53 protein-coding genes and 1 pseudogene are annotated in these 54,338 nt (G+C 68.2%); 11 read left to right on the plus strand and 43 right to left on the minus strand.

The window, feature by feature from the left end:
- Positions 1-63: 63 nt before the first annotated feature.
- On the minus strand, positions 64-1,398 hold the full coding sequence (locus ACTWQD_RS17540) for an MFS transporter (RefSeq protein WP_443197406.1): 1,335 nt from the start codon (positions 1,396-1,398) through the stop codon (positions 64-66).
- A gap of 340 nt (positions 1,399-1,738) precedes the next feature.
- On the opposite strand from ACTWQD_RS17540, the gene ACTWQD_RS17545 reads away from it, so the two are divergent.
- On the plus strand, positions 1,739-2,455 hold the full coding sequence (locus tag ACTWQD_RS17545) for an IclR family transcriptional regulator (protein WP_443197407.1): 717 nt from the start codon (positions 1,739-1,741) through the stop codon (positions 2,453-2,455).
- A gap of 12 nt (positions 2,456-2,467) precedes the next feature.
- Here the strand turns inward: ACTWQD_RS17545 and ACTWQD_RS17550 are convergent, their stop codons facing one another.
- The 6 genes from ACTWQD_RS17550 to ACTWQD_RS17575 all read right to left on the minus strand — a co-directional run bounded on the left by ACTWQD_RS17550 (position 2,468) and on the right by ACTWQD_RS17575 (position 10,110).
- Positions 2,468-3,862, minus strand: coding sequence for an MFS transporter (locus ACTWQD_RS17550; protein ID WP_443197408.1), 1,395 nt, complete (start codon positions 3,860-3,862; stop codon positions 2,468-2,470).
- A gap of 112 nt (positions 3,863-3,974) precedes the next feature.
- Entirely contained in the window at positions 3,975-7,007 is a 3,033-nt protein-coding gene (locus tag ACTWQD_RS17555; RefSeq protein ID WP_443197409.1) for an AAA family ATPase, read from the minus strand.
- Complete coding sequence (locus ACTWQD_RS17560; protein WP_443197410.1) at positions 7,004-8,182, minus strand: exonuclease SbcCD subunit D; 1,179 nt, start codon at positions 8,180-8,182, stop codon at positions 7,004-7,006. Before ACTWQD_RS17560 ends, ACTWQD_RS17555 begins: the two co-directional genes overlap by 4 nt.
- 95 nt (positions 8,183-8,277) lie before the next feature.
- Positions 8,278-9,303, minus strand: coding sequence for an aquaporin (locus ACTWQD_RS17565; RefSeq protein ID WP_443197411.1), 1,026 nt, complete (start codon positions 9,301-9,303; stop codon positions 8,278-8,280).
- A 73-nt stretch (positions 9,304-9,376) separates the two neighbouring features.
- Complete coding sequence (locus tag ACTWQD_RS17570) at positions 9,377-9,757, minus strand: DUF202 domain-containing protein (RefSeq protein WP_443197412.1); 381 nt, start codon at positions 9,755-9,757, stop codon at positions 9,377-9,379.
- Entirely contained in the window at positions 9,754-10,110 is a 357-nt protein-coding gene (locus ACTWQD_RS17575) for a YidH family protein (RefSeq protein WP_443197413.1), read from the minus strand. The genes ACTWQD_RS17570 and ACTWQD_RS17575 overlap by 4 nt, the downstream gene beginning before the upstream one ends.
- A 71-nt stretch (positions 10,111-10,181) precedes the next feature.
- Between ACTWQD_RS17575 and ACTWQD_RS17580 the strand changes: the two genes are divergently transcribed.
- Positions 10,182-11,267 carry an ADP-ribosylglycohydrolase family protein gene (locus tag ACTWQD_RS17580; protein WP_443197414.1) on the plus strand — a complete coding sequence of 362 codons (1,086 nt, stop codon included), beginning with the start codon at positions 10,182-10,184 and terminating at the stop codon, positions 11,265-11,267.
- A 60-nt stretch (positions 11,268-11,327) separates the two neighbouring features.
- Here the strand turns inward: ACTWQD_RS17580 and ACTWQD_RS17585 are convergent, their stop codons facing one another.
- Positions 11,328-11,918 (minus strand): DUF4395 domain-containing protein, encoded by a 591-nt coding sequence (locus tag ACTWQD_RS17585; RefSeq protein WP_443197415.1) that lies wholly within the window; start codon positions 11,916-11,918, stop codon positions 11,328-11,330.
- Between the two features lie 362 nt (positions 11,919-12,280).
- On the opposite strand from ACTWQD_RS17585, the pseudogene ACTWQD_RS17590 reads away from it, so the two are divergent.
- Positions 12,281-12,559, plus strand: a pseudogene (locus ACTWQD_RS17590) (integrase core domain-containing protein); the annotation flags it as partial.
- Here ACTWQD_RS17590 and ACTWQD_RS17595 read toward each other — a convergent pair.
- Positions 12,556-13,575, minus strand: a complete 1,020-nt coding sequence (locus tag ACTWQD_RS17595) for an exonuclease domain-containing protein (protein ID WP_443197416.1) — start codon at positions 13,573-13,575, stop codon at positions 12,556-12,558. The pseudogene ACTWQD_RS17590 and the gene ACTWQD_RS17595 sit on opposite strands and share 4 nt — an antisense overlap.
- 133 nt (positions 13,576-13,708) lie before the next feature.
- On the opposite strand from ACTWQD_RS17595, the gene ACTWQD_RS17600 reads away from it, so the two are divergent.
- Positions 13,709-14,476, plus strand: a complete 768-nt coding sequence (locus tag ACTWQD_RS17600; protein ID WP_443197450.1) for a DedA family protein — start codon at positions 13,709-13,711, stop codon at positions 14,474-14,476.
- A 67-nt stretch (positions 14,477-14,543) separates the two neighbouring features.
- Here ACTWQD_RS17600 and rdgB read toward each other — a convergent pair whose 3' ends face one another.
- From rdgB to clpS, 6 genes are all read right to left on the minus strand, one after another.
- Positions 14,544-15,185, minus strand: a complete 642-nt coding sequence (rdgB, locus tag ACTWQD_RS17605) for an RdgB/HAM1 family non-canonical purine NTP pyrophosphatase (RefSeq protein WP_443197417.1) — start codon at positions 15,183-15,185, stop codon at positions 14,544-14,546.
- Positions 15,182-15,940, minus strand: coding sequence for a ribonuclease PH (gene rph / locus ACTWQD_RS17610; RefSeq protein WP_443197418.1), 759 nt, complete (start codon positions 15,938-15,940; stop codon positions 15,182-15,184). Before rph ends, rdgB begins: the two co-directional genes overlap by 4 nt.
- A 35-nt stretch (positions 15,941-15,975) precedes the next feature.
- On the minus strand, positions 15,976-16,773 hold the full coding sequence (locus ACTWQD_RS17615; RefSeq protein ID WP_443197419.1) for an MBL fold metallo-hydrolase: 798 nt from the start codon (positions 16,771-16,773) through the stop codon (positions 15,976-15,978).
- Positions 16,770-17,780: a glutamate racemase gene (gene murI, locus ACTWQD_RS17620; RefSeq protein ID WP_443197451.1), complete on the minus strand. Its 1,011-nt coding sequence runs from the start codon at positions 17,778-17,780 to the stop codon at positions 16,770-16,772. The genes ACTWQD_RS17615 and murI overlap by 4 nt, the downstream gene beginning before the upstream one ends.
- Positions 17,781-17,898: 118 nt before the next feature.
- The gene (locus ACTWQD_RS17625; RefSeq protein WP_443197420.1) at positions 17,899-18,465 is read right to left on the minus strand and encodes a DUF2017 domain-containing protein; all 567 of its coding nucleotides are present in this window, start codon (positions 18,463-18,465) and stop codon (positions 17,899-17,901) included.
- A complete protein-coding gene (gene clpS, locus ACTWQD_RS17630) occupies positions 18,458-18,820 on the minus strand; it encodes an ATP-dependent Clp protease adapter ClpS (RefSeq protein ID WP_443197421.1) in 363 nt (120 codons plus the stop codon). Before clpS ends, ACTWQD_RS17625 begins: the two co-directional genes overlap by 8 nt.
- Before the next feature lie 213 nt (positions 18,821-19,033).
- On the opposite strand from clpS, the gene ACTWQD_RS17635 reads away from it, so the two are divergent.
- The 3 genes from ACTWQD_RS17635 to ACTWQD_RS17645 all read left to right on the plus strand — a co-directional run bounded on the left by ACTWQD_RS17635 (position 19,034) and on the right by ACTWQD_RS17645 (position 21,549).
- Complete coding sequence (locus ACTWQD_RS17635) at positions 19,034-20,362, plus strand: nicotinate phosphoribosyltransferase (protein WP_443197422.1); 1,329 nt, start codon at positions 19,034-19,036, stop codon at positions 20,360-20,362.
- Positions 20,362-21,057, plus strand: a complete 696-nt coding sequence (locus ACTWQD_RS17640) for an isochorismatase family protein (protein WP_443197423.1) — start codon at positions 20,362-20,364, stop codon at positions 21,055-21,057. The genes ACTWQD_RS17635 and ACTWQD_RS17640 overlap by 1 nt, the downstream gene beginning before the upstream one ends.
- Before the next feature lie 144 nt (positions 21,058-21,201).
- Entirely contained in the window at positions 21,202-21,549 is a 348-nt protein-coding gene (locus ACTWQD_RS17645) for a hypothetical protein (RefSeq protein ID WP_443197424.1), read from the plus strand.
- A gap of 113 nt (positions 21,550-21,662) precedes the next feature.
- Here ACTWQD_RS17645 and ACTWQD_RS17650 read toward each other — a convergent pair whose 3' ends face one another.
- The 8 genes from ACTWQD_RS17650 to ACTWQD_RS17685 form a co-directional block, all read right to left on the minus strand.
- Complete coding sequence (locus tag ACTWQD_RS17650) at positions 21,663-23,450, minus strand: DEAD/DEAH box helicase (RefSeq protein WP_443197425.1); 1,788 nt, start codon at positions 23,448-23,450, stop codon at positions 21,663-21,665.
- Positions 23,451-23,657: 207 nt separating this feature from the next.
- Positions 23,658-23,966, minus strand: a complete 309-nt coding sequence (locus ACTWQD_RS17655; protein ID WP_395940323.1) for a DUF3039 domain-containing protein — start codon at positions 23,964-23,966, stop codon at positions 23,658-23,660.
- A gap of 89 nt (positions 23,967-24,055) precedes the next feature.
- Complete coding sequence (nagB, locus tag ACTWQD_RS17660) at positions 24,056-24,838, minus strand: glucosamine-6-phosphate deaminase (protein WP_443197426.1); 783 nt, start codon at positions 24,836-24,838, stop codon at positions 24,056-24,058.
- Positions 24,839-24,964: 126 nt separating this feature from the next.
- The gene (locus ACTWQD_RS17665) at positions 24,965-26,536 is read right to left on the minus strand and encodes a transporter (protein WP_443197427.1); all 1,572 of its coding nucleotides are present in this window, start codon (positions 26,534-26,536) and stop codon (positions 24,965-24,967) included.
- Positions 26,518-27,339, minus strand: coding sequence for an ABC transporter ATP-binding protein (locus ACTWQD_RS17670; protein WP_443197428.1), 822 nt, complete (start codon positions 27,337-27,339; stop codon positions 26,518-26,520). The genes ACTWQD_RS17665 and ACTWQD_RS17670 overlap by 19 nt, the downstream gene beginning before the upstream one ends.
- 76 nt (positions 27,340-27,415) lie before the next feature.
- Complete coding sequence (locus tag ACTWQD_RS17675) at positions 27,416-28,516, minus strand: NADH:flavin oxidoreductase/NADH oxidase (RefSeq protein WP_443197429.1); 1,101 nt, start codon at positions 28,514-28,516, stop codon at positions 27,416-27,418.
- A complete protein-coding gene (locus tag ACTWQD_RS17680) occupies positions 28,516-29,526 on the minus strand; it encodes a co-chaperone YbbN (RefSeq protein ID WP_443197430.1) in 1,011 nt (336 codons plus the stop codon). Before ACTWQD_RS17680 ends, ACTWQD_RS17675 begins: the two co-directional genes overlap by 1 nt.
- 108 nt (positions 29,527-29,634) lie before the next feature.
- Positions 29,635-31,479 (minus strand): hypothetical protein, encoded by a 1,845-nt coding sequence (locus tag ACTWQD_RS17685; protein ID WP_443197431.1) that lies wholly within the window; start codon positions 31,477-31,479, stop codon positions 29,635-29,637.
- A 375-nt stretch (positions 31,480-31,854) separates the two neighbouring features.
- On the opposite strand from ACTWQD_RS17685, the gene ACTWQD_RS17690 reads away from it, so the two are divergent.
- Positions 31,855-33,039, plus strand: a complete 1,185-nt coding sequence (locus ACTWQD_RS17690) for an AI-2E family transporter (RefSeq protein WP_443197452.1) — start codon at positions 31,855-31,857, stop codon at positions 33,037-33,039.
- A gap of 83 nt (positions 33,040-33,122) precedes the next feature.
- Here ACTWQD_RS17690 and ACTWQD_RS17695 read toward each other — a convergent pair whose 3' ends face one another.
- Together ACTWQD_RS17695 and ACTWQD_RS17700 are read right to left on the minus strand one after the other, a co-directional pair.
- A complete protein-coding gene (locus tag ACTWQD_RS17695; protein WP_443197432.1) occupies positions 33,123-33,920 on the minus strand; it encodes an alpha/beta hydrolase in 798 nt (265 codons plus the stop codon).
- Between the two features lie 101 nt (positions 33,921-34,021).
- Entirely contained in the window at positions 34,022-34,390 is a 369-nt protein-coding gene (locus ACTWQD_RS17700; RefSeq protein ID WP_443197433.1) for an ATP/GTP-binding protein, read from the minus strand.
- A gap of 68 nt (positions 34,391-34,458) precedes the next feature.
- Between ACTWQD_RS17700 and nucS the strand changes: the two genes are divergently transcribed.
- Positions 34,459-35,154, plus strand: coding sequence for an endonuclease NucS (nucS, locus tag ACTWQD_RS17705; protein ID WP_443197434.1), 696 nt, complete (start codon positions 34,459-34,461; stop codon positions 35,152-35,154).
- A gap of 310 nt (positions 35,155-35,464) precedes the next feature.
- Positions 35,465-35,668 carry a cold-shock protein gene (locus ACTWQD_RS17710; protein WP_024365900.1) on the plus strand — a complete coding sequence of 68 codons (204 nt, stop codon included), beginning with the start codon at positions 35,465-35,467 and terminating at the stop codon, positions 35,666-35,668.
- 89 nt (positions 35,669-35,757) lie between these two features.
- Here the strand turns inward: ACTWQD_RS17710 and ACTWQD_RS17715 are convergent, their stop codons facing one another.
- The 14 genes from ACTWQD_RS17715 to ACTWQD_RS17780 all read right to left on the minus strand — a co-directional run bounded on the left by ACTWQD_RS17715 (position 35,758) and on the right by ACTWQD_RS17780 (position 49,339).
- Entirely contained in the window at positions 35,758-38,307 is a 2,550-nt protein-coding gene (locus ACTWQD_RS17715) for a bifunctional lysylphosphatidylglycerol flippase/synthetase MprF (protein WP_443197435.1), read from the minus strand.
- Positions 38,304-39,677 (minus strand): alpha/beta hydrolase, encoded by a 1,374-nt coding sequence (locus ACTWQD_RS17720; protein WP_443197436.1) that lies wholly within the window; start codon positions 39,675-39,677, stop codon positions 38,304-38,306. The genes ACTWQD_RS17715 and ACTWQD_RS17720 overlap by 4 nt, the downstream gene beginning before the upstream one ends.
- 5 nt (positions 39,678-39,682) lie before the next feature.
- Positions 39,683-40,114, minus strand: a complete 432-nt coding sequence (locus ACTWQD_RS17725; protein ID WP_443197437.1) for a DUF2550 domain-containing protein — start codon at positions 40,112-40,114, stop codon at positions 39,683-39,685.
- A gap of 10 nt (positions 40,115-40,124) precedes the next feature.
- Positions 40,125-40,409: a F0F1 ATP synthase subunit epsilon gene (locus ACTWQD_RS17730; protein ID WP_066432938.1), complete on the minus strand. Its 285-nt coding sequence runs from the start codon at positions 40,407-40,409 to the stop codon at positions 40,125-40,127.
- 1 nt (position 40,410) lies between these two features.
- Entirely contained in the window at positions 40,411-41,865 is a 1,455-nt protein-coding gene (atpD, locus tag ACTWQD_RS17735; RefSeq protein WP_443197438.1) for a F0F1 ATP synthase subunit beta, read from the minus strand.
- An 81-nt stretch (positions 41,866-41,946) separates the two neighbouring features.
- Positions 41,947-42,840 carry a F0F1 ATP synthase subunit gamma gene (locus tag ACTWQD_RS17740; protein ID WP_443197439.1) on the minus strand — a complete coding sequence of 298 codons (894 nt, stop codon included), beginning with the start codon at positions 42,838-42,840 and terminating at the stop codon, positions 41,947-41,949.
- A 76-nt stretch (positions 42,841-42,916) separates the two neighbouring features.
- Positions 42,917-44,554: a F0F1 ATP synthase subunit alpha gene (gene atpA, locus ACTWQD_RS17745; RefSeq protein ID WP_443197440.1), complete on the minus strand. Its 1,638-nt coding sequence runs from the start codon at positions 44,552-44,554 to the stop codon at positions 42,917-42,919.
- Between the two features lie 87 nt (positions 44,555-44,641).
- Entirely contained in the window at positions 44,642-45,466 is an 825-nt protein-coding gene (locus tag ACTWQD_RS17750) for a F0F1 ATP synthase subunit delta (protein WP_443197441.1), read from the minus strand.
- Complete coding sequence (locus ACTWQD_RS17755; protein ID WP_443197442.1) at positions 45,466-46,014, minus strand: F0F1 ATP synthase subunit B; 549 nt, start codon at positions 46,012-46,014, stop codon at positions 45,466-45,468. Before ACTWQD_RS17755 ends, ACTWQD_RS17750 begins: the two co-directional genes overlap by 1 nt.
- Positions 46,015-46,071: 57 nt before the next feature.
- Positions 46,072-46,275, minus strand: coding sequence for an ATP synthase F0 subunit C (atpE, locus tag ACTWQD_RS17760; protein WP_009356484.1), 204 nt, complete (start codon positions 46,273-46,275; stop codon positions 46,072-46,074).
- Positions 46,276-46,381: 106 nt separating this feature from the next.
- The gene (gene atpB, locus ACTWQD_RS17765) at positions 46,382-47,182 is read right to left on the minus strand and encodes a F0F1 ATP synthase subunit A (RefSeq protein WP_443197443.1); all 801 of its coding nucleotides are present in this window, start codon (positions 47,180-47,182) and stop codon (positions 46,382-46,384) included.
- A 91-nt stretch (positions 47,183-47,273) separates the two neighbouring features.
- Entirely contained in the window at positions 47,274-47,603 is a 330-nt protein-coding gene (locus tag ACTWQD_RS17770; RefSeq protein WP_443197444.1) for a hypothetical protein, read from the minus strand.
- Positions 47,596-48,081, minus strand: a complete 486-nt coding sequence (locus ACTWQD_RS17775; protein WP_443197445.1) for a hypothetical protein — start codon at positions 48,079-48,081, stop codon at positions 47,596-47,598. The genes ACTWQD_RS17770 and ACTWQD_RS17775 overlap by 8 nt, the downstream gene beginning before the upstream one ends.
- A gap of 124 nt (positions 48,082-48,205) precedes the next feature.
- A complete protein-coding gene (locus ACTWQD_RS17780) occupies positions 48,206-49,339 on the minus strand; it encodes an MraY family glycosyltransferase (protein ID WP_443197446.1) in 1,134 nt (377 codons plus the stop codon).
- 296 nt (positions 49,340-49,635) lie between these two features.
- On the opposite strand from ACTWQD_RS17780, the gene ACTWQD_RS17785 reads away from it, so the two are divergent.
- Entirely contained in the window at positions 49,636-50,532 is an 897-nt protein-coding gene (locus ACTWQD_RS17785; RefSeq protein WP_443197447.1) for a glycosyltransferase, read from the plus strand.
- Here ACTWQD_RS17785 and ACTWQD_RS17790 read toward each other — a convergent pair.
- The 4 genes from ACTWQD_RS17790 to prfA are packed head-to-tail and all read right to left on the minus strand — an operon-like array spanning position 50,529 to position 54,135.
- On the minus strand, positions 50,529-51,296 hold the full coding sequence (locus tag ACTWQD_RS17790; protein WP_443197448.1) for a WecB/TagA/CpsF family glycosyltransferase: 768 nt from the start codon (positions 51,294-51,296) through the stop codon (positions 50,529-50,531). The genes ACTWQD_RS17785 and ACTWQD_RS17790 overlap by 4 nt on opposite strands.
- Complete coding sequence (locus ACTWQD_RS17795) at positions 51,293-52,099, minus strand: L-threonylcarbamoyladenylate synthase (protein WP_443197449.1); 807 nt, start codon at positions 52,097-52,099, stop codon at positions 51,293-51,295. The genes ACTWQD_RS17790 and ACTWQD_RS17795 overlap by 4 nt, the downstream gene beginning before the upstream one ends.
- Before the next feature lie 40 nt (positions 52,100-52,139).
- A complete protein-coding gene (prmC, locus tag ACTWQD_RS17800; RefSeq protein WP_443197453.1) occupies positions 52,140-53,045 on the minus strand; it encodes a peptide chain release factor N(5)-glutamine methyltransferase in 906 nt (301 codons plus the stop codon).
- Positions 53,046-53,061: 16 nt separating this feature from the next.
- Positions 53,062-54,135, minus strand: coding sequence for a peptide chain release factor 1 (gene prfA, locus ACTWQD_RS17805; protein WP_066432916.1), 1,074 nt, complete (start codon positions 54,133-54,135; stop codon positions 53,062-53,064).
- Positions 54,136-54,338 lie beyond the last annotated feature (203 nt).

Raw genomic sequence — 54,338 nt, forward strand, 5'->3', positions numbered from 1 at the left:
TCTTTTTCCCCCCCGCCCCTCTCTTTCTTACCTGGCGGCTGGTGCTTGGCTGGTGCAGCGTGCCTAGTGGTGGCTGCTGACGCCGAGCGGACGGCCCCTGGTTTCCCCGGCCAGCAGGACGCCGGCGGCGGAGATGACGCAGAGGATCATGATGTAGATGCCGATGGAACCGGTCCAGCCGGTGCCCTGCAGCAGTGCCTCGGCGATGGTGGCCGCAAACGCTCCGCCAAGGATGGCGCCGAAGGCGTAGCCGATCGAAATACCCGAGTAGCGCACCTTCGCCGGGAACATCTCGGCGTACATGGCGGACATCGGGCCGTAGGACAGGCCCAGGCCGATGGTCAGGACGAACAGGGCGACGCCGTAGAGCACGATGTTCTTGGTGTCGATGAGGGCGAACATCGGGATCATCCAGGCAAAGACGATGCCGTAGCCGAGCAGGAACGTCTTGACGCGGCCGATCTTATCCGACAGCCAGCCGCCGACCAGCGTGAAGATCAGCCAGCCGAAGGACGCCAGCGTGGTGGCCAGCAGGATCTGCGGGGTGGGCATCTTCAGGGACTTGGTGGCGTAGGAGATGAAGAAGGCGATCAGGAGGTAGCCGGCGGCGTTGTTGCCGATGAAGATCATCGTCGAGTAGAGGACGGCCTTCTTGTGCTTGCGGATGAGCTCGCCGAGCGGGGCCTTGCTTTCTTCCTTGCGGGCGGCCATCTCCTTGAAGACAGGGCTCTCGGCGACGGCGCGGCGGATCAGGTAGCCGACCACGATCAGCACGATGGACAGCAGGAACGGCACCCGCCAGCCCCAGGCTGCGAAGTCTTCCTTGGACATGCTGGAGTTCAGGAAGAACAGCAGGCCGGTGGCGAGGATCATGCCCACCGGAACACCGATCTGCGGGTAGGCGCCGAACAGCCCGCGCTTGCTCTTGGGAGCGTGCTCGACGGCCATGAGGGCTGCGCCGCCCCATTCACCGCCGGCGGAGAAGCCCTGGACGATGCGGAGCAGGATGAGCAGGACCGGAGCCCAGAAGCCGATCTGGGCGTAGGTGGGCAGCATGCCGATCAGCGCCGTGGCGGCACCCATCATGATGAGAGTGAAGACCAGCATGGCCTTGCGGCCGAGGCGGTCACCCAGGTGGCCGGCGACGATGGCGCCGAGCGGGCGGAACAGGAAGCTGATGCCGATGAGGGCGAAGGACAGGATCTGCGCCAGGCCCGGGTTGGAGGCGTTCAGCGGCGCCAGGAAGAGCGGGGACAGCAGCGTGGCCGTCAGCTGGGCAAAGATGAAGAAGTCGTACCACTCGATGGTGGTGCCGACCAGCGTGCCGGCGAGGACCTTGCGTTCCTCATGCTTGCTGCTTGGGCCCGCCTCAGAATCGACACTTGAAGTTGCGGTCATTGAAACTCCGTTGCTGGGGGCAGGAATTCTGCCCGGAATGGGTACGGGTGAATAACTGAATGCCTCTGGATTTGCTGATCGAATGCATTTACTGATCGAACGGTCAGTTAGTATTCAGAATCATACTATGAATTATGTGATTAGGCACACATCCTTCGGGAACTTTTCCGCAACGCCGTCCGTACGCCGCGGCGGAAGGCCCGGAATCGCCGCTACCGAGCTCGAATTCTATAAGCGAATCCATGGTTCCCATATGGAACGCCACGCCGGAGTCAGGGCCGTGCGCGGAGGCCCGTTTGCGGGTCCCGGATCCGTCCCGGTGCACCTTTAGGATGGAGCCATGACCCCGACCGCCGGCAGCGCCCAGGCCTCCCCGTCCCAGACGTTGTCACGTGGCATCCGCGCCCTCGAAATCCTGGCCGAGGCCCAGCACCCGCTGACCATTGCCGAACTGGCCGACGCGATGGGGGTGCACCGGTCGGTCGCCTACCGCATCCTCCGCACCCTGGAGGACCACTCACTGCTGGTGCGCGACGACGGCGGCCGGGTCCAGCCGGGGCCGGGCCTGGCCGTGCTGGCCCGCGGTGTGTCACGGAATCTGCAGACCGCCGCCCTGCCTGAGCTCACCCAGCTCGCCAACACCCTGATGATGAGCGCGTTTATCGCTGTCTGGGACCACGCTGAGTGCGTCACCCTGGTGACCGTGGATCCGCGGCACACCGGGGCCACGGTGGTCCAGCATCCCGGCTCCCGGCACCCGATCAGCGCCGGCGCACCGGGGATCGCGATCCAATCGGCCCTGTCCGAGGAGGAATGGACGGGCGCAGCGCCCGGCATCCCCTACCGGGCCGAGGCCGCTGAGGCCCGCCGCCGGGGATATGCGGCCAGCCACGACGAGGTCATCTCCGGTGTCTCCTCGGTGGCGGTCCCCGTCCGGGTTCCGGGCGGGCGGCCGGCGGCACTCGCCGTCGTCTACATCCGTGCCGCCCAGGATCCGGCGGAGGTGGCCGCGGCCCTCACCGCGGCCGCGGGACGCATCGAGAGCCAGCTGGGCTGAAGCGCAGCTGTATTAGACGGCCGCCGCCGTCTTCTTCCGCCGCCGGAGTACGACGGCGGCCGCCGCGCCGAGCAGGAACAGCGCCGCCGCAGCACAGACCGGAACGAGGAATGCCGCGGAGTAGCCGTGGTGCTGCGCCAGCTGCCCGGCGATGGTGGATCCGGTCGCGGTGCCCGCGACGATGCCGCTGGCCAGGGCCGTCATGACCGTGCCGAGTTTCCCCGCCGGCGCCACCAGGCCGCCGATCGCGAAAACCGTGACCATCAGCGGGCCCACCGGGAGTCCCAGGACCAGGAGCACCAGGATCATGGGCAGCGCCGTCGAGGGCAGCAACAGCAGCAGCGCCAGCGCCGCCATCAGGCCCGCGCTCACCATCCAGCGCGCGTGCACCGAGAACCGCTGGGGCCAGTACGCCACCGACAGGGCCGCCGCGGCGGAGCTGAGGCCCATCACCGCGTAGAGCAGGCCCGCCAGTTCGGAGGTGGCGAAGGTTGCGGAGAAGGAACTCAGCGCGGTCTGGGTGGAACCAAAGAACGTGCCCATGCAGACCATGGCCAGCACCGGAAGCCCGACGGCGGCAGCGGCACCGGCACGCTGCCCGACGCTCAGGGACGCGCGGAGCCGTTTCTTCTGCGCCGCACCGGACGCCGTGGGGGCCGGGGTCCGGCCCACCGCGTGATGCGTGGCGTGCACCGCAAAGGCCGGGACAAGGGTGATAGTCAGCACGGCGGCCAGGGCGAGCGGCAGCCACGGGGTGATCAGGCTGGCGAGGATTCCCACGAGTGCCGGGCCCAGGACGAAGGTCAGTTCGTCGGCGGTGCTTTCGTAGGACAGTGCCGTGTCCAGGTCGCCGGGGCGGGCATTCCGCCGGCCGCGGGAGGTCAGCGCCATCCAGCGGACCCGGGCCAGGGAGCCCACCTGCGGGCAGCTGGCACCGGCCACGAAGGCGGCTGCCAGGACGGGCACTGCGCCGGCAAGGTCATCCCCGCCGGGGATCAGGTAAGCGGCCAGGATCAGCGCAAGGACGGCTGCGGTGTTGAAGACAGCGGCGAACAGCAGCACCGGGCGCTGGCCCAGCCGGTCTGCCAGCGCACCGAAGACGGGGGCGCCGAGGGCTGAGCCGATACCCACGGCTCCCGCCACCGTGCCGCCCACGGCGTAGGATCCTGTGACGGCGGTGGCGAGGGTGAGTGCTCCGACCGTGAGCATGGCGAGCGGCAGGCGGGCGAAGATCCCGATCGGGATAAAGCTTTTGCCGGCGAGCATCGGCAGCCGGGAGAAGCGCCCGCCTGCGTGCGGTGCCGGCGGTGCTGCCTCGGTCTGCGGAGCGGAAGAGGGGCCGGCAGCGGTGTCAGGGGAAAGCGGCGCGGGGGTGCCCGCCGGCTGGGACGACGTTGTAAGAGTCATGGTTTCCGGGTTCGTTCAATGGTGCGCATCGTCCCTCCTCCCGATGCGCGCGACCCGGTAACGCTCCCATTATAGCTGCACCAGGGCCCGGCGTGGCGGGCCGGGCCCGGGCTCAGGCCAGCGCGTCGTCGGAGATGTGCAGGGTGGAACCGTTGCGCCCCTTGGCCACCTGGAGCTGGGTGCTGATGCGCTGTTTCATCTCGCCCACGTGGCTCACCAGGCCCACCACCCGGCCGCCGTCGCGGAGCCCTTCGAGGGCGTCCATGACTTGTTCCAGGGCCTGATCGTCGAGGCTGCCGAAGCCCTCGTCCACGAACAGTGTTTCGATGTCCACTCCCCCGGATTCCTGCTGCACCACATCCGCCAGCCCGAGCGCGAGCGCCAGCGACGCCATAAAGGACTCGCCGCCGGACAGCGTCGCGGTGTCGCGCCGCTGGCCCGTCCACTGGTCCACCACTTCCAGCCCCAGCCCGGACTTGGCGCCGCGTGCGGCCTTCGCGTCCGAGTGTTGAAGGGTATACCGGCCGTCGCTCATGCCGATGAGCCGTTCCGAGGCGGCCACGGCCACCTGCTCGAGCCGTGCGGCGAGGACATAGCTGTTCAGGCTCATGCGGTAGTTGTTGTCCCCCGCTCCCCGCGCCGCGTCGGCGACGGCGGCCAGCAGCTGCGCCCGTTCCCGCGGCTCCCGGCCCTCGGCCGCGAGCCGGGCATAGCCGGCGGCGATCGTGTCCAGGCTCCGCACCGATTGTTCCGCCAGGCCGGCGGCGAGGGCGGCCTCACGGGCCGATCGATCCGCCTCCTCCGCTTCAGCGCGGAGCTGTTCCACCAGCTCATCGCTGAGCGGTCCGCCGCTCTCCAGCTCGCGGGCAGCCTGGACCAGCTCGTCGCTGGCGAAGAGTTCCCCGATCCGGGCCTCCTCGTCCTGGGCGGCGCGGACGGCGCTTTCCAGTGCTGCGGAGTCAGCGGCGGAGAGCAGGACCGCGCGGGCCGCATCGGCGGACGCGAAGCCGGTGCCCGGAAGGGCCTGCTCCAGCTGCCGACGGGCTTCCGCGGAGCGGTCCGCAGCCTGTTCCAGCCGGGTCCGCGCCGCGTCGGCGCGTTCCAGCACAGCGGCGGTGCCCGCGATCGCGCTGATACGGCCGGCCAGGGCCGGGTGGCCCGCCCGGAGCGTGCTCAGGGCCAGGTCCAGCGCCTCGGCTTGGCCGGAGACTTCCGCGAGGCCTGCCTCGGTCTGGGCGATGCTTGCCATTGCTTCCGTCTGTGCCCGCTCGGCACCCGCGATTTCCTCCTCCAGTTCGGCGTGCCGCGCCCGGCTCGCGGCGAGGTCCGCCGCTGCGCGTCGTGCCTCGGCGGCGCGTTCTGCCGCCACGGCGGCTTCCTCGCCCGCAACCTCGGGTGCGGTGCTTCCACCCTGGGCCGCCAGGACGGCGACCTCCTGCTGGGCGTCGGCGAGTTCGCGTTCGAGCGCCGCGAGTGCGGTCTCCGCTTCCTCGCAGGCGTGCTGCGCGGCCTGCTCGGCCTCGGCCACCGTCAACGCGGTCGCTGCGGCCATGGCCGGGGCGGGATGTTCGGAGCTGCCGCAGACCGGGCACGGCTCGCCGGCCTGCAGCTGCGAACCAAGTTCGGCGGCGGCGTTGGCCAGCCGTTCCTCGCGGAGGTCCAGCCATCGCTGGCGCCGGTCCTGGTATTCCTGCCGGGCGCTGCCATGGCGTTCCGCGACTGCCGCGCACGCCTTCCCGGCAGCGGCGTAGCGCCGGACCAGGACCAGGAGTTCCTCCGCGGCAGCGGCCTCCTTGGTCCGCAGCTGCAGCTCGGCGGCGAGTTCCTCGAGGGGCCGCAGCCCCGCGAGGAGCTCCACCGATTCGTTGCGCAGGGTGAGAAGGGCGGCTGCCCGGGTTGTATGCCCTTCTTCAAGGCGGGCCAGGTCCTGGCTCAGCCGCGAGCTGCGGTCCCGAAGTCCGGCCAGCCTGGTTTCATCGGGCAGGCGCTCCTCGAGCACAGCGCGCAGCGAGCGCAGCCGCTCCAGCGCGGACCGCAGGGCGCCGCCGTCGGCCTCCGCCGGCAAGGTGGCGAGTTCCGGGTCGGTGAGGGCCGCGGTGCGCACGTGGTCCCCGGCCGCGGCCATGGCCGCCGCGGCGGCCTCCTCGGCCGCCCGGGCGCTGTCCACGGCCTGCAGCTGGCCGCCGAGGACCTCGGCTTTGCGGTGCAGGTCCAGCTGGCTGTTCTTCGCGGCGATGGCGGGGGCAGCGGCCTCCGCCTCGAAGCGCCGGCGCTCGGCGGCGGCAAGCCGCACCTGGCGGGCTGCCCGCGCCGTCGCGGCGTCCCGGGCGGTGACGCGGCGGAGGCGCAGTTCTTCGGCGTCGAGCGCAGCTGCACGCCGCTGCTCCCCGGCTGCGGCGGCGCTTCCCCGCAGCCAGGCGAGGAACCGGTCCGGCGCGGCCCGGTCCGGGGCGTCCGCGGTGTCGAGCCCCAGCGCGGCCGTCTCGGTCTCCGCCTGGGCGAACAGGAGCTCGAGCTGGCTGTTGAGGCCGGCCACTTCGGCACGGGCGGCTTGCGCCTTCCGGGCGAGCTCCTGTTCCACGGCCTCGAAGCGCTGGGTGCCGAAGAGGCTCTGCAGCAGGTCGAGGCGGTCCGTGGCCTTGGACCGCAGGAACGCCGCGAAGTCGCCCTGCGGCAGCATGACTACCCGGGTGAACTGCTCCCGGTTCATGCCGAGGACGTCGGCGATCTCGGCTCCCGCCTCGTCGTTGCGTCCGGATTTTTCGATCCATTCGCCGCCGACGCGTTCGCGCAGCACGGTGTTGGCCTGCTGGACGGTGTAGCCGTTTTTGCCCCGGGTGCTGGGCTTGTTCCACGCAGGCGAACGGGACACCTCGAAGTGCCGCCCGCGGGCGGAAAATTCACACGTGACCCGGGGCTCGGCAGTGGCGTCGGCATGGTCGCTGCGCAGCCGCTTGCCGTCCTGCCGCGCCCCGGGCACCGAACCGTAGAGGGCGAAGCAGATGGCGTCCAGCACGCTGGTCTTGCCGGCGCCGGTGGGCCCGTTCAGCAGAAACAGCCCGTGGCTGCTCAGGCGGTCAAAATCGACGTGTTCGGTGGCGGCGAAAGGACCAAAGGCGGAGATTTCGAGACGGTGGATCCTCACAGGGACAGTCCTTCCAGGCGCACGGCTTCCAGGGCCTCGGCCAGCACGGCCGCCTCCGCGTCGTCGGCGGCCCGGCCGCGGACGTGTTCCAGGAAGCCGCAGCAGATGGAGAGGTCGTCCGTGGCCTCGGCGAGCCTGCTGCTGTAACTGGTGGTTGCGGCGGCGCCCGACCCTTCCGGATCGAAGCCCAGCACCAGGGTGTCGGGGAACCGGGCGCGCAGCTTCTCCATGGCCTGGGCCGGCCGCTGCGCGTCGGTCAGGGTGATCTGGCAGTAGGCGGTCTCCGCCCAGACGAGGTCCCCGGCAGAGAGCAGCTGGTCGAGCTTGCCGCGCAGCACCGCCAGGGTCCGGGGGGCTTCCCACAGCACCTCCCGGACGCCGGTAAGGCCGTCCTTGCCGATGTCCAGGAGCCAGCTTCCCTTCCGGTGCTGGGCCTCAGAGAACGAGTACGCGAGGGGCGAACCGGAATAGCGGACGGCGGGAGACAGCTCCTGCCGGCCGTGCAAGTGGCCCAAGGCGGTGTAGCTGAAGCCGTCAAAGAGATCCAGCGGCACGGCGCCGACACCGCCGATGCTGAGGTCCCGTTCGCTGTCCGAGCTGATCCCGCCGCTGGCGAACGTGTGTGCAAGAACCACGGAATGGACGGTCCGGGACTCGGACCGGGCCGCCAGGTCGGTCCGGATGCGTTCGGTGGCTGCCCGGGTGACCTCGAAATGGCTGGCGGTTTCAGCACCGAGCTGATCGGCCACAAGCCGGGGTTCCAGCCAGGGAATGCCATAAATGGCGAGCACGGCTCCGGCGTCGGGGTCGGCGGCATCGAGCGGCAACAGCACCGGCTGGTCCAGCTCGGCGAGCCGGGTGCGCAGGTGCACGCCCCCGCGCTCCAGCAGCCGCGAGGCGAATCCCAGCCGGATGGCGGAGTCGTGGTTGCCGCTGGTCAACACCACGCGCGCACCCGCCCCGGTCAGTCCCACCAGGGCGTCGTCCAGCAGGCGGACAACGTCCACCCCGGGCAGGGCGCGGTCATAGACGTCGCCGGCGATGAGGACGACGTCGACCGACTCGTCCCGCACGCAGGAGACGAGCTGGTCGATGAACGCGCGCTGGGCGTCGAGCATGCCGACGCCGTGGAACGACCGGCCCAAATGCCAGTCCGAGGTGTGCAATAACCGCATGTTCCTACGGTATCGGCTGCCACCGACAGGATTGCGCCACCGCTCCGGAGCTGCGTTGCGGAGCCGGTCCCGGCCGGTTCCCGGGCAGCAGCGGACTAGGCGTTCGGCCCGCCCGGCGTGCCGCTGCCTCCCCGGTTGCCGCGCTCTCCGTCGAAGAACGCACGCGCTTCGTCTCCGCCGGCAACCTCCGGCCGGGGTTCCGCCGGCTGCGGCCGGGGTGTGGCCGCCCCTGCCGCGTCACTAAACTCCGGGTCAGCGGCGTCCGCGTCATCCCCCACGGGCGCGTGATCCGCCCGGTCCGCAGCGGCGGGCACGGGCCGGGCGCCCTGCGCGAAGCCGCGGCAGACCAGCCCGGCGAGGGCGGCGCCCACCAGCGGAGCAACCCAGAAGAGCCACAGCTGGCCCAGCACGTCCGGGCTGCTGAAGAGCGCCGACGCCGTGGCGCGCGCCGGATTAAAGGGCGTGTTGCCAGCCGCCTGGCCGAACTGCAGCAGCACCGCCATGGTCAGGCCGACGGCGAACGGGGCCGACAGCCGGGACGGGTTGCGGGCAGCGGTGGCGCCCAGGAAGACAGCCACGACCAGCGCGGTGCCGAGCACCTCGATGAGCAGGACGCCCGCCAGCGGAACCTGGATGATGGAGTTCTCCCCGAAACCGGCCGCCACCGTGTCAAAGGCGGTCCTGGTGTCGGCAATGTTGGGGACGGTGCGCAGGATGCCGAAGAGCACCACGGCGGCGGCCAGGGCGCCCGCCAGCTGCGCGCCCGCGTACGCCGCGGCGTCAGCGAAGCGGATCCGGCCCGCAATCGCGTTTCCGGCGGTCACCGCGGGATTAAAGTGGCCGCCGGAAACGTATCCGAAGGCCAGCATGGCCGCCGCGACCGCCAGCCCTGCGGCCAGGGCGGCGGAGAGCGGGTTGGACTGCGGAAGGGTGAACAGCGGGACGCCCAGGCCGGCCACCACCACGAAGAACGTCCCCAATGCCTCGGCGGACACCCGGAGCAGCAGTCCGGGCCGCGGAGTCCCGTCCGGGGGCCCGTCCGGGGCAACGCCTGGGCCGGCGGCCGGTCGGACTGAAGATTCGGGGACGGCCGGTTCAGGGACGGGCGCGGGCGTGGTCATGTGCAGGAGTTCCTTTGTTTGGGGGTCAGCGTGCAGTCTGCCAGCGGATTCTGGGGGTTGGCTGGACACCGGCTCAGACGCCCAGCGCCACCGCGGCAACGGAGCTGAGTCCGAGCACCACCACTCCGGCGGCGGACCAGCGCATCAGGGAGGAGGGAGGCGCATAGGAGGAGTGCCTCAGCTGCCGGACCCGGACGGCGACGCAGAGGCACAGCACCACGGTGGCCACCGTGGCCGCCAGTGCACAGACGCCCAGGTAGTCCGGGGTCGCGGCGCCGGCCCAGCCGTGAGAGGACGGCCCGGCTTCCGGCACGGCACCGCCCTGGGACGCCGCCACCGCCCAGCTGCGCCAGATCAGCAGGTCCGCCGCGAAGAGGGCCAGAAGCGTCCGGCCCCACGACAGCTCGGTCCGCTCCGGCTGCAGTCCCGGGTCCCGGGCGGCCGGGGCGCTCACCGCGCGGCCAGGAGCAGGATGGCCAGGATAAACGCCGCTGCCGCCACCCCGATGGTCATCACCAGCATCACACCGGAAAACGGCAATTCACGGTCCTGGCGCATGGCTTCCTCCATTTGCCCCCAGCGCCGGTAGGCCACCACAGCCAGGAGGGCGCCGATGACGGCCAGCGCCACGCACAAGGCAATCCGCAGCGGGGCAGGGGCTATCTCCGGGAACAGCTGGTCGATGCCCAGCGCCCCCACGATCAGCGCCAGGGATGTCCGGATCCAGGCCAGGAACGTCGTTTCGTTGGCGAGCGAGAACCGGTAGTCGGGGGTGGATCCGGTCTTCCGCCATGCTGGTTCGCGCATTGGTCGCCTGCTGTCCGGGTGTTGCCGTAGGGCACCCGCGCCGCTATGCGGGCGGGGTAAAATTCTAAGTCATGAGCAACGAGCCCGCCACCGTCCCTGCGCTGCCTTCAACCCCCTCGCACGGGTCCCGGATCCACGGGTGCCTGCTGGGTGGCGCCCTCGGGGACACGCTGGGGTTCGCCGTCGAAACCGCGTCCGACGGCGGCAGCCACTTTTCCGACGGCACGCAGCTCACGCTCTACACCGTGGACGGGCTGCTCGAGGCCCTGGAGTGGGCCAACGACGGCGTGGCCGCGGACACCACTGCCTGCCTGTGGCTGGCCTACCTGCGCTGGCTCGCCACCCAGGGGGTCCCCGTTCCGGACGCGGCGCCGTTCCAGCCGCCGCGCTGGATCGATTCCCATGACGTCCTCCGGCACCGTCGCGCCCCGGAGAGTGCCTGCCTGAGCGGTCTTGCCACCGGGGAGATGGGGACGTTTTACCGTCCCGTGAACCCGGAGGCGAAGGGCTGCGGTGCCGTGATGCGGTCTGCCCCCTTCGGCTTGATTCCGTTCATTGCCGCCGACGCCGTCTACAAACTCAGCGCCGATGCCGCGTCACTGACGCACGGGCATCCCGCGGCCCGGCAAAGCGCCGGCGCCTTCAGCCTCGTCATCCATGCCCTGGCCTCCGGCCACAACCTCCGCGACGCTGCTGAGTTTGCCGTCCGCCAGCTGGACGGGGCCTCCGGCGGGGGCGCCGGGCCGGACGGGGCCCGGCTGCGCACCGACGAAATGGTTGATCCCGGGCTCACCGCCCGGCTGGAGGCCGCACTCCGGCTCGGCGTCGCCGGCTCCGCGCCCGGCCCCGGCGATCTGGCCGGCGAACTCGGCGAAGGCCGCACCGCCGAGGAGGCACTCGCCGTCGCGCTGTTTGCGGTGCTCTCCACGGCACCGGAGAACACCGCTCCCGGCACCCCGGATGCGCACTTCCGCGCGGCCATCGACGTCGCCGTGAACCACGGCGGGGACAGCGGCTCCGCCGCGTCGATGACGGGCAACATCCTTGGCACGTTCTACGGCGAGGACTGCCTGCCGGCGGAGTGGCTGGCAGTCCTGGAGGCCCCGGAGCTTGTCCGCGGCATGGCCTCCCGTCTGGCGGCGGTCACCGGCTCCTGAAAAGCTCCTCCTGGACAGTTCCTCCTGAGCAGCTCCTCCTGGACAGGGGCCCGCCGGGGCTCAGGCGCGCCGGAGCGAGATGTTGTTGCAGGCCTCGCACACGTCCTCGGGGATCAGGCCCCGGCGCTGCAGGAAGCCGAAGATGGTGCAGCCCAGGCAAAAGCCGGCGAACGCCTCAAGGGACGCGGCAACAACCAAGACCGCGAGCAGGATCCACGCCGCGGGCGCCAGCCCGGCGGCCAGCAGGACGGCGGCGGTGGTGGACACCGCGGCACCGATGCCCTGCGCGAAGCGCTTCGGCGGTCCGGGAACCAGCCGGGTCTTCCCCAGCCTCGGCGCCAGGACTTTGACCGAAAGCAGGGCCAGCGGCGAAAACCTGGGTCCGAACAGGACGCGCAGCCAGAACCCGGCGGCAATGGCGGTAAGGCCCCAGCCGGCGCCGGTCAGCAGCGTGATGCCGGCGAGCAGCACCACCAGGCCGGCGGTGATGCGGGCAGCGTACTCGTTGACGGGGTTCGGAAATGCGAAGGCGGCCCGCCAGCCGGAGCCGCCGGACCCGGTTCCGGATGCCCCGGTTTCGGGTGACACGGTTCCAGGTAACCCGGCTCCAGGTGACACAGTTCCGGTGGGTGCCAAAGAGGGTTTGCTCATCATCCAAGGCTAGGAGCCGGACGGTCCCCGCCGGAACGTTTGTTGCGCCGTATGACCGCAGGGCTGTCTGGCTACTGCCGTCTGACAGCAGCACTGTTTGGCTGCTGCGGTGTAACCGCAGCGCCTCCTGAGCGCGGGGCGGATCTAGGTGTACTGCCCAGGGACGTTGGTTCGGTGAATGTGATGACTCGCTGGAGTCGTTGACCCAAAGGTGAGGACCTCCGGTTGCACAGTGGAGTTGCTTAGACAACCGCTGCAGCGACCAGGAGGTCCTCATGTCCCACGCTAATGCCGCTTTGACGCCACGCCAACGGTTGCGCGTCGCGCGTCTCGTCGTAGAACACGGCTGGCCGGTGTCCCGGGCATACAAATCCCACCTCTGGCGCGACACCTGCCGGGAACTTGGCATCAAGGCAAAGAAGACCCGGCCCTACCGCCCGCAGACCAACGGAAAGATCGAACGCTTCCACCGAACCCTCGCCGACGGATGGGCCTTCAAACGCTACTACGCCACGGAATCAGCCCGCAGAAACGCCCTCCCGGCATGGCTGCACCACTACAATCACCACAGGCCCCACACCGCAATCGGAGGCCACCCGCCTATCAGCCGCTTAACCAACCTGCCTGGGCAGTACACCTAGGCCAGCGCGGCGGTGGACACGTGGCCGCCCACCATCTGCAGGAATTCGCCCTCGGAGAGGACCTCGATCCGGCGGCCGCGTTCGTGCAGCTCCAGGACACGCCGGGCCTTGCCGGTGAGCCGGCCGGAGCGCAGGTCGGCCGCGACAAAACCGTCGCCCACCACCAGGACGGTGGTGCGGGCGGTGACCCGGCTTTCCGGCGTGGCGCCGAACTCCGCGGAACGGATCTTCGCCTCGGGCCGGGCCATGGCGAGCTCGCCGGTGAACACCACGGTCTGGCCGAACAGGGGGTGCCCCGGATCGGCGAAGGCGTTCGGCGGCGGGTTGGCGCCTTCTTCGGGCCAGCCCGGCTGGTAGCTCCGGGAAGGGGCGGCCGCGGCTGCTCCCCCGGCGAAGGCCTCCAGGGCCGACTGGCTGGCTTTAGAGAGCGGGTCCCGGAGGGGGTCGAAGGCCGCCTGGTGGGACACCGCCAGGCCCAGGGACAGGTGAAGTTCGGCGATGCTGTTGGCGCCGTTGCGTGCGGCGATGTCCACCAGGATCCCGGCGCACGCCCGCGCGTCCTCGGCGGCGTCGTGGTGGTTGACCAGCGGAACGCCGGCTTCCTCGGCCGCGTAAGGCAGTGAATTGGACACCAGGGAGTAGCAGCGGCGGGACAGCATCACCGTACAGACGTAGTCGTAGGCGGGGCCGGGGAGGCCGGAAACCTCCAGGGCCGAGCGGATTACGCCCAGGTCGAAGGCAGCGTTGTGGGCAGCCAGGACGTCACTGCCAATGAAGGCGCCGATCTCCGGGAAGAGTTCACCGAAGCGCGGGAGCCCGGCCACCTGTTCGGGCCGGATCCCGTGGATCCGCACGTTGTGGTGGTCGAAGCGGTCGTAATTTTCCGGCGGCCGCATCAGCCAGGACGCCTCGTCGACGACGACGCCGCCCCGCACCTTGGTCAGGCCAACAGCGCAGGGTGAGCCCCGGAAGCCGTTCGCAGTCTCGAAGTCGATCGCCGTAAAGTCCAAACCCACGCTGCCACTTTACCGCCGGACCCCGGCCGGGCCCGCACCGGTGCGGCCGGTCAGATTCCGCGGCTCCCGGAGAAACCCCGGAAAACGCCCGGCGGCGCACGTCAAGTACCCTTAACGGGTGAACCTTTTAGCTTTGAGCGACTTTGCCGTGTCCACGATCGGCGGCGCAGGACCGGTCCAGCCCCAGCTGGCCTCCTTCCTGCCCGACTGGCTGAACCCCCAGGTCTTCCTGGCCGACCCCGCCCTGGCGCCGTGGGTCGTGCTGCTGGTCTGCGGCATCATCTTCGCCGAAACCGGCCTGCTGGTGGGCTTCTTCCTGCCGGGCGACTCCATGCTGTTCACGGCCGGCCTGCTGGTGGCCACCGGCACCATCAAGGTCAACATCTGGGCGTTCATAGCGCTCATCATTGTCGCGGCGATCATCGGGAACCAGGTGGGCTACCTGATCGGTTCGAAGGCCGGCCCGGCCATCTTCAACAAGCCCAACTCCCGGCTGTTCAAGCGCGAAAACGTCGAGAGCGCGCATGCCTTCTTCGAAAAGCACGGCGGCAAGGCCCTGATCCTGGCGCGTTTCGTGCCGATCATCCGGACCTTCGTGCCGGTGATCGTGGGCGTGGCCCAGATGGACAAGCGCAAGTTCTTCTTCTTCAACGTCGTCGGCGCGGTGCTGTGGGGCGGCGGCGTGACCCTGCTGGGCTACCTGCTGGGCGACACCTTCCCGTGGGTGCGCGAAAACCTGGACATCATCTTCATCGTGATCGTCCTCGTCTCGGTCATTCCGATCTTCATCGAGGTCGCCCGCGGCTTCATCGCCAAGCGCCAGTCTGAGAAGTACGGCACGGACATTGTCGAGGAATTCATCGAGGAGCACGAGCCCGAAGAGGAACGCAAGACGCCGTAACTCCCGCTGCGGCGGACAGGCTGAAAAGGAAGCGCCCCACCATGGTGGGGCGCTTCCTTTGTCGGGGCTACCGCCCGGACAGCGCTTCCACGATGGCCGGGAGCAACGCCCGGAACGCGTGCCCGCGGTGGCTGATCGCGTTTTTCTCCTCGGGGCTCAGCTCCGCGCAGCTGCGGTCCAGCCCGCTGGGCTGGAGCACCGGGTCGTAGCCGAATCCCCCGGTCCCGCGGGGTTCCCGCAGCAGCGTCCCCTCCAGCTGCCCGTATTCCACGACTTCCCGGCCCTCGTCGGCGCCGGCGCCGGGCACCGCCAAGGCCGCTGCGCAGACAAAGGCGGCGCCGCGGAACGCGTCCGGCACGTCGGCCAGCTGGTCCAGCAGCAGCCGCAGGTTGGCGGCGTCGTCCCCGTGGCGTCCGGCCCAGCGGGCCGAAAAGATCCCCGGCGCGCCGCCCAGCACATCGACGGCAAGCCCGGAGTCGTCGGCGATCGCCACGAGTCCGGTGGCTTCGGCCACCGCACGCGCCTTGAGCAGCGAGTTCTCGGCAAAGGTCACCCCGGTTTCGACGACGTCGGGGGCGCCAACGGCGCCCGCGTCCACCACCTGGGTGTCGACGTCGAGGCCGGGAACCTGCCCGCGCAGCAGCTCGCGCAGTTCCCGCAGCTTGCCCTGGTTGTGGGTTGCGAGGACCAGCACCGGTGCTGGGGTCACGGGGCTTCCGCCAGGGTTTCGCGCTGGATGGCGGCGAGCTGCTCGGTGCCCATCAGGGCCAGGTCGAGGAGTTTGTTGAGCTCGTCGCGGTCGAACGGTGCGCCTTCGGCGGTGCCCTGCACCTCAACGAACTTGCCGGAGCCGGTGACCACCACGTTCATGTCGGTCTCGGCCCGGACGTCCTCGACGTAAGGCAGGTCCAGCATGGGGACGCCGTCGATGATGCCGACGGACACCGCGGCGATCGTGTCGGTCAGGGGCTGGGCGTTGCGGGCCAGCATCTTGTTCTCGCGGGCGAAGCGGATGGCCTCGGCCAGCGCCACGTAGGCGCCTGTGATCGCGGCGGTGCGTGTTCCGCCGTCGGCCTGCAGGACGTCGCAGTCCAGCACGATGGTGATTTCGCCCAGGGCCTTGGTGTCGATGATGGACCGCAGCGAGCGGCCGATCAGCCGGGAGATCTCGTGGGTGCGTCCGCCGATCTTGCCCTTGACGGACTCGCGGTCGGACCGGGTGTTGGTGGCCCGCGGCAGCATGGCGTACTCGGCGGTGACCCAGCCGCGGCCTTCGCCCTTGAGCCAGCGCGGCACGCCCTCGGTGAGCGAGGCCGTGCACAGCACCCGGGTGTTGCCGAACTCGATCAGGGCCGACCCCTCGGCCTGCTTGGACCAGCCGCGGGTGATGCTGATGGGCCGGAGCTGGTCGGGGGTGCGGCCGTCGGCGCGGAGGATGGGGGCAGTCAGGGCTTCGGAAGTCATGCCTTTAGCTTATCGACCACGCAGGGGGATGGCGTTCAGACGGTGTAGTGCACGCCTGCCACAGCCACGGCCACATGCTGGCCAAAGACGTCCTTGGCTTCCGCCATGACCGTGGTGGGGGACGTCCAGACCGGAATGTGCGTCAGCAGCAGCCGCCGGGCCCCCGCCGCCACCGCGGCCTCCCCCGCCCGCTTGCCGGTCAGGTGCACGTCCTTGATGCCGTCGTCGCGGCCTTCCTCGAACGCCGCCTCGCAGAGGAACAGGTCGGCGTCGCGGGCCGCGTCCTCCAGGCCGCTGCAGGAATCGGTGTCCCCCGAGTAGCTGAGCACACGGGTCGCGGGGAGGCCGTTCTTGTCCGGTACGGTGACCTCCACGCGGAGCGCGTACGCCTCCTCAACGGGGTGGTTCACGGCATAGGGTGTGACGGTGAACGGCCCCATGGTCACCGGCTTGCGCTCGGACCAGTTGCTGAAGTCGAATTCCTCGTGCATCCCCGGATCCAGGTCCAGGCCGTAGGCCGTGGCCATGCGGTCGGCGGTGGCGGCGGGCCCCCACACGGGGATCCTGCCGCGTCCCCAGCCGCCGGGCTTCCAGCGCACCGCGACGTGCAGGCCGCACAGGTCCATGCAGTGGTCCGGGTGCAGGTGCGTGAGGAAGATCGCGTCGATATCCTCCAGATCCGTGTAGCGCTGGATGGCCCCGAGTGCCCCGCTGCCGAGGTCGAGGACGATCTTCCAGTTCCGCTCGCCGTCGTTGGCGGTCAGCAGGTAGCACGACGCCGGCGAGCCGGGGCCCGGGAAGGACCCGGTGCAGCCCACGATGGTCAGCTTCACAGCAGGGGTCCCCCGCCCGCGGGTCCGCCGACGAAGTTGGAGATTCGGGGGCGGCCGGCGCCGGCCTGCGCGGCGGCGATCATTTCCGGCGTGATCCTGGCCAGGCTGCCGGTGGGGTACTGGGCGGCGACGTGGTCCACGTGGCGGACGCTGAGGACCTCAGGGCCGAGGAACCGCCGCGCGAGGTGCTCGAACTGTGCGGCGTCCCCCGTGGCGATGAAGTTGTGCGAGGGTGCGGATGCGTCGGCGCGTTCCAGTCCCCGGGAGGCGAGGGCGCGGTAGACGTCCTTGGCGGTCTCCTCCGCGCTGGAGACGAGGGTGACGTCCTCCCCCATCACATAGGAGATGACGCCGGTAAGCAGCGGATAGTGCGTGCAGCCCAGCACCACGGTGTCCACCCCGGCCGCCTTGAGCGGGGCAAGGTATTCGCGGGCGACGGCCAGCAGTTCCGGTCCCGTGGTGATGCCGGCTTCGACGTACGGCACGAACGCCGGGCAGGCCACCGAGGTGATCTGCAGGTCCGGGGCGGCGGCGAAGGTGTCCTCGTAGGCGCGGGAACCGACGGTGGCCGAGGTGCCGATCACGCCGACGCGGCCGGTGCGGGTGGCGGCGACAGCGCGGCGCACGGCCGGCTGGATCACTTCGATGACGGGAATGCCGTAGCGCGCGGTGTAGCGTTCCCGGGCGTCGCGCAGCACCGCGGCGGACGCCGAGTTGCACGCAATGGTCAGCAGCTTGACGCCGGAATCGACCAGCTCGTCCATCACGCCCAGGGCGTTGGCCCTGACCTCCGCGATGGGGAGCGGGCCGTAGGGCCCGTGGGCAGTGTCGCCGACGTAGAGGATTGATTCGTTGGGCAGCTGGTCAATGATGGACCGTGCCACGGTGAGCCCGCCGACGCCGGAATCAAACACACCAATGGGACGCGATCCCATCTGGCTGACGGTCTGGCTGCTGGCGCTGGTGCTCGCTGGGGAGTCCGCAGCAGCTGCCGCTGCCGGATCCATGTTCGATGCTGAAGTCATGATTATTCGAGGATAGGGCTTAGCTCCGGGTGCGGCCATCACATTGTGTCGTCCGACTCATGTCACCTGTGTCACACGGCATGTCAGATCAGCCCGCAGGTCAGCGGCGCGTATCCAGCGACTGCAGCATCGCCTGGACCAGGGACTCCTGGAGCCACGTGGTGAAGTTGTAGACGAGGGCCAGGTAGCTCTCCACGTCTTCGGCCTGGGACCAGTCCTGCATCAGGTGCACGTGACCGGCGTCCTCGTCGTCCCGGATGTCCAGGCGTTCGGCGAGCACCAGCCGGACGTCGTTGAGCGCGGTGGACCAGTGCCGCGCGTCGGCCGGGGTCAGGACCAGTTCATCCTTGTCCAGCCCGAGCGACGCGGCCTTCAGGGCGCCGATCTTGCTCTCCCGCAGCGACCGCTCGGTGTACCGGCGGAACTCCAGCGCGGCTGCGGCATCGGTCTTCGAGACGCTCGGCAGCAGCCGGCGCAGGGCGCGGTCCTCGGGTTCGCGGGCGTCGGCGTCGAGCCCCACCAGCGCGGCGAGGGGATCCTGGTTGGCCCGTTCCTCCGGCTCCAGCATGGACACGACGTCGTCGAAGAGGCTGCGCAGGAGGTCCCGTTCGGCGGGTTCCAGGTAGCCGGTGATGCCCTTGATGCCGTACTTGAATGCCTTAGCCACGTTTTCCCTTGCCTTTGCCTGAGCCTGCGCCGCCGCCGGCGGACTTCTCCACCGTGGCCCAGAGTCCGTAGCCGTGCATCGCGACGGCGTGCTGCTCCACCTGTTCCTTGCTGCCGTGCGCCACGATGGAGCGGCCCTTCTTGTGGACTTCGAGCATCAGCTTGTTGGACTTCGCCTCGGAGTAGCCGAAGTAGGTGCGGAAGACGTAGCTGACGTAGCTCATCAGGTTGACGGGATCGTTCCAGATCACGAGGTTCCATGGGATGTCCGGGGCGGTCAGGACCTCGGTGGAGGTTCCTGTTCCGGTCTGGGTGCTCTCCTGGGTGTCAGGGCCGAGCGCAACGCTGAGGGTCATCTGTCCATTCTATGGGGAGGACGGGGCCACGCCGGCGAGGGCCCCGCGGCGAAGCGAAGCGAGACGTGGGAGCCGGTGGGTGGGGCCACGCCGGCGAGGGCCCCGCGGCGAAGCGAAGCGAGACGTGGGAGCCGGTGGGTGGGGCCACGCCGGCGAGGGCCCCGCGGCGAAGCGAAGCGAGACGTGGGAGCCGGTGGGGACTAGAGTGAATCCGTGAGTACCTCAGCTGGCTGGGACCGTCCCCGCACGTCCCTGTACACCGACCATTACGAGCTGACCATGCTGCAGGCCGCACTGCATTCCGGCGCCGCCCACCGCAAATCAGTGTTCGAGGCCTTCGCCCGGCGCCTGCCGGACGGCCGCCGCTACGGCATAGTGGGCGGCACCGGCCGACTGCTGGAGGGCCTGGCGGACTTCCGTTTCGGCGACGTGGAAATCGACTTCCTGCGCCGCACCAAGGTGGTGAACGAGGAAACGCTGGAGTACCTGGCCAACTTCTCCTTCTCCGGGGACATCTGGGGTTACGCGGAGGGCGAAGCCTACTTCCCGAACTCCCCCATCCTGATTGTGGAGTCCACGTTCGCCGAGGCCTGCATCCTTGAGACGTACATCCTCTCGATCCTCAACCACGACAGCGCCATCGCGTCGGCGGCCTCACGCATGGTCACCGCAGCGGGCAGCCGCCCGTGCGTGGAGATGGGCTCCCGCCGCACCCAGGAGGAATCGGCCGTCTCCGCTGCCCGCGCGGCCATCATCGCCGGATTCGACAGCACCTCAAACCTGGAGGCCGGGCTGCGCTACGGGCTCAAGACCGTCGGCACGGCGGCGCATTCCTTCACCCTCCTGCACGACTCCGAGCGGGAAGCCTTCGAGGCGCAGATCGCCTCGATGGGCGCCGGCACCGCCCTGCTCGTGGACACGTACGACGTCGAGGCGGCCGTGCGCACCGCGGTCGAGCTGGCCGGTGACAAACTCGGGGCGGTGCGCCTGGACTCCGGCGACCTCGTGGCGCAGGCCCAGTGGGTCCGCCAGCTCCTGGATGACCTCGGCAATGAGCGGACCCGCATCATTGTCACGTCCGACCTCGACGAGTTCGCTATCGCCGCCCTGCAGTCGGCCCCGGTGGATTCCTACGGCGTGGGCACGTCGCTGGTGACCGGCTCCGGAGCCCCGACGGCCAGCATGGTCTACAAGCTGGTCAGCCGCACGGACGACGCCGGCGAGTTCATCCCGGTGGCGAAGGCTGCGAAGAACAAGACCAGCAAGGGCGGGCGCAAGTACGCCCTGCGGAAACTCAACGAGCGCGGTACGGCCACCCAGGAGATCGTCGGGATCGGCCACCGCCCGGAGGACGACGGCAACGACCGGCCCCTGCTGCAGCAGTTCGTCAAAAACGGCGAGCTCCTGCCGGGCTGGACCGGCGCGGACGGAGTGCTGCGGGCACGCCAGCGCCACGCGGACACCATGAAGGAGCTCCCCGCCGTCGTCAACCGGCTGCAGCGCGGCGAGCCGGCAATCCCCACCATCTACGAGGAGAACTGATGTCCCGCGCACTGATCATCGTCGACGTCCAGAACGACTTCTGCGAGGGAGGCACCCTGCCCGTCGAGGGCGGGGCCGAGCTCGCGGGCGCCATCAGCGAATACGTCGACGCCCACCACGGGCAGTTCGACCACATTGTGGCCACGCAGGACTGGCACGTCGATCCGGGCGCCCACTTCGCGGAGAACCCGGACTTCACCGATAGCTGGCCGAGGCACTGTGTGGCCGGGACCCGCGGCGCGGAACTCCACCCGGACCTCGACACGGAGTACATCCAGGCCTACTTCCGCAAGGGCCAGTTCACCGCCGCTTATTCGGGCTTTGAAGGGCTGCTGGCCCCGGACGACGCCGTCCCCACCGGCGACCGGAAACCCGGCGCCATGCCGGTCTCCGCAGGTACCGCCGGCCGCTCCGAAGACGGCGGCGCCGGCGATGCCGGGGCCCCCGGGGGCGACGACGCCCACGGCGAAGAAACTGAGGACGCCATCGGGCTCGACGACTGGCTGCAGAGCCACGACGTCGAGGACGTGGTGGTGGTCGGCATCGCCACCGACCACTGCGTCAAGGCCACCGCTCTCGACGGCGTGCAGGCCGGGTATTCCGTCACGGTCCTGCGGGACCTGACCGTCGCCGTTGCCGGCGATCCCGAGGACGCCATCGCCGAAATGGAACTCGGCGGGGTCGACATCGCCTGACGCGCCCGCGGCTGCCGGCCGGGGCGGAACGCCGCCCGATTGTTGCGGCCAGGGCCCGGCCCGCTGAGCGGAATGCCGTGCCCTCACAGTAGACTCGAAATCCTTGCCAATACCGTCTGACCAGTAGGAACCCCGGAGTACATCATGAAGAAGACCCTTACCGTCCTGATCGCTGCCGGGGCCCTGCTCGGTGCCGCCGGCTGCTCGGCCCCGCAAGACACCACCGAGGAATCCTGCGCCCGGATCCAGACCGTCGGCGCCGGCCCGACCTCCAGCGCGGACAAGGCCGGGATGATCCGTCTCGCCAACAGGCTCCGGCCCATCGAGGCCACGGCGTCCTCCGAGCTGCAGGCTCCGCTGCACTCCATCATCGAGTACCTGGACGCGTCGGCCCAGGAGAACCCGGACACCGCCAAGCTGGAGGAACTCCAGGGCGCATACACCGCCGCGGGCCAGAAGCTCGGCGAGCTCTGCACCGGCGGCGGACAGTAGCGGCACCCCGCAGCGGCGGCAGCCCGTCCTGACGGGCGCTCAGAGAACACGAAAAAGGACCGGGGTTTCCCGGTCCTTTTTCTGCGCCATAAAGCCCGTGGCGGCCCCTGCCGCTACTTCCTGCCGATGAACCAGTCCTGCAGCTTCCGCAGCCGGGTCTGCAACTGCTCCTCGTTGGCCTGCGCCACGGCCGGACCGCCGCAGACGGTCCTGAGCTTGGTGTGGATGACCCCGTGCGGGGTGCCGGTCCGCGCGGACCAGGCTGCGACGTTCTTGGCCAGTTCGGTGCGCAGGTCCATCAGCATGCGGTGGTCCGGGACAGCGGGCCCGGCGGCCGGCGCGGCCGATCCCTGCGGGGCGCGCGCGTTCTTGCGGCTGAGCTGCTCGTGCTGCCGCTGGCGCAGCAGCGTGCCCACCTGTTCGGCGTCGAGCAGGCCGGGAATGCCCAGGAAGTCGAGTTCGTCCTCCGATCCCACCTCGCCGCCGGTGCCGAACTCGCCGCCGTCGAACAGGACACGGTCAAATGAGGCCTGCGAATCCAGCGCCTCAAACTTTCCCTTGGTCAGCGAATCGGAGGCCTTCTCCTCGCGGTTCGCCTCGTCCATCAGCGAGTCTTCCGGGTTGAAGAGGCCGTCGCCGTCCTCCTTCTCCGGGCGGTCCAGGGCGTGGTCCCGCTCCGCCTCCATGGAGTTCGCCAGCGCCATGAGCTGCGGCACCGAGGGAAGGAACACCGACGCCGTCTCGCCGCGCTTGCGGGCGCGGACAAAACGGCCCACGGCCTGGGCGAAGAACAGCGGTGTGGAGGTCGAGGTCGCGTAGACGCCGACGGACAGCCGCGGAACGTCCACCCCTTCGGACACCATCCGCACCGCCACCATCCAGCGCTGGTCCCCTGCCGAGAACTCCTCGATCTTGGAAGAGGCCTTCGCGTCGTCGGAAAGGATGACGGTGGGAGATTGGCCGGTGATCCGCTTGAGCTGCCCGGCGTAGGCGCGCGCGTCCTCGTGGTCTGTCGCGATGACCAGCCCGCCGGCGTCGGGCACTGTCCGGCGGACCTCGCTCAGGCGCTTGTCCGCACCGGCAAGCACCGCGGGAATCCACTCGCCGGTCGGGTTCAGGGCGGTCCGCCAGGCCTGCGACGTGATGTCCTTGGTGACAGCCGCTTCGCCCAGGGAGGCCGCCATCTCCTCCCCGCCGCTGGTGCGCCAGCGCATCTGGCCGGAATAGGCCATAAACATCACCGGACGGACCACGTGGTCCCGGAGCGCCTTGCCGTAACCGTAGGTGTAGTCCGCCTTGGAGCGCCGGATGCCGTCCCGGTCCTCCGCGTACTCCACGAACGGGATCGGCGAAGTATCGGAACGGAACGGGGTACCGGTGAGCGAGAGCCGCCGCGCCGCGGGCTCGAAGGCCTCACGGAGCCCGTCGCCCCAGGACAATGCCTCGCCGCCGTGGTGGATCTCGTCGAGGATGACCAGCGTGCGGGCCGCCTCGGTTTTCGCCCGGTGCAGCATCGGTTTGCTCGCCACCTGCGCGTACGTGACCGCGACGCCGATGAATCCGCGGCCGTGCTGGCCGTCGGCGTTTTTGAAGTTGGGGTCGATGGCGATACCCACCCGCGCGGCAGCGTCCGCCCACTGCCGCTTGAGGTGGTCCGTGGGCGCCACGATGGTCACCCGGTTCACAAGGTTGGCCTCGATCAGCATGGAGGCCACCCGCAGCGCGAAAGTGGTCTTGCCGGCGCCGGGGGTTGCCACCGCCAGGAAGTCCTTGGGGTGCGTGGAGAAGTAGCGGTCCAGTGCCTCCTGCTGCCAGGCGCGCAGTTTCGGGGCGGTGCCCCACGCTGCCCGCTCGGGGTACGCGGGAGGCAGTACCGGGCCGCCAAAGAGTGTCTCTGTCATTTAGGTGCCTCCATTGCGCGCACTGCAACCGCTGACGGGGGAACCCACATAAGCACAAAAACACCAATCTTTTTCGGATGATCCGTAAGCAGTCACCGGCCAGCACGGGCCGGGCATCATTCACCGGGAGGGCAGCGCCCGCCGGGTCGTCAGGCGCGTGGCACTGCGGACGCGCCGTGCCGGCACGTCCCTGCCGCGCGGGTGGCGTTACTTGTCGCCGGAGCCCTTGCCGCCGTCGTTGCCCGGGCGGAGGCCGTCGTAGACCTCTTTGCATTCGGGGCAGACCGGGAACTTCTTGGGATCGCGGCCCGGCGTCCAGACCTTGCCGCACAGGGCGATGACAGGCTCGCCGGACAGCGCGGATTCCATGATCTTTTCCTTGCGCACGTAGTGCGAGAAGCGTTCCCGGTCACCGGGTTCGACTTCCTGGCGCAGTTCCTCGCGCTCGATGGTGGCCGTCGACGTCCCGGCACCGGAGAGCTCGCGCATCGGGTCGTTTTCGAGAGGATCGGTCATGCTGTTCATGGGTCCCATCTTAGCCGCTGGAGCCGGCGCTTTTGGGACGCAGCCGCGGCGGCCCGACGTCGGGAAGGCAGGTTTGCGTGCTAGAGCTCCTGCCATGAGGGCTTGTTCTCGTAGCTGTGCCGGTAGTAGTCGGCGAGCCGCAGCGACGACGCCGCAGCCTCGTCCACCAGCACCGTGGCGTGCGGATGCAGTTGCAGGACGGACGCCGGGCAGATGGCGGCGAGTGGCCCTTCCACCAGGTCACGGACCGCCGTCGCCTTCTGCGCGCCCGTGGCGATAAGGATCACATGGCGGGCCGCCAGGATGGTTCCCAGGCCCTGGGTCACCACGTGGTGCGGAACCTTGGACAGGCTGCCGAAGAACCGCGCATTGTCCCGGCGTGTCTGCTCGATCAGGGTCTTGATCCTGGTCCGCGAGGCCAGCGACGAACCCGGCTCGTTGAAGCCGATGTGGCCGTCGGTGCCAACACCCAGCAACTGCAGGTCCACTCCCCCGGCCGCGCGCATGGCGTCCTCGAACGCCCGGCAGGCGTCCGGGACGTCCGCCGCGGCGCCGTCCGGGCAGTGCACGTTCGCCGGGTCGATGTTCACCCGCTCGGTGAATTCCCGCTTGATCACCTCGCGGTAGGATTCCGGGTGGCCGTGGGGCAGTCCCACGTATTCGTCCAGGGTGAAGGCGGCCACGCGGCTGAAGTCCAGGCCCGCCCGTTCGTGCCGCAGCGCCAGCTCGTCGTAGACCGGCAGCGGCGACGAGCCGGTGGCCAAGCCCAGGACGGCAGCGGGCTTGCGCCGCAGCAGCGCCTCCACAGCGCCGGCCGCCAGCGCGGCGATTGCCTTGTTGCCGGACAGAATGACGACTTCCATGGCCCTGCCTCCACGTGTGCCGCGCCCTTTGGCGCCGGTGACTGGCCTGTTCCCCCGGTTGGAACCAAGCCTAGTGGCAGGGTATCCCAGTCCCGGCCGCCGCGCCCGGGTCAAAGTGCGCCCGGGTCAGCGGTTGACGGCCAGTTCGGCGAGGAGCTCCGGCCCGCGGGCATCGAGCCATTTGCCGCCCAGCCGCACGCCGGCGGTGAACAGCACCAGCCCCAGGACAGGGCCCAGCACCAGGTTGATCCAGCCGGGAACGGCACTTCCGGTCACGAACTGCGCCACCATCAGCGCCGCCTCGGGGGCAACCAGCACCAGGAGCACCGCCATGCCGCCCAGCTGCACCGCCATGGTCTGCGCCACGTTGCCGGGCGGTTTCTTGAAGGGGCTGTCCCCCGGGAGGGGCACCGCAACCGTGTAGCGGGCCGACACCACCGAGGAGAGCCCCATCCCGCTGAACAGGACACCCAGGGACAGTCCCAGCACGCCCGGCAGGAGCTGCCAGTCCGCACCGAACAGGAACGGCAGGACGCAGAGCGCCAGCACCACCGGAACGGCAAAAGCAAGGCACGCCACGGACCGGCCCAACCGGTCATGGACACCCCTGACCCCCGTGGCGAGGTGCAGCGCGAACGCGGTGTTGTCGTAGGAGACGTCGGTTGAAATGGACCAGGCCAGCAGGAACGCTGTCACCGGGCCGATAAAGAGCAGCAGGCCGTAGGTCCCCGTCTGGGCTGCCTGGAACAGCAGCAGCACCGGCAGCAGCGGGATGACCACCAGGGTGCCCGCGTACCGGGGGTCCCGGACCCAGTAGCTCAGCGACCGGGCGGCAACAGCGCCCGTGGGCGTCGCCGGGAAAAGCCGGAAGAAACCCAGCCCGCCGGATTTCTTCTTGGCAGTGCCGGCGAAGGGCGGCGTGACGAGCGCCCGCTGCAGCAGCAGCTTCCAGCAGAATCCGAGGCCGGCAAGCGTGGCCACGGCGATCAGGAACTTCAGGCCAGCGGCGCCGTAGTTGCCCATGGCCATGTCCCCGCCGAGGGCCCATGCGGCCCCGGCCGGGGTCCAGGACAGCGTACGGGCCAGGGCGGGCAGGAAGTCCCCGGACCGGGCAATCCCCTCAGAGACGCCCGCGACGATCGGGCCCATGAGGATCAGGGGAATCAGGAAGATGATGGCGCTGGCGTCCTTGAAGCGGCGCGAGCTGGCAAGCCCGGCCGTGGCCGTGGTGGCCACCTTGGACAGCACAACGCAGCTCAGGACGCCGAGGACCGCGCCCACCAGCGCACCGCCGGCTGCGGGGAGGCTCCGGGACCAGGTCCCCACGGTGCCGAGCGCCACCAGGGTGGTCGCGATCCCCGGAATGCCGATCAGTCCGCCGAGCGCCAGTCCCGCCAGCAGCTGCGGCATCGGCACGGCGAAGGTGGTGAAACGTGCCGGGTCCAGGGTCATGTCGGAGGCCGCGGCAGCTACCGGGATGACGGCCCATCCAAGCAGCGCGGCGGCACCGCCCAGCACCACCACCGTGTGCGCAAGGTCCGCGTCCGCCCCGCGAAGGAAAAGCAGCCCCGTGAACACGAGCCCCACAAGGCCCAGCGCGTAGAGAACGCCGATGCCGAGGCCCACCAGCTGCCAGGGGCTGCGCCGGACGCTGTTGCGCAGGAGGGTCAGCTTGAGCCTTAGAAGGTGCGCAACCATTCCAGCCCCTCCGTCTGGTTGCGCCCGCCGACCAGCTGGACAAAGCGGTCTTCGAGGGACTCGCCCGCGCGGACCTCATCGACCGTCCCGGCGGCGAGCAGGCGGCCGGCGGCGACGACGGCCACGTGGTCGCACATCCGCTGGACCAGGTCCATCACGTGGCTGGAGACGATCACCGTTCCACCCGAGGCCACGTAGCGGTCCAGGATGTCGCGGATGTTGGCGGCGGACACGGGGTCCACGGATTCGAACGGTTCGTCGAGCACCAGGAGCCGGGGCGCGTGGATCAGCGCCGAGGCAAGGGCGATTTTCTTGGTCATGCCGGCGGAGTAGTCCACCACCAGCGTGCCGGCGTCGGCGCCCAGGTCCAGGGCCGCGAGCAGCTCCTTGACCCGTTCGGCCACCACGGCTTTGTCCATGCCGCGCAGCAGCCCGGCGTAGCTCACCAGCTGCTCGCCGGTCAGCCGGTCAAAAAGCCGCACGCCGTCGGGCAGGATCCCCATCAGCTTCTTGGCTTCCAGCGGCCGCTTCCAGACATCCACGCCGTGCACAAACGCCGTGCCGAACTCGGGCCGCAGCAGGCCGGTGGCCATGGACAGCGTGGTGGTCTTGCCGGCCCCGTTCGGGCCGACGATGCCGAAGAAGGACCCCGCGGGAACGTCCAGGCTGATGCCGTCGACGGCGATCTTGCCGCCAAAGCGCTTGGCCAGCCCGCGCAGGGCCAGTGCCGGAACGGACGGTGCCGGAACAGGCCTGCCCGGCTGGTCTCCAGGGGCCTGCGGGTGCGGTTGCTCAAAAGTCATGTCGTTAGACTAACCGCCGCCGTGCGCGGAAAGGGTCGTCCGCAAGGCGTACCCCTGCAGGCCGATGCAGCCCCCTTTAGAAGGAGTGGCGGGGAACCGCGCGTTCGTACTGCGGGGGCCAGGCCAGGTCGTGGCCGAGTTCGAACGCGGCCCGGAGCCACCAGTGGGGGTCGCGCAGGGCGGCGCGGGCGATAAAGACGCCGTCGGCCTGCCCGGTGGCCACAGCGTGCTCGGCCTGGCCGGCGGAGGTCAGCAGCCCCACCGTCCCGGTCCGCACGCCGGTTTCCCGCCGGATCCGCGCAGCAAAGCCGGTCTGGTACCCGGGACCGACAGGAATCTGCTGGTGGGCCACGGCACCTCCGCTGGAGACGTCCACCAGGTCCACCCCGTGGTCCGAGGCTGCCCGGGCCAGGCGCACCGAGGCCTCGGCATCGATGCCGCCCTCGGCCCAGTCCGAGGCCGAGATCCGCAGCAGCAGCGGCATGGAATCAGGAATGACGTTCCGCACGGCATCCACCACCGCGAGGGTCAGCCGGTTCCGGCCGTCCTCGTCACCGCCCCAGCGGTCGGTGCGCTGGTTCACGAGCGGGCTCTGGAACTGGTGCAGAAGGTACCCGTGGGCGCCGTGGATCTCGACCGTGTCGAAGCCGGCCTCTACGGCCCGTTCCGCGGCGGCGGCGAAATCTGCGATCACGCCGCCGATCTCCTCTTCCGTCATCGCCGACGGGGCGTCATAGCCGTCGAAGGCCGAGGTTCCGGGACCCACTGTCGGCCAGCCGCCGTCGCCGGCAGGCACCGTGCCCGTCCGGCCGGAGAACGGCCAGTAGGAGGACGCCTTCCGGCCGGCATGGGCGAGCTGGGTGCCGATCTTGGCCTCGGCCGGACCGTGCCGGTGTACAAAGGAGGTGATCCGTTGCCACGCCTCCGCCTGGTGGTCGTTGTACAGGCCGGCGTCCCGCGGGCTGATGCGGCCGGCGGCGTTGACGGCGGCCGCCTCGGTCAGGATCAGGGCTGCACCTCCGGCAGCGAAGGAGCCCAGATGCATCAAATGCCAGTCGTTGGGGACCCCTTCCCCCGTCTCCGGCTCACAGCTGTACTGGCACATGGGTGACACCCAGCCGCGGTGCTGCAGGTGCAGGGAACGCAGTTCCAGCGGCTTGAAGAGCGCCGAACCCATCAGAAGAGAACCCGGGCGAGGTTCTGGCGCGCCTTCGCGACGCGTTCATCCGTGGCGCCCACGACGTCGAACAGCTCCAGCAGGCGCACCCGTGCGGTTTCCCGTTCCGGGCCGAAGTTGCGGCCAATGAACGCAACGATCCGGCCGAGCCCGTCCTCGACGTGTCCGCCGGCGACGTCAAGGTCCGCCACCGCCAGCTGCGCCTCCAGGTTGTCCGGTTCACCGGCAGCCCGCTGGCGGAGCGCCTCTGTGTCCGCGGCGGCGAGCGGCTGGAGCCGGTCCATCAGCTCCACCTGGGCCAGCCCGGCCTTGGCCTCGGCGTCGGCCGGCATCTCCAGCAGCGCCTGCCGGTAGGCTTCCGCGGCCGCCGCGTAGTCCCCGGCCTCGATCGCGTCGAACGCCATCTGGTGCAGGGGCGGCAGCGGCGGCGCCTCAGGCTCGGCCGCACCCGGCCCGCCCGCGCCGATCCGGCCCGTCACGCCGTTGGCGGCGGCGACCTTCAGCAGTTCATCCAGCAGGCTGCGCACCTGCGCCTCCTCGGCACCGCCCTGGAACAACGGCACCGGCTGGCCCTTCACGAGGGCCACGGCGGTCGGCACGGCCTGGACCTGGAAAGCCTGGGCAAGCTGCGGGAAAACGTCGACGTCGGCAGCGCCGAGCACCAGCTGGCCGCCGTAGCTGTCCACAATTCCCTCAAGGACATCCACCAAAGCCGCGGATCCGGGCGAGTAGGCCGCCCAGAGCGCGACGACCACCGGAACCTGTGCCGAGAGCTCCACCAGTTCCTGGAAATTGGCTTCCGTGATGTCCACCCGCAGCGGACGCCCGGCGCCGCCGTTGCCTGCGCCGGGCTCACCCGGGGTGCCGGGCGTGCCCGGCACTCCGGCCGGGCCGGAGCCGGCCGGCGGGGCCGCGGGTCGCTGTTTCAGGGCGGAGAGGTCGACGGCGCCCCGCAGGTTAAGCGGGTTGGCGGCAGCAGGCGGGACCGGGCGGGAAGCTGGCGAAGTCATGGTTCCACTCTAGCCACTCCGGCCCGCGCCGGTGCCACTTTGAACAGCGGCCGGACAGCAGAAGGGACCCGGCCGTTCGGCCGGGTCCCTTCTGCTGGTGCTGGTCTGCTACTTGAAGCTGGCCCCCGTGAGGCCGCGGGTGGCGGCCACGAGCTTCATGGGGTCCTGGGACCCTGCCGGCGGGATGTAGACGGCCACGGACTCGGCGAAGTTGAGCACCATTCCGGTGCTGGTCTCCTTGCCGCCGGCCAGTGCCGCTGCATCGTCACCAATGGTCAGCTTGTCACCGGAGGCCTTCGGGGTGCCGTCGAACGCGAAGTCGAGGCGGCCCAGGGCCAGCGCCCCGCCGTCGGCGGTCCGGAACACCGCAATGCTGTCCGGGACCGCCTTGTGGGTGAAGGAGAAGGTGCCGTTGACGCCCGAGGTCACAACATCCGACTGGTAGGCCAGCGTGTCAGCGATGTACGGGGACGATTCACCTTCGGCGAGCTTGTCCTTGAAGGCGGAATCGGCGGAGTTCAGCCGGTCACCCAGAATGTTCAGCGCTTCCTCGCCGCTGTAAAGCAGCCCCGACTTGTCCCCGGGCGCTACCGTTTCCGTGCCGCCGCGTGCGATCCCCGGGAAGGTGGTCCCGGGCTGCAGGGGGGTGGTGAGGACCAGTTTGTAGTTGTCCCGCGGGGACGCCTGGGTGAGGGTGAGCAGCTGCGGAACCACGTTGCCCTCGCCCTGGGTGACGGCCATGACCGTGCGGGGCCAGCTGCGCTTGTCGGTCACCACGGTGGTGAGGAGCTTCGTGGCACGCACCGGCATCCGGGCTTCGTAGGACCCCACCTGGGACCTGATCTTGTAGTTCTGCGTGCGGACCTCGAGTTCGGGCCCGGCCACACGGGGTTCAAGCTTGCTGGCGTCCTTGGCTGCGTCGCCAGCGTCCACCGCGCTGGCCACCTGCTCCAGGATGCGCCGGAACTGCGCGTCCACCAGGACAGGTGACGCCGGGGCCTGCTCCGCGGCCGCCGACGACGTTGCGGGCGCGGGGGCCGGAGTCTGGCTCGCCTGGGCCGCAACGCCGCTGCCGGCGACGGCCGTGGCGGTCAGCACGGCCACCACGGCTCCGGAACGCCGTAGGCGCTGCGCCACGGTGGCCGGGGCGGCAACGGACTTCTCGGCGGTGTCCGTCGGGACAGTCTTCGAGGGTGAAGTGGTTGCGGTGCCCGTGTTCGACGGCGACGTAGCAGGCGCCGTTGTGGTCGGGACCGAAGCGGTGGGCGCGGAGGTGGTGGCAACCGGAGCGGCCTTGGAGCCTGTGTTGCCGCCGGCTGGACCGTTGCCTGCACCGCGACCGGCGCCGGACTTCGGCTTCAGCACCAGGAGGGCAACGCCGGCCAGCAGCAGCAGGCCGCCAAGCACCATGAGGGGAATGGCCCACGGCGTGGAGGTGTCGTTCGGGAACGTCATGGTGATCTCGGAGGGCGCAGGCTTGGTACCGTCGGCTGCAAGCAGCAGCGACCAGTCGCCGTCGGCCGGTGCGGTCCAGTTGTACTTCAGCTCACCGCTGGCGTTCTCGGTGCTGACCCACAGGTCCGAACCGGCCGGCGAAGGCGCGGCGGCCTCCCCGTCGGCGTGCGTCAGCTGCAGCTCCTTGCCGTCCTCGGAGACGCCGGAGACGGTGTTGTGCGCGGTCTGTCCAACCCAGGCATCGACGTCGTCCGGGCGCCCGGTGGCCAGCATAAAGCTGCCCTCGCCCTTGACGGTGATGGTCACTGTGCCGTCCTGCATGGTGCGGAGCTTCTCGTCGAACACGGTCAGCGGCGCGGCGGTGCCCGCGGGGGCGGTGGCGGTCACGGTTTCGGCCGGAGCCCAAAAAGTCTTCTGGCCTATTCCTGCCAGTAGTGTCAGGAGGCCGAGCAGCACGAGGGCAACTGCAGTCTTGAAACGCAAAATATTACCTATCATCAGCGGACACTTAGCTTCAATAGTAACCGTTTTGTTACCACAGAGTCAGATCGGGCCCGTTGTCAACCCCTCCCGGCGCACGTTCGGGAGCCTCCTCACCGCGCCAAAACAAGCCTGCTGATAGTGTTTGCGGTGATCATCACACCGGGGCCGTGACCGCCGCTCCGACGGAAATACTCTCAAGAAATAAGGGCCTTCAGCGCAGTGACCGGACACACGGATTCGTCCGCAGCAGGACAGGACACCCCTGGACAGGAAAACACAGGACAGGACACCCCTGGACAGGACGCAACAGCACAGGCAGAAAGCCTCGGGCCCGGCACGGCGGACGGTGCGCAGAAGCACGTTTCCCCGCGCCGCGCGGCCCTGGCCGGGATGCTGAACTCAATGGCCCACCGCCTGCGCCAGCCCCTTCCGGGGGCCCAGCCCCGGATCCGCTTCGAGATGCCCCCGGAGCAGGATGATGACGAACTGACTCCGGAGACCGAGTCCGGCACCCGCTTCGGCAATCCGGGCCCGCGGATGTCCTCCCAGCACCCCCTCTACGTCGGCTTCATGGGCACAGTCGGCGTCGGTGTGGCCCTGCTGGTGTACTGGATCGGCTCCAACACCACGCAGCTGATCCTCTGGATTGTGGCAGCGCTCTTTATTGCCCTGGGCCTGGACCCGGTGGTGCGCTGGCTCGAAGGCAAGAAGTTCCCGCGCGCCGCGGGCATCGTGGTGGCCGTTTCCACCCTCGCGCTGGGGGTTGCGGCCTTCTTCGCCACGCTGATCCCCACGATCGTCCAGCAGGTCACCCAGATTGTCGAGGAGGCGCCGCGCTGGATCACCGACTTCATCAACTCCGATTTCTTCCGCAGCATCGACGACCAGTACGGGGTGCGGGAGCGCATCACCCAGGAGCTGGAAAAGTTCGTCAACAACCCTGAGGCAATGGGGGGCATCTTCGGCGGTGTTGTGGGGTTCGGCTCCACCGTGGCCAACGGCCTGTTCGGCGCGCTGATCGTGCTGGTGCTGAGCCTGTACTTCCTGGCGGCCCTGCCGGCCATGAAGAAGTGGGGCTACCGCCTGGCACCGCGGTCGCGCCGGGCGCGGGTCGAGGCCCTGTCGGAGGAAATCACCGGGTCCGTGGGCAACTACGTGATCGGCCAGGCCGTGGTCGCCCTGGTGAATGCCACCTTCGCCTTCATCGTGATGTCGATCGTCGGCGTCCCGTTCGCCGTGCTGCTGGCTTTCGTCGTGGCGCTGCTGGCATTCATTCCGCTGGTGGGCGGCCTGATCGCCGGCGTCATCGTCACGCTGATTGCCCTGACGGCGGGCTGGCAGACCGCCGTCGCCTATGCCGTCTGCTACTTCGCCTACCTGCAGTTCGAGGCGTACTTCATCTCGCCGCGCATCATGCAGAAGGCCGTCGCGGTGCCCGGTGCCGTCGCGGTCATCTCGGTGATCGCCGGCGGCAGCCTGCTGGGCGTGCTGGGCGCACTGATCGCCATTCCCACCGCGGCCGCGATCATGCTCCTGGTCAAGGAAATCTTCATCGTCCGGCAGGACAAGCACTAGCGCATTTACTGCTGCACAAGCGGACAGCCGCTGCGTGGATCCACGCAGCGGCTGTCTGTTTTCGTGCGTTTTGCGGTATGTGCTCAGGCGTGCGCTGTGGCCACCGGGCCGGTCCATTCGTGCGGGAGTCCCGCGCCGGAGCCGCCCGGCAGAACTTCGGCGACGATCTCGTCAAGCACCCGCCCGGCGTACTTCTCCCCCACCCACAGGTGCTTGGCACCGTCCACGCCCACTACGCTGGCCCGCGGCACCACGCGGAAGCGCTCCGCGGCCTCGGCCGGCTGGAGGTAGTCGTCGTGCTCGGGAACCAGGACCTTGAGCGGCTTCCCGGCGGCCGCCCACTCCTTCAGGTGGACCTCCGTGGCCCGGTGCAGCGGGGGTGAGAGCAGGATGGCGCCCTCCACCTCGGAGGCCACCGGTTCGGAGGCCCCGTACATCAGCGCGAGCTCGGTGCCGAAGGACCAGCCCACCAGCCAGCGGTTCGGCAGGCCGCGGTCGACGGCGAACTTCACAGCCGCCTCGACGTCCAGCCGCTCCCCGATGCCCTCCTCAAACGTTCCGTCGCTGGTCCCCCGCGGCGAGGCGGTGCCGCGGGTGTTGAACCGGAGCACGGCGATTCCGGCCAGCGCCGGCAGCCGGTAGGAGGCTTTCCGGTAGACGTGTGAGTCCATGAAGCCGCCGTGGGTCGGCAGCGGATGGAGGGTGATCAGGGTGGCCTTCACCTCGCCAGATTCCGGCAGTGCCAGTTCGCCGACGAGCCGGTGCCCGTCGTCGGTGCGGAGCTCCACGTTTTCGCGGCGGGCCGGAAGGACGGTGGAGGCCCGGATCGAGGTGGGGGCGGAAGGCTGGCTGAAGACGTACGACGCCGGGTCAAAACTCATGCGTCCAGCTTAGCGAAAGCAACGGGCGCGCCGGATTTCGCAGTAACAGCAGTGCAGTGGCTGCAGGGCAGTAGCAGCACACCGCAGAACCGGCAGGGCACTCAGCGGTACCGGTAGCTGCGGGAGGTCCAGCAGTTGCTGTGCCAGTGCCGCCGCTCGGCAAGACCTGCCGCGGCGCCAAAGAGATGGTCCTCGGACCACACCACCAGGTGGGCCACACCGGGGAGCACTGCCGTGGAACAGCCCGGGCAGATATAGGTCTTCTCGGCACGGCCGGCGGTGATGGGCCGGACGGACCACTCCCCGTCCGGCGCACTTTCACGGCGCGCGAACCCCGAACGTGCGCGTTCCAGGTCCAGTTCCGGCGCAGGGCCGCCCTTCGCGCCGGGCCGCAGTTTCTTGCCAGAGCCGGCGTTGCCGGAGCCTGCCCGCCCTGCGGCGGCTCGGCGGGGGCGGTTGGAACGGGGCATGGTTCCATTCTGCCCCAGGCGGGATGCCACCGTGACCCCGCGGCCCCGCAGACGGTAGTGTTGACCGGGTGCGTTTAGTCATAGCCCGCTGCTCCGTTGATTATGTCGGTCGGCTCAAAGCCCATCTTCCGCTTGCCACCCGGCTCCTGCTGGTCAAGGCCGACGGCTCCGTCCTGGTCCACTCCGACGGCGGGTCCTACAAGCCGTTGAACTGGATGAGCCCCCCGGCCTCTTTGCGCGTGTCCACGCCGGATGAGGTGGATGTCGAGGTCGGCGTGATCGAACAGTGGACCGTCCAGTCGGCCAAGACCGACGACCGGCTGATCATCAACATCCATGAGCAGATTCACGACACCTCGCATGAGCTGGGCCAGGATCCCGGACTGATCAAGGACGGCGTGGAGGCGGACCTGCAGCGCCTGCTGGCCGACCAGATTGAGCTCCTGGGCGCCGGCTTCTCCCTCATCCGCCGCGAATACTTCACCGCCATCGGCCCGGTGGACATCCTCGCCCGGGATGACAAGGGCGCCACCGTGGCCATTGAGCTCAAGCGCCGCGGCGACATCGACGGCGTCGAGCAGCTCACGCGCTACCTTGAACTGCTCAACCGCGACCCCCTCCTGGCGCCGGTCCGCGGGATCTTTGCAGCCCAGCAGATCAAGCCGCAGGCCAGGGTCCTCGCCAACGACCGCGGCATTGACTGCGTCACCCTCGACTACGACGCCATGCGGGGCGTCGACGACGTCGAATCCCGGCTTTTCTGACGCAATTTCACTGCCCGCAGGAGCTCAGCGCCGCCAGTAAATGCACTGCCGGAAGCGTTCATCGATTCTTTGTACAAAATTTATGCCAATTATGTGCCGCACCCGTTGACCAGCGCCAACGGGCATGAAATTCTAATACCAGTCTTTGTGTAGGTGTTTTTTCATGCTCGCAAGACATGTTGCGAGCGTGAAGCGCCTGCCGCCGAAGCCCGGAATCCCCGGTCCCACAGCCAAGGTTCTTCTCGCGGAGTGACCAAGTGCGGCACGAAGTGTGCCGGACTTAAACAGAATCCATAATGAGGAGAAATACATGGCACAGGGAACTGTGAAGTGGTTCAACGCTGAAAAGGGCTTCGGCTTCATCACCCCGGATGACTCCGATGGCGATGTCTTCGTTCACTACTCTGAGATCCAGACCGGCGGCTTCAAGACCCTCGACGAGAACGCCCGCGTTCAGTTCGAAATCGGCCAGGGCGCCAAGGGCCCCCAGGCTACCGGCGTCACGCTGGTCTAGTACCTGCAAGAAATGATCCCCGGTGCTTATGCCGGGGATCATTTTTTTGCCCTCCGGAGTTTATCGGGCAAACTGCCTGCGGTCTGGAGTCAGCGCACCAGGGTCCTCAACAGCCGGGCGCTTTGCCGCACGGACAATCCGGGCAGGTAGGCGCGGCTCAGGGCCCGGCCCATGGCGGGCAGCTGCAGCGGATCCTGGTAATAGAGGTACAGCGTGCGGTACTCAGGCTTGAAACGGGACTTGAAGCTGGCCAGCGAACGGAACCCGTACACAGGTTCCAGGGCCTTGCCCACCACATCGAGGATTGCCGCCAGCCCCTCGGACCCGGCGCTGCCGCCGTCACCGTCCGCCACCGAATCCTTCGCCAGCGGCGACCCGGACAGTGAAATGACCTCCACGGACCCCCGCAGCTCCTGCACTGCCGAGGCAATGAGGAACTCCATCACCCCGGGAAAGGAATCGCCGCGGCGGCGCATGAAGTCCAGCGTCCAGCTCACAAGGCGTCCGCCCTCGTACACCGGCAGCCAGCTCGTGACGCCCTGTACCTGCCCCTCGGCATCCACGGCGAGGCAGCAAAGCACCTCGTTGTCCTCGAGTTCGTCGATGCCGCCCAGCGTAAACCCCATCTCCGGGACGGTCTTCTGCGCGGCCCATTCCTCCGAGACCTCCATCAGCTGGGCCCGCAGGGCGGGGGAAAAGTCCGCGTAGCGGCCCCACACGGCGTGCACCCCGGTCTTCGCGGCACGGTTCAGGGCGGTGCGGACGTTCTGCCAGTCCTTGCCCTTGAACTCAAGGGTCCGCACGGCCAGCCTGGTTTCCTGCGCCACGGCCACCCGCCGGAATCCCCGGGCCTTCAGCATGGGCCACAGCTCATCCGTGCAGGAGTAAAAACCCGGAATCAGTGCGTGTTCGGCGCAGTAGCGGATAAAGCCCCCGGCGGTCTCCTCGCGGAACGCCGCCGGGCCGAAGGGCCCGGCCAGTGTCAGGGCCACGTTGCCGTGCTGCTGGTAGGCCACTCCCCCGCGGCGGCCCGGCGCGAACCAGTATTTGTTGGGCTCCCAGAGCGCCATCCAGGACAGCGAATCGCCTCCCTCATGGATGAGCGCCCGGGCCACGTCGCGGTCCTCTGCCCCGGCGTCCGTGCGGTGCAGCCGGCGCTGCAGCACCAGCCAGACGGCGGCGAGGGCTACGGCCCAGAAGACGATGCCGGAGGCAGCAAAGAGGAAGGCCTCGACGGCGTCACGGCCCTGGAAGACGCGGTTGTAGATGCCCGGGATGGGCAGCGGCAGGTACTGGCGGGAGAGTTCCGCGGCCAGGCCCAGCAGGCCGCCGTCGCGCTCCATGCCCCCGGCTGCCAGCCACACGGCGGTGTAGGTGGACGCCAGCACCAGCCACGTGCCGCCGACGACGGCGGACAGCGCACGGCGTGCCCGGGGGCTCGTCTCCACCCGGAACTGGCGGCGGTTGGCCGCGAGCAGCACCACCAGCACCAGCGGAACCACCACGAGGGGCAGGACGTGGACAAAACCGGATCCCATCACCCCGGTGTGGGGCCGGTTGGGGTACTGCGGAATCCGGGCCAGCAGGGAGAGGTAGACGGCGGCCATCGCCGTCACCGCCAGCTGGAGCGTGATGGCGATCCGCAACGCCAGCCGGCGTCCGTGCCGCATGCCGTCGGCGCAGATCAGCAGCAGCACCACGGGCACCACCGCCAGCGCGAGGCCCAGCGGCCCTGCAAATCCGGCGCGGCCGGCTTCAAGGCACGTGACGTCGATGGTGCCGCCGCAGTACTGCTCCAGCTGGTTCAGCGTGGGCAGCGGGTTGAGGAGGACGTCCCGCAGGAGGGCCAGCGGCCCGGTGGGGGTCCGGACGGTGGCGGTCAGGATGGGCCCGACGGCGAAGATCGCCACGGTGAGGGCCAGCAGGTTGCGGGTTTCGCGGCCCGTGGAGCGGTGGCGGTGCAGGGTGCCTTTGTCGCCCTGGATCCACCAGCCCGCCGCCAGCCCCGCCAGCGCCCCCGCGAACCCGACCACCGTCTCCGCGTGCCCCACATACAGCACCAGCATCAGGGAGAGGGACACCACGGCGGTGCGCAGCCGCCGTTGCCACAGCGTCGGCAGGAGCCCGCAGGACGCCAGCGACACCGCGAGGACTGCCGCATAGGGGCCCATAAGCCGCGCGTCGACCATCCGGCTGAGCCAGCCGTCGTCGACCTGGCGGGCGAACTGGGTGAGCAGCAGGAACAACGTGACGGCCGCGAACTGGGCGGCGAAGTAGAACACGGCGGTGCGCAGCGTCCCGAGCTGCCGTTCGGCCACGCCCAGCAGGAGCAGGATCATCAGCGCAGCGGCGGCGTAGGTCAGCAGGTTCGTGGCAAAGAACATGGAGGTGAACATCGACCACCAGTTCCCGGCCTTTAGCTGCGGGGCACTGACGGAGGCCACGTCCAGCAGGGATTCCGGCGGACCGCCGAGGAAGCTTCCGGTGGCGGCACCGGTGACCAGGAAAACCGTGAGGACGGCCAGGGTGAAGGGGATGGCCCGCAGATGCCGCAGCGACTGGCGCAGTCCCTCGCGGCCAAGCCCCTGCAGGGAGCTGGCCCCGGCGCTTTGCCGGCGTTCCGTTGCTCCCGCGGTCACTGCGCGATGCCCCAACGGGACAACAGGAAGTCGAGGCCGGCCGGGAGCGCCGTGGACGCGGCCTCCCAGGAGTGCCCGGCGCCGGGAACCGGCGAGGCTTCCACGCTGAAGCCGGCCTTCCGCGCGGCGTCGGACAGCTCGTCCATGTAGCCGAGGAATTCGGGGTCGCGCTCTCCGGCGGCGAAATAGATGCCGTGCCCCTCAAACCGGCGCTCCTGCATGATCCGCAGGGGCGTCTGCCGCTCGAAGGCCTCCGCGTCGCCACCAAACGACCCGGCGATGGTTTTGTCCCGTTCCTTGGCCAGGGCGGGTTCCCGCTCGCTCGAAAAGGCCAGGGCCGAGCCGTAGATGTCCGGGTGGCGGGTCACCATCTGCATGGCGCAGGTCCCGCCGAAGGAGAATCCCCCGGCCGCCCACCGCGAAGGGTCAGGGTCCACGTCCAGTGTGCGGTTGATCCAGTCCGGCACGTCCCTGGCCAAAAAGGTGTCGGCCCGGGCGATGCTGCTGTCCATGCACAGGGTGTTCCCCGAGGCCGTGCCGTTCGGGTCCGCCACCACCACCACCGGGGACACGCCGTGGTGCTCCGCGGCATAGCGGTCCATGCGGCTGCGCAGGGCCCCGCCCGTGAGCCAGTCCGCCGGTGCCCCCGGCTGCCCGGCGAAGAGGACCAGGACCGGGAGGGCGGGCCGGGGCGTCGCGAAGTAGGCTGGCGGCAGGTAGATGTAGGCTTCGCGGCTCTGGAAACCCGAGGCGGTTCCGGGGATGGTGGCGCGCCGCAGCACCCCGCCGTCGGGCAGTCCGGCGGGAGGGCGCCACCCGGACAGGCTGGCCGGAGCTGTCCCGGGAATGCGCTTGAGCCCGTCTTCCAGGGGCTGGATCCGGGCGACGGCGGTCCCGGTCAGGTCGCTCACCGTGTGGTTGAGCCCGAAGTAGGCGTTGACCTGGACGGCGGACAGCAGGACCACGCCGAGGAGCGCGCCGAGGGAGACCGCGGTAGTGCGCACGCGGCGCCGGGTGCGGGTCTCCCCGGGTTCCGCGGCAGTCCGCCAGGTGGTCCAGAGGTGGCGGCCCCAGAGGAGCAGTGCCGTGACGGCGGCCAGGGACCAGGCCAGCACCTCACGCGGAAGGTCTCCGGGGAAGACCGGGACGGCGTAGATCAGAAGCCAGTGGATGCCGGCGAGCAGTGCGGCGGCGGCCAGAACGGCGGCGAGGAGGGGAAGCAGGAACAGCAGCCCGCGGCGGGGCCCGGTGTCCTGGCTGCTGCGGTGTCCGCCGCGCCACAGGAGGTAGCCCAGGCCTGCGGCTCCGGCTGCCCAGGCCGTCCAGAGCACCGGCCCGTCCACCAGCCGGAGGTCTTCGAGGAAGTCCACCGGGGCTAGCGCCAGGTGCCCACGCCGATGACGGGCCCGGCCTCGAGCCAGGAGGACAGCCCGGTGTAGGCGTCGAACCGCATGGCGAGCAGCACATCCTGTCCCTCGTACCGGAGTTCAACGATCACGGTGTCGGGCTGGACTTTGACAAGTTCGGATTCGGTGGGCTCGCGGCGGCCAAGGAGCTCCAGGGAGCTGCGCCGGAACGTGTGTTTGGGCCGCGTGCTCAGCGAGGCGAGGCGGAACCATTCGAGGTCGTTGTCCTGATAACGACAAACCCCCATCTGCCAGCTGTTTCCAGCCGTGCAAATGGAGGCGTCCACCGTGCCCAGGGCGCGCCGCAGATTGAAGCGGCGCACCCCGGAAAGGCACAGTGCAAAGACCAGCAACGCAAAGACCGTTGCCAGGACGATGAACGGAAAGACAGTATCGTTCATCAAGGTCGTGCTAGCGGATCCCCGCAGTAGCCGCGTCGCCCATTTTGGCGTTGTCAGCAACAATGACGACCCTGTTGTTGTCGACGGAGAAGAATCCGCCGTCGACAACTACAGCAATGCGGTCACCGGAGACCGGCTCGATGGCCAGTTCACCTTCGGCCAGAATCGCCAGCAGGGGCGAGTGGCCGGGCAGGATTCCGATTTCACCATCGCTGGTGCGGGCCTTGACCATCTTGGCCGCTCCGGACCACACGAAGTGGTCCGCTGCCACAATCTCAACCTCAAGCTCAGCCATATTACTTGGTCTGTTCCTGGATCTTGGCCCACTGGCGCTCGACGTCGTCCAGGCCACCGACGTTGAAGAACGCCTGCTCTGCGATGTGGTCGAGTTCGCCGTCGCAGATCGCCGCGAAGCCTTCAACGGTGTCCTTGATGGACACGGTGGAGCCTTCGACGCCGGTGAACTGCTTGGCGGTGTAGGTGTTCTGCGACAGGAACTGCTGGATGCGGCGTGCACGCGACACGACGATCTTGTCCTCTTCGGACAGTTCATCAACGCCGAGGATGGCGATGATGTCCTGGAGTTCCTTGTTCTTCTGCAGGATCTGCTTGACGCGGACGGCCGTGTTGTAGTGGTCGTGGCCGATGTACTGCGGATCCAGGATGCGGGAGGTCGACGTCAGCGGGTCAACGGCCGGGTACAGACCACGGGAGGCGATTTCACGGGAAAGTTCCGTGGTCGCGTCGAGGTGTGCGAAGGTGGTCGCCGGAGCCGGGTCGGTGTAGTCATCTGCGGGGACGTAGATGGCCTGCATCGAGGTGATGGAGTGGCCCTTGGTGGACGTGATGCGCTCCTGGAGGAGACCCATCTCGTCCGCCAGGTTGGGCTGGTAGCCCACGGCCGACGGCATGCGGCCGAGGAGGGTGGAAACCTCGGAGCCTGCCTGGGTGAAGCGGAAGATGTTGTCGATGAAGAGCAGCACGTCCTGGTTCTGGACATCGCGGAAGTACTCCGCCATGGTCAGTGCGGACAGCGCCACGCGCAGACGCGTTCCCGGCGGCTCATCCATCTGGCCGAACACAAGGGCGGTGTCCTTGAGGACGCCTGCCTCTTCCATTTCGACCCAGAGGTCGTTGCCTTCACGGGTACGCTCGCCGACGCCGGCGAACACCGAGGTGCCGCCGAAGTTGCGGGCAACACGGGTGATCATTTCCTGGATCAGGACGGTCTTGCCGACACCGGCGCCACCGAACAGGCCGATCTTTCCACCCTTGATGTACGGGGTGAGAAGGTCGATCACCTTGATGCCGGTCTCCAGCATCTCGGTGGAGCCTTCCAGGGTCGCGAAGGCGGGGGCCTTGCGGTGGATCGGCCAGCGTTCGCTGATCTGCAGTTCCGACTCGGCAACGTCGAGGGGCTGGCCCAGCACGTTGAAGATGTGGCCCTTGACGCCGTCGCCGACGGGCACGGAGATGGGGGCTCCCGTGTCCACCACAGCGGTACCGCGGACGAGGCCGTCGGTTGCCTGCAGGGAGATAGCACGAATGACGTTGTCGCCGAGGTGCAGGGCGGTCTCGAACGTGATGGTCTTGGTCTCACCGTTGAGAGTAATCTCGGTGGTGAGTGCGTTGTAGATCGCGGGGATTGCGTCAGCCGGGAATTCGACGTCGACAACCGGGCCAATAACACGTGCAATACGGCCGGTGGCACCGGCCGTCGCGGCTACGTGTTCGGTAGCAGTGGCAGTCATCTCTCTCACTTCACTCAGTAGATGGCGTTGGGGTTAAGTTTACTTTGGTGCAGGTACAGCTGGTTCCGGGGCCCGGGGTGGCTAGGACGCGTTCAACGCGTCGGCACCAGCCACGATTTCGGAAAGCTCCTGCGTAATTTCAGCCTGGCGGGCGGTGTTGCGCAGACGCGTGAACTTCTTGATGAGCTCGGTGGCGTTGTCGCCGGCGGACTTCATCGCCCGCTGGCGGGCAGCAAGCTCCGAAGCGGCTGCCTGCAGCATTGCGGCGAAGATCCGTGATTCGATGTAGCGCGGCAGCAGGGCATCAAGTACCTGCTCCGTTTCCGGCTCGAATTCGTAGAGCGGCAGGAGGTCCGACTCGGACGCAGCCTGCTCTTCGACAACCTCAAGCGGGAGAAGACGGACAACCGTCGGCTCCTGGGTGACCATCGACTTGAAGCGTGTGTAGACGACATGGATCTCGTCAACGCCGCCCTCGGCGTAGTCCGTTGCGAAATCGGACAGCAATGCCTCGCCGATTTCCTGTGCGGTGGCAAACTCCGGTGCATCGGTGCCGCCGGTCCAAACACGTTCGTAAGGACGGTTCCGGAAGTCGAAGTACGCCTGCGCCTTGCGGCCGACGAGGTACATCTTGACTTCCTTGCCCTCCTCCACGAGCAGCTCGTTAAGGCCTTCCGCCTGCTTCAGCACGCTGGCGGAGTACGAGCCTGCAAGGCCGCGGTCCGAGGTGATGACCAGGACGGCGGCCCGGCGGATCTGCTCCGGCTCGGTGGTGAGCGGGTGGTCGATTTCGCTTTGGCTGGCAACAGCAGAAACGGCACGCGTGATGGCGTTTGCGTAAGGCAGTGAAGCTGCTACGCGTGCTCGGGCCTTCCCGATGCGCGAGGTAGCGATCAGTTCCATCGCCTTGAAGATCTTGCGCATCGACGTCGTCGAGCTGATCTTCTGGCGGTAGACCCGAATCTGGGCTCCCATACTTATCCTTTCCTAAGATCCTGATGGCCGGGACTGCCGGAACCCGTGCGGGCTCCGGCAGTCCCTGCCAGCAGAACTAGCGCTTCTGCTTGACGATTTTTTCCTGGTCGACCTGTGCCTCGTCGATGGGGGCGTGCTCTTCGTGCCCCGCACCCACCAGAAGGTTGTCGCCCTCGCCGAAGAAGCCCTTCTTGAAGTCCACGATCGCGGTCTTCAGTGCTTCTGCAGTGTCATCGCTCATGACGTTGGTCTGGGCCAGCGTCGTGAGGATGGAGGACTTGTGCTTCAGGTGCTCCAGGAACTCGGTCTCGAAGCGGTTGATGTCTTCAACCGGAACGTCGTCGAGGTGGCCGTTGGTGCCGGCCCAGATGGAGACGACCTGGTCCTCGACCGGGAACGGCGAGTACTGGCCCTGCTTGAGCAGTTCCATCAGGCGTGCACCGCGGGTCAGCTGCTGGCGTGACGCGGCGTCGAGGTCCGAGGCGAACATGGCGAACGCCTGCATGTCGCGGTACTGCGCCAGTTCCAGCTTCAAGGTACCGGAGACCTTCTTCATGGACTTCACCTGGGCGGCGCCACCAACGCGGGAAACGGAGACACCCACGTCGACGGCGGGACGCTGGTTGGCGTTGAAGAGGTCCGACTGCAGGAAGATCTGGCCATCGGTGATCGAGATCACGTTGGTCGGAATGTAGGCGGAAACGTCGTTTGCCTTGGTTTCGATGAGCGGCAGGCCGGTCATCGAACCCGCACCGAGCTCGTCGGAGAGCTTGGCACAACGCTCCAGCAGGCGGGAGTGCAAGTAGAAGACGTCGCCCGGGTAGGCTTCGCGTCCCGGCGGGCGGCGCAGCAGCAGCGACACTGCACGGTAGGCCTCGGCCTGCTTGGACAGGTCATCAAACACGATGAGGACGTGCTTGCCGCCGTACATCCAGTGCTGGCCGATCGCGGACCCGGCGTAAGGCGCCAGGTACTTGAAGCCTGCGGGGTCGGATGCCGGGGACGCCACGATGGTGGTGTACTCCAGCGCGCCGTTGTCCTCGAGGGTCTGGCGGACAGCCGCGATCGTGGACGCCTTCTGGCCGATGGCGACGTAGATGCAGCGGACCTGCTTGTTCACATCGCCGGAAGCCCAGTTGGCCTTCTGGTTGATGATCGTGTCGATCGCGATGGCGGACTTGCCGGTCTGGCGGTCGCCAATGATCAGCTGGCGCTGGCCGCGGCCGATCGGAATCATGGCGTCAATCGCCTTGAGTCCGGTCTGCATCGGCTCGTGCACCGACTTGCGCTGGGTCACGCCGGGCGCCTGGAGTTCCAGTGCACGGGTGGTCTCAGCCTTGATGTCACCGAGGTCATCGATCGGCTGGCCCAGCGGGTCAACGACGCGGCCAAGGAAGGCGTCGCCCACCGGTACGGACAGGACCTGTCCGGTGCGGTGGACTTCCTGGCCTTCTTCAATGCCGGTGAAGTCGCCGAGGATGATGACACCGATTTCGCGGACGTCGAGGTTCTGGGCCAGGCCCAGCGTGCCGTCTTCGAAGCGAAGCAGCTCGTTCGCCATGACCGAGGGAAGGCCCTCAACACGGGCGATGCCGTCACCTGCGGTTGTTACACGGCCGACCTCGACGCGCTCTGCGTTTCCGGGCTCGTAGGACGCCGCGAACTCGTTCAACGCATTACGGACGTCGTCGGCGTTGATGGTCAATTCGGCCATCTGCAGTCCCTGCTCTCCTGTTTTCGTGATCATCGTTGCTCACGATGACCGGGGTTTCGTTTCGTTAAGTAGTGCTTGTCCGGCTGGCTAGGCGATCTGGCGGTGGAGCTGGCCCAGGCGGGCGAGTACCGAAGCGTCAACCACTTCATCCCCTACCTGGATCCGGAGGCCACCGATCAGTGCCGGGTCAACGTTCGTGTTGATTTTGAGCTCGCGCCCGTACAGGGCATTCAGCCCCGCCTGCAGACGGCTGGTCTGTGTCTCCGTCAGCGGACGGGTGACGCTGACCGTGGCAATCCAGCGCTGCTGGCGCTTGGCTGCGAGCTCGGCAAACCGACGAACGAGCTTGGTCACCTTGAGGCCGCGCGGCTGCGAAACTGCCTGTCCGATAAGGACTTTCGCTTCCTCGCTTGCACTCGGCACCAGCTTTTCAGCGAGGGCCACCTTGGCAGCCGGGCTCGCCTGCGGTTCGGACACAGCACGCTGTACCTCGTGGTTGGACTCAACGGCCTGGTTGAAGGAGAACAGATCGTTCTCCAGCGCTTCCAGGCCGCTGATGCCGGAGGCAGAGACGGCAGACTTGTTCTCAGCAACGGCGATGACCACCGAAGCGGCAAGAGTCTCGAGTGCATCGCCGATGTCACGGGCGGATGCCCAGCGTGAACCGGCCAGTCCGCTCGCGATGTCCACAGCGTCCGCGGTGACTTTCCCGCTGAAGAGCTGCTTGATAAGCGCCGACTTTTCGTCACCGCTGCGGGACGGGTCAGTCAGGGCGCGGCGCAGGCCGGCCGAGCTGTCCACAGTTCCCAGGATTCCGAAGAGTTCCTTAGCCAACTGCAGCGAGGCAAAAGGAAGCTTTGCTTCCAGCGCCCCCAGAGCCGTAGTCAGCGATTCGCTCGATACACCTGCCATTACTTAGCTGCACCTGCGTTCTGGTTCTCCAGATCTGCCAGGAAGCGGTCAACCACACGGGCCGAACGCGCGTCGTCCTCGAGAGACTCGCCGACGATGCGGCCCGCCAGTGTGGTGGCCAGCGTGCCCACCTCCGTGCGCAGCGACACAACGGCCGCCTGGCGCTCGGACTGGATGGCCGCGTGTGCCTGTGCCGTGATGCGGGCAGACTCTGCAGCTGCCTTCTCCTTCAGGTCCGCAAGGATCTGGGCGCCTTCGGCACGTGCTTCCTCGCGGATGCGGTTGGCCTCGGCACGGGCATCCGTGAGCTGCTGCTTGTACTCTTCGAGTGCAGCGGAAGCCTCTGCCTGGGCCTTTTCAGCCTTGGCAATGCCGCCCTCAATGGCCTCGGCACGCTCGGCAAAGGTCTTCTCGAACATCGGGACAACGTACTTGACCACGATGAACATGAGAACAGCGAAGCCGGCGAAGACAACAAGCATCTCCCAGGGATTGGGAACCAGAGGGTTGGCGCCCTCTGTGGCGGCTGAGATGATCAGCTGATTCATAATTCACCCGTCCTTATCTACTCGGTTCTGGATGTTCGCTTGGTTCTAAAGTTCAGACTAAAGAACGAACGCGAAGACCAGGCCGAGGATGGCGAGGGCTTCAGTCAGCGCGAGGCCGAGGAATGCGATCGGCTGGAGGACACGCTGTGCCTCCGGCTGACGTGCAACGCCGTTGATGTAAGCGGCGAACACGAGACCAACACCGATACCACCGCCGATTGCGGACAGACCGTAACCTACGAGGTTGAGATTGCCTTCCATTTTTTTCCTTTCAAGATGCCATCTGTGTGGCAGGTTGTTTGGTGTGCTTCATCCCCCGAGGGGAAGATTTTATGTGCCTGCCGGCTGGGCGCCGGCCGGCGGGTGCCTAGTGGCTGTCCGCGTGCAGGGCGCCTTCAATGTAGATGGCGGTCAGCAGGGTGAACACGTAGGCCTGCAGTACCATGATCAGCGCTTCCAGCATGTACATGGCAATCGCGCCGCCGAGGACCAGTACCGAGGTGCCCTTGAGCAGGATGTTCTCCTGCATGATGAGGAACTCGATGCCCGAGCCGGCAATCATCACAATGAGGTGGCCGGCCAGCATGGTCGCGAACAGACGGAGGCTGTGCGTGACCGGGCGGACCAGGAAGTTGGAGATGATCTCGATCGGAATGACGATCGGAAGAATGTAGACCGGGACTCCGGAGGGCACGGTGGCCAGCTTGAAGTACCTCAGGCCGTTCTTCTTGATGCCGATGGCGATCCAGGTGACGTACACGATCGCGGCCAGCACGTAGGCACCGCCGACGTGCGAGAACGTGGGGAGCTGGATCAACGGAATCGCACCGTAGATGTTGTTCAGAAGAATGAAGAAGAACAGGCTGAAGAGCAGCGGAACGTACTTCATGAAATCTTTGCCGCCGATGATGTCCTTGGCAATGCCGTTGCGGACGAAGCCATAGGCGGCCTCGCCGGCGAACTGCAATTTGCCGGGAACAAGCTGGCCCTTGCGGGCAGCTAGCAGAAAGAATGTGGCGATAATAATGACCGAAAGGATTACCAGCAGCATCTGCTTGGAGAATCCGTCGGCCGCCCCCCACGGCAGGATTGCCGGCAGGTGCATTTCATCAATTCCAGGAGGCGTAAAAGTTCCTGAATCTTGGGCCGGGAGCGCAAGCGCGATCAACGCGTTTCCTCTCTGCAGTGTCCATCATTGGGCGTCGGTCGAGGAAAGGCGACGTTGCTGTCGCGCTCTCCCCCTGTGAAATTATTTGGCATTACTGATCCTCGTCCTTGGACGGGCCACGTGCAGCATTGTCCCCACCAGCGGACTTGTCCGGGCTGGTGAGGCCGTGCATATGAGAAAGATAGAACCCTCCCGCGGCTCCAAGCAGGGCGCCTGCGAGCACAATCCAGCGGGTTCCCCACAGATTATCCAGACCCCACCCTATCAAACTCCAGACGAGGATTCCGCCAACAATGTAGCTGAAGACGGCGATGCCGGCGTTGTATCCGCCGTCTTCCCCGTCGGCAGAAACACCGGGGGCTCCGGCAGTGGTTTTGGGGGTGGCGGGCTTGTTGGTGCGGCGGACTTTGCGGCTAGACATGGGTGCCGCCTTCCGGTGTCTCGGGGTCGTTGTACAGCTGGAGCCTCGCTTTGCTGAAGCCGTAGATCTCCGCAGCCTGCCAGAGCACCACGGTCACGACGGCGCCGGCCAGGAACCAGCGGCCGTCCAGCCATTCGGGACTGCCGATGGCGAACAGCACAACGGCAAAGCCGACGACTTTGATGAAATAGGTGGCCGCAAACAGGCCGATGGCACCGGAGGAATGGTTCCGGCCGCCAAAGTGGCCCACCAGCAGGCTGATCGCGAAGAAGGCGATCACCAGCGCCCCGCCGAAAAGGCAGGACAGCGCGGCTGCCGTGCCCCCCATCAGGAGCGCCGCCAGGCTGGTGAGCAGCAGGGCACCGCCGCCGACGGCGGAGCTCAGGGCCAGCAGGCGCAGCCACAATGATTTTGTGGGACCTGAGACACCAACTCGTCCGGCGCCGGACGGATGTCCGGGGTCGGCGTCGGAGGTCATAAGATCCCAATCGTCGAAAGGCTGGCTGCTGGTCAAAGAGGCGCGGCGAAGTGCCGCCCCTGAATTCTACATGAGATAGAAATTATTCGGAAAAGCCGTGAACCGCGATCCCCGGAGCAGCGGCTCATTCACCTTCGGCCGACGACCGGGGTCCCCGGGACGGGGCTTTGTTGCGCAGGTACGGCCACGCCGTCACGACGGCCATGACCGCCATCGCGGCGAAATTCGCCACCAGGACAATCTGCCAGGGGAAGATCGCGAAGGCCAGGCCGCCGAACGCCAGCACGCAGGTCCACAGATACATCATGATCACCGCGCCCCGGTGGGAGTACCCAATGTCGAGAAGCTTGTGGTGCAGGTGCCCGCGGTCCGCCGACCACGGCGAGCGTCCCAGTGCGGTGCGCCGCACCACGGCCAGGCACAGGTCCAGCAGGGGCAGGAACAGGACGGCGAAGGGCAGCAGGATGGGGATGATCGTGGGGATACCGTTGGCCCGATCGTACAGCCCCGAGCTGATCTGTCCGGTGGACACAATGCCCGCCGAGGCCATGATCAGGCCGATCAGCATGGCGCCGGAATCGCCCATAAAGATCTTCGCGGGGAACCAGTTGTGCGGCAGGAAGCCGATGCAGGCGCCTACCAGCACGGCCGTCAGCAGGGTGGCCAGGTCCGAGCGGTCCAGCAGCACTGCCGTCCGGTGCACCCAGTAGGCCGTCAGGAAGAACGCCGTCCCGCCGATGATGGCCACGCCGGCCGCCAGGCCGTCCAGCCCGTCAATGAAGTTGAACGCGTTCATGGTGGTCACGATCAGCCCCGCCGTCAGGGCGATGCTGACGGCCTCGTTCTCGATCACAATGGGTTCGGGGATAAACGGAATGATGGTCATCCGGACGCCCCACATCGCAACCACCAGCGCCGCTGCGCTTTGGCCGATGAGTTTGACCCACCAGCGCAGGTCCAGCAGGTCGTCCGCCACCCCTACCAGGACGATCACCGCCGACCCGGCGAGGATTCCCCACGGGGCGTCATTGTTCCGGAAAATGTCCTTGACGAAGAACGACTGGCTGGCAACCACCAGGCCGACGGACAGTCCGGCAAAGATGCCCAGGCCGCCGAGCCGGGAGACAGGGGTCGAGTGCATGTCCCTGCTGCGGATCGGGGAGAACAGCTCCATCCGGTTCCCGACGTAGCGGGCACCCCAGGTTGCTGTGTAGCTCACGACTGCCGCTGAGAGCATCATGAGCAGGTACATAATCACTGCGGAGACACCTGCCCGGAGCGGCTGGCGCAGGGCACACCCGGTTCGCCGGAACGGACCCGCGGTGATGCTGCGCGGCGCCGGTGGTGGGGTGAACTTAGCTGCTGTGGGTCTGTCGTGCGATAAATGAAACTTCTCCGTCGCCGTGCGCAGGGCAGGCAGTGCGTAGTGCCTGACAGGGCTGTATTACAGTGGACTCTAGTCAAGATACTAATGCCAATGGCCACCTGTCTTCGCGTCACACGGCCCATTGCCGGGCGGAAAACCACCGGCGGCCGTGCTGAAAGGAACACTCGATGACCCTGTCGGTTGCAGTTGCTGCCGTGACGTTTGACCGTCCCCGGGAGCTGGCGGTCCTGCTGGACGCCATCAACAACCAGACGGCATCGGTCCGCTCGATCTGCCTCGTCGATTCCGGTACGGTCCCCGCCAAAGATGTCGCGGAAGCGCATGCAAACGTGGAGTACGTCCGGTCCGAAGCCAACCTCGGCGGTGCGGGCGGGTTCTCGCTCGCGATCCTGAAAGCCGTCGCCACGGGCGCCGACTGGATCTGGATGATGGACGACGACGCCGAGCCCGCCGACCCGGAGTGCCTCGCCACCCTGGTCCGGGAGGCTGAGGCCCGCGATCTTGAGGCCGTGGTCCCGCTGGTGGTCGCCCCCGGCCACCCCGACCGGCTCTCCTTCTTCTTCCGCCTCGACGGCAAGGTCACCCACGACCGGGCCGAAGTGGAGAAACTCGGCTTCCTGCCCAACGACGGCCATTTCTTCAACGGTGCACTGATCCGCTCGGACGTCTTCTTCAAGGTGGGCCTGCCGGACATGCGCCTGTTCATCCGCGGCGACGAAGTGGACTTCACCATCAGGCTCCGCAAAGCCGGCGTCCGGTTTGGCACCGTCACGACGACGGCGATCACGCACCCGCACGCCTTTTCCGAGACGCAGCACGTGTTCGGCGCCCGCTGGCATGTGATCGTGCCGGAGTCGGCGTTTAAGCGGTACTTCTACTACCGGAACCGCGGCTACCTGATCCGCCGCCATTTCCGGGCCAAGTCCCTCGTCGCGGATGTTGGCGGTTACCTCGGCTACTTCCTGCGCCGGGGCGACCTCCGCGGCCTGGCCGACTGGTTCGGGGCTTTCTCCGCCGGACTGCGCGGCAAGGGCTTCGGCCCCCTCAAGGACCAGAAGTTCTAGCCCCTGGGCTGTAGCCGGCGCCGGACCAGCAGGCCGGCGAGCAGCCACGGCTCGCCGAACACACGGTAGGCGACGCGCCGCGGGTGCAGCACCAGGCGCCAGGCCCATTCCAGGCCGAGGCGTCCCAGCCACCGCGGTGCAAGCTTCTGGATCCCGGCAATCTGCTCGATCGCCCCGCCCACGGCGCAGTAGACGGCAGGGGGCAGCTCCCCCAGCCGGCGCGTGAGCACCTGCTCCTGCAGCGGCATGCCGAGCCCGAGCAGCACCAGCTGCGGCCGGAACTCCGACAGCCAGGCCACGGCCGACTCTTCCAGGTCCTTGTTCCAGCCTTCGCCGGGCATTCCGGCGACCCGGGCGCCCGGAACGACGGCGGCGAGCCGGGACACTGCCTGCGAGTTCGCCACCGGCCCCGCTCCGATCACGGCAATCCGCTCCAGCCCGCTGACGTCAGCCAGGGCGGGAATCCAGTCGGTGGAACCGAGCCGGTAGTCCATGACGGGAACACCGTCCGGCCGGGCCTGGCTGCCGCGAGACCACAGCATCAGCACGGGGGCGCCGTCGATCAGCACCACGTCGCTTTGGTCATAGAACCGCCGGAACGCCGGATCCGAATGGCACAGGGTGACGCTGTGGAGATTGTGCCCGACAATCGTGCGGGTGGTGCCCTCGGCCACGTAGCGGGTGAGCACCTCTGTCAGCTCCGGGACCGTCAGGGGCGTGGCGTCCACGTCCAGGACGGGGACGCTCTGTCGCTCGAGGGTCATGCGGTTCCGGCCGGCTCGTCAGCGGGGTCTTTGCTGGCCGGGTCTGCGCCTGCGGGGTTATCGCTGGCCGGGTCTGCGCCTGCCCTGCCTGCGGCGGGGTCTTCGCTGGCCGGGTCTGCGCCTGCTCCGCCTGCGGCGGGCTGTTCGTCCACGCCGAGCACCTCCGGGACCACCTCGCGGAGCCGGTCAAGGCTGATTGCCCCCAGGCGCACGACTCGCAGCGGCAGTGATGTGGCGTCAACGATGGTGGACGGCACCGCGTCGGCGCCTTCGGCCGGGCGCGGGCCGCCTTCGAGGTAGACCTCCACGGACTCGGCGAGCTGGGCTTCCGCCTCAGCGGCGGTCTGCGCGGCGGCCTGGCCTGTGCGGTTGGCCGAGGACACGGCCAGCGGCCCGGTGAGGGTCAGCAGATCCTGGGCCACCTCGTCAGCCGGGATCCGCAGGGCCACCGTGCCCTTGGTCTCGCCGAGATCCCAGTCCAGGGACGGCTGGGCGTGCAGGATGAGCGTCAGTCCCCCGGGCCAGAACGCCTCGGCCAACCGGCGGGCCTCGGCCGGCACGTCCGTGGCGAGGCCGTCGAGGGCGTTGAGCCGTGGAATGAGCACCGGCGGCGGCATCTTCCGGCTGCGGCCCTTCGAGGCCAGCAGCAGGGTCACGGCCAGGGGCGAGAACGCATCGGCCGCGATCCCGTAGACGGTGTCCGTGGGGAACACCACGCACTTCTGGTCGCGGATGGCCCGCTGGGCATGTTCAAGTCCTGCGGCCCGCTGTTCAGCTGCCGCGCAATCGTAGCTAGTTGTCACTGGCCCATTCTTTCATCACTTGGGAGGGTTGCCCGGATCATCAGCGGGCGGACGGACCGGCGAGGACGGCACTGGTGGCCCGGTCCTTGCCGTTGAGGTCGCGGTGCGTGGTGACGGCGGACCAGAGCCCGGAGCGCTCCAGCATGGCGGCGATCCAGCCGGACTGGACCTCGGCGTGTTCCATCACGAAGTAGCCCCCGGGGACCAGCAGCCGGGCCGCGGAGGCTGCGGCCGCCGTCGGAAGTTCCATGCCGTCCGCTCCCCCGCCGTACAGGGCCTCCGGCGGATCGTGCAGCGCCACTTCGGGTTCGTTGGGCACCGCCTCGGCGGGAATGTAGGGAGGGTTGGAGACGACGACGTCGAAGGTCCCGTTGTGCTCGGGCAGGGCATCGCGCAGGTCCCCGCGGATGAGGTGGACGCCGAGCGGCGCCAGGTTTTTCGCCGCCCAGGCATGGGCGAACTCGCTGTACTCCACAGCGTGCACCTCTGCTCCGGGAACCTCGTGCGCGATGGACCCGGCGATGGCACCGGACCCTGTGCCCAGGTCAACCACCTTGGGACGTGCCGGGGCCTGCATCCGGTCCGTGTCCTTGAGCCAGTCCGCGCCCTTAAGCCAATCGAGGACCAGCTGCACCACGGATTCGGTTTCAGGGCGCGGGATGAAGACCCCCGGGCCGACGGCCAGGTCGAGGTACCGGAAGTGCGCCACACCCGTGATGTGCTGCAGCGGAGTGCGCCGCGCCCGTTCCGCGACGAGCTCCCCGTAGCCCTCCGGCGCCGGGGTATCCCCCAGCATCAATGCTCGGAGCCTGCCGGGTCCGACGCCGAGCAGGTGCCCGGCCAGGAGTTCGGCGTCCACCCGGGGGCTCGGGACCCCGGCGGCGGCCAGCGTGGCAGCGGCCTCGCGGACCGCGTCCCCGAGGCCGGGCCCGGTGCGTTCTGTCATCACCACGGCGGCCGTGCTAGTCGCCGATGGCGTCGAGGCGGGCCTGCTCATCCATCTCGATGGCCGACTGGATGACGGGTTCCAGGTCGCCGTTCATAACCTGGTCCAGGTTGTAGGCCTTGTAGCCGGTGCGGTGGTCCGCGATCCGGTTTTCCGGGTAGTTGTAGGTCCGGATGCGCTCGGAGCGGTCCATGGTGCGGATCTGCGACTTGCGCTGCGCGGAGTTCTCGGCGTCGATCTGCTCCTGCTGGTGCGCCAGGATGCGTGCGCGGAGCACGCGCATGCCGGCCTCGCGGTTCTGCAGCTGCGACTTCTCGTTCTGCATGGCGACCACAATTCCCGTGGGAAGGTGGGTGATCCGGACGGCGGAGTCGGTGGTGTTCACGGACTGGCCGCCGGGGCCGGAGGAGCGGTAGACGTCGATCTTGAGGTCGTTCTGGTTGATTTCGAGCTCTTCGGGCTCGTCCACTTCCGGGAGGACCAGCACACCGGCGGCGGAGGTGTGGATGCGGCCCTGCGACTCGGTCACGGGCACGCGCTGCACACGGTGCACGCCGCCTTCGAACTTGAGCCGGGCAAAGACACCCTCGGCGGGGTCGTTCGAGCTGCCCTTGACGGCCATCTGGACGTCCTTGTAGCCGCCAAGGTCCGATTCCGTCGCCGAAATGATCTCGGTCTTCCAGCCGCGGGATTCCGCGTACCGGGTGTACATGCGCAGCAGGTCGGCGGCGAACAGCGCGGCCTCGTCGCCGCCTTCGCCGCCCTTGACCTCGAGGATCACGTTGCGGGCGTCGTCCGGATCCCGCGGGATCAGCAGGCGGCGCAGCTTCGCGGCGGCGGTCTCCAGCGCAGCCTCAAGCTCCGGCACCTCGGCAGCGAACTCGGGATCCTCGTCCGCCATCTCCTTGGCAGCGGCCAGATCATCGCGGATGCCTTCCCAGCGGTGGTAAGCCTCGACAATGCCATTGAGCTGTGCCGAGCGCCGCCCCAGCTTCCGGGCAAGCTTCTGGTCAGCATAAACAGCAGGATCGCCAAGCTGCGCCTGGATGGCATCATGCTCATCCAACAGGCCCTGTACGGACTCAAACATTTTCAAAACCTCTTTCGACTTGGTTCCAAGTCTAGTTACTGCAACGCGGGGTCACTTACCGCCCAAAATATCGGCCCCGACGGGCCCCAAGTGACCCCGCGTTGCTGTGAAGCGACGGTGAGCAAACAGCAAAGCCGCTCAATATATGCCGGCCGGGGAGTGGCTTCGGGCCTGCCGGAGCCGGGTGGCTGACGATCGTAGAT

The sequence above is a fragment of the Pseudarthrobacter sp. 1C304 genome (assembly GCF_052245515.1).
Taxonomy (GTDB): Bacteria; Actinomycetota; Actinomycetes; order Actinomycetales; family Micrococcaceae; genus Arthrobacter.

Bases quoted from the DNA above. Each gene is read 5' to 3' on its own strand.
- ACTWQD_RS17685 (WP_443197431.1), bottom strand. From the start codon at position 31,479: ATGATAGGTAATATTTTGCGTTTCAAGACTGCAGTTGCCCTCGTGCTG.
- ACTWQD_RS17740 (WP_443197439.1), bottom strand. From the start codon at position 42,840: ATGGGAGCCCAGATTCGGGTCTACCGCCAGAAGATCAGCTCGACGACG.
- ACTWQD_RS17785 (WP_443197447.1), top strand. From the start codon at position 49,636: ATGACCCTGTCGGTTGCAGTTGCTGCCGTGACGTTTGACCGTCCCCGG.
- ACTWQD_RS17650 (WP_443197425.1), bottom strand. From the start codon at position 23,450: ATGACAGAGACACTCTTTGGCGGCCCGGTACTGCCTCCCGCGTACCCC.
- ACTWQD_RS17725 (WP_443197437.1), bottom strand. From the start codon at position 40,114: ATGAACGATACTGTCTTTCCGTTCATCGTCCTGGCAACGGTCTTTGCG.
- ACTWQD_RS17700 (WP_443197433.1), bottom strand. From the start codon at position 34,390: ATGCCCCGTTCCAACCGCCCCCGCCGAGCCGCCGCAGGGCGGGCAGGC.
- ACTWQD_RS17645 (WP_443197424.1), top strand. From the start codon at position 21,202: ATGAAGAAGACCCTTACCGTCCTGATCGCTGCCGGGGCCCTGCTCGGT.
- prmC (WP_443197453.1), bottom strand. From the start codon at position 53,045: ATGACAGAACGCACCGGGCCCGGCCTCGGGGACGCGGTCCGCGAGGCC.
- ACTWQD_RS17695 (WP_443197432.1), bottom strand. From the start codon at position 33,920: ATGAGTTTTGACCCGGCGTCGTACGTCTTCAGCCAGCCTTCCGCCCCC.
- ACTWQD_RS17750 (WP_443197441.1), bottom strand. From the start codon at position 45,466: ATGGCAGGTGTATCGAGCGAATCGCTGACTACGGCTCTGGGGGCGCTG.
- ACTWQD_RS17730 (WP_066432938.1), bottom strand. From the start codon at position 40,409: ATGGCTGAGCTTGAGGTTGAGATTGTGGCAGCGGACCACTTCGTGTGG.
- ACTWQD_RS17565 (WP_443197411.1), bottom strand. From the start codon at position 9,303: ATGACCACGCCCGCGCCCGTCCCTGAACCGGCCGTCCCCGAATCTTCA.
- ACTWQD_RS17560 (WP_443197410.1), bottom strand. From the start codon at position 8,182: ATGCGGTTATTGCACACCTCGGACTGGCATTTGGGCCGGTCGTTCCAC.
- atpA (WP_443197440.1), bottom strand. From the start codon at position 44,554: ATGGCCGAATTGACCATCAACGCCGACGACGTCCGTAATGCGTTGAAC.
- ACTWQD_RS17670 (WP_443197428.1), bottom strand. From the start codon at position 27,339: ATGACTTTTGAGCAACCGCACCCGCAGGCCCCTGGAGACCAGCCGGGC.
- ACTWQD_RS17755 (WP_443197442.1), bottom strand. From the start codon at position 46,014: ATGAATCAGCTGATCATCTCAGCCGCCACAGAGGGCGCCAACCCTCTG.
- ACTWQD_RS17585 (WP_443197415.1), bottom strand. From the start codon at position 11,918: ATGAGCAAACCCTCTTTGGCACCCACCGGAACTGTGTCACCTGGAGCC.
- ACTWQD_RS17690 (WP_443197452.1), top strand. From the start codon at position 31,855: ATGCTGAACTCAATGGCCCACCGCCTGCGCCAGCCCCTTCCGGGGGCC.
- atpE (WP_009356484.1), bottom strand. From the start codon at position 46,275: ATGGAAGGCAATCTCAACCTCGTAGGTTACGGTCTGTCCGCAATCGGC.
- ACTWQD_RS17775 (WP_443197445.1), bottom strand. From the start codon at position 48,081: ATGACCTCCGACGCCGACCCCGGACATCCGTCCGGCGCCGGACGAGTT.
- ACTWQD_RS17580 (WP_443197414.1), top strand. From the start codon at position 10,182: ATGAGCAACGAGCCCGCCACCGTCCCTGCGCTGCCTTCAACCCCCTCG.
- ACTWQD_RS17545 (WP_443197407.1), top strand. From the start codon at position 1,739: ATGACCCCGACCGCCGGCAGCGCCCAGGCCTCCCCGTCCCAGACGTTG.
- ACTWQD_RS17550 (WP_443197408.1), bottom strand. From the start codon at position 3,862: ATGACTCTTACAACGTCGTCCCAGCCGGCGGGCACCCCCGCGCCGCTT.
- ACTWQD_RS17540 (WP_443197406.1), bottom strand. From the start codon at position 1,398: ATGACCGCAACTTCAAGTGTCGATTCTGAGGCGGGCCCAAGCAGCAAG.
- atpD (WP_443197438.1), bottom strand. From the start codon at position 41,865: ATGACTGCCACTGCTACCGAACACGTAGCCGCGACGGCCGGTGCCACC.
- ACTWQD_RS17675 (WP_443197429.1), bottom strand. From the start codon at position 28,516: ATGGGTTCGGCGCTCTTCAAGCCGCTGGAACTGCGTTCCCTGCACCTG.
- ACTWQD_RS17680 (WP_443197430.1), bottom strand. From the start codon at position 29,526: ATGACTTCGCCAGCTTCCCGCCCGGTCCCGCCTGCTGCCGCCAACCCG.
- ACTWQD_RS17655 (WP_395940323.1), bottom strand. From the start codon at position 23,966: ATGACCGATCCTCTCGAAAACGACCCGATGCGCGAGCTCTCCGGTGCC.
- clpS (WP_443197421.1), bottom strand. From the start codon at position 18,820: ATGACCCTCAGCGTTGCGCTCGGCCCTGACACCCAGGAGAGCACCCAG.
- ACTWQD_RS17790 (WP_443197448.1), bottom strand. From the start codon at position 51,296: ATGACCCTCGAGCGACAGAGCGTCCCCGTCCTGGACGTGGACGCCACG.
- nagB (WP_443197426.1), bottom strand. From the start codon at position 24,838: ATGGAAGTCGTCATTCTGTCCGGCAACAAGGCAATCGCCGCGCTGGCG.
- prfA (WP_066432916.1), bottom strand. From the start codon at position 54,135: ATGTTTGAGTCCGTACAGGGCCTGTTGGATGAGCATGATGCCATCCAG.
- murI (WP_443197451.1), bottom strand. From the start codon at position 17,780: ATGGATCCGGCAGCGGCAGCTGCTGCGGACTCCCCAGCGAGCACCAGC.
- rph (WP_443197418.1), bottom strand. From the start codon at position 15,940: ATGACTTCCGAAGCCCTGACTGCCCCCATCCTCCGCGCCGACGGCCGC.
- ACTWQD_RS17770 (WP_443197444.1), bottom strand. From the start codon at position 47,603: ATGTCTAGCCGCAAAGTCCGCCGCACCAACAAGCCCGCCACCCCCAAA.
- ACTWQD_RS17665 (WP_443197427.1), bottom strand. From the start codon at position 26,536: ATGGTTGCGCACCTTCTAAGGCTCAAGCTGACCCTCCTGCGCAACAGC.
- ACTWQD_RS17575 (WP_443197413.1), bottom strand. From the start codon at position 10,110: ATGCGCGAACCAGCATGGCGGAAGACCGGATCCACCCCCGACTACCGG.
- ACTWQD_RS17710 (WP_024365900.1), top strand. From the start codon at position 35,465: ATGGCACAGGGAACTGTGAAGTGGTTCAACGCTGAAAAGGGCTTCGGC.
- ACTWQD_RS17640 (WP_443197423.1), top strand. From the start codon at position 20,362: ATGTCCCGCGCACTGATCATCGTCGACGTCCAGAACGACTTCTGCGAG.